54 protein-coding genes, 1 tRNA gene, 1 pseudogene and 1 other annotated feature are annotated in these 48,912 nt (G+C 53.6%); of the genes and pseudogenes, 15 read left to right on the top strand and 41 right to left on the bottom strand.

Annotation, left to right across the window (positions count from 1 at the left end; translation table 11 throughout):
• Positions 1–193, top strand: a pseudogene (locus ACML7B_RS07445) (hypothetical protein); the annotation flags it as partial.
• On the opposite strand, the gene ACML7B_RS07440 reads toward ACML7B_RS07445, so the two are convergent.
• From ACML7B_RS07440 to malQ, 3 genes are read right to left on the bottom strand one after another with little or no spacing between them, the layout of a single operon-like run.
• On the bottom strand, positions 190–1,827 hold the full coding sequence (locus ACML7B_RS07440) for a glycoside hydrolase family 13 protein (protein WP_418540305.1): 1,638 nt from the start codon (positions 1,825–1,827) through the stop codon (positions 190–192). The pseudogene ACML7B_RS07445 and the gene ACML7B_RS07440 sit on opposite strands and share 4 nt — an antisense overlap.
• Positions 1,828–1,846: 19 nt before the next feature.
• A complete protein-coding gene (locus tag ACML7B_RS07435; protein WP_418540312.1) occupies positions 1,847–2,170 on the bottom strand; it encodes a 4-alpha-glucanotransferase in 324 nt (107 codons plus the stop codon).
• 53 nt (positions 2,171–2,223) lie between these two features.
• On the bottom strand, positions 2,224–3,297 hold the full coding sequence (malQ, locus tag ACML7B_RS07430; protein WP_418540302.1) for a 4-alpha-glucanotransferase: 1,074 nt from the start codon (positions 3,295–3,297) through the stop codon (positions 2,224–2,226).
• Between the two features lie 161 nt (positions 3,298–3,458).
• Between malQ and ACML7B_RS07425 the strand changes: the two genes are divergently transcribed.
• The gene (locus ACML7B_RS07425) at positions 3,459–3,722 is read left to right on the top strand and encodes a hypothetical protein (protein ID WP_418540299.1); all 264 of its coding nucleotides are present in this window, start codon (positions 3,459–3,461) and stop codon (positions 3,720–3,722) included.
• A 30-nt stretch (positions 3,723–3,752) separates the two neighbouring features.
• Complete coding sequence (locus ACML7B_RS07420; protein ID WP_418540296.1) at positions 3,753–4,043, top strand: hypothetical protein; 291 nt, start codon at positions 3,753–3,755, stop codon at positions 4,041–4,043.
• 44 nt (positions 4,044–4,087) lie between these two features.
• Here the strand turns inward: ACML7B_RS07420 and spoVAE are convergent, their stop codons facing one another.
• The 15 genes from spoVAE to ACML7B_RS07345 all read right to left on the bottom strand — a co-directional run bounded on the left by spoVAE (position 4,088) and on the right by ACML7B_RS07345 (position 17,343).
• On the bottom strand, positions 4,088–4,444 hold the full coding sequence (gene spoVAE, locus ACML7B_RS07415; RefSeq protein WP_106789705.1) for a stage V sporulation protein AE: 357 nt from the start codon (positions 4,442–4,444) through the stop codon (positions 4,088–4,090).
• 85 nt (positions 4,445–4,529) lie between these two features.
• The gene (locus ACML7B_RS07410; RefSeq protein ID WP_418540294.1) at positions 4,530–5,534 is read right to left on the bottom strand and encodes a stage V sporulation protein AD; all 1,005 of its coding nucleotides are present in this window, start codon (positions 5,532–5,534) and stop codon (positions 4,530–4,532) included.
• Between the two features lie 29 nt (positions 5,535–5,563).
• Positions 5,564–6,034, bottom strand: a complete 471-nt coding sequence (locus tag ACML7B_RS07405; protein ID WP_346707168.1) for a SpoVA/SpoVAEb family sporulation membrane protein — start codon at positions 6,032–6,034, stop codon at positions 5,564–5,566.
• Between the two features lie 79 nt (positions 6,035–6,113).
• A complete protein-coding gene (locus ACML7B_RS07400) occupies positions 6,114–6,536 on the bottom strand; it encodes a stage V sporulation protein AB (RefSeq protein WP_418540292.1) in 423 nt (140 codons plus the stop codon).
• Positions 6,490–7,170, bottom strand: coding sequence for a stage V sporulation protein AA (locus ACML7B_RS07395; protein WP_418540289.1), 681 nt, complete (start codon positions 7,168–7,170; stop codon positions 6,490–6,492). Before ACML7B_RS07395 ends, ACML7B_RS07400 begins: the two co-directional genes overlap by 47 nt.
• Positions 7,167–7,325 (bottom strand): hypothetical protein, encoded by a 159-nt coding sequence (locus tag ACML7B_RS07390; protein ID WP_418540287.1) that lies wholly within the window; start codon positions 7,323–7,325, stop codon positions 7,167–7,169. Before ACML7B_RS07390 ends, ACML7B_RS07395 begins: the two co-directional genes overlap by 4 nt.
• Before the next feature lie 68 nt (positions 7,326–7,393).
• Positions 7,394–8,107 (bottom strand): SigF/SigG family RNA polymerase sporulation sigma factor, encoded by a 714-nt coding sequence (locus ACML7B_RS07385; RefSeq protein WP_418540284.1) that lies wholly within the window; start codon positions 8,105–8,107, stop codon positions 7,394–7,396.
• Positions 8,086–8,541 carry an anti-sigma F factor gene (gene spoIIAB, locus ACML7B_RS07380; protein WP_106789700.1) on the bottom strand — a complete coding sequence of 152 codons (456 nt, stop codon included), beginning with the start codon at positions 8,539–8,541 and terminating at the stop codon, positions 8,086–8,088. Before spoIIAB ends, ACML7B_RS07385 begins: the two co-directional genes overlap by 22 nt.
• Position 8,542: 1 nt before the next feature.
• Positions 8,543–8,854, bottom strand: coding sequence for an anti-sigma factor antagonist (locus ACML7B_RS07375; RefSeq protein WP_346707173.1), 312 nt, complete (start codon positions 8,852–8,854; stop codon positions 8,543–8,545).
• 113 nt (positions 8,855–8,967) lie between these two features.
• Positions 8,968–10,362: a tetratricopeptide repeat protein gene (locus ACML7B_RS07370; RefSeq protein WP_418540282.1), complete on the bottom strand. Its 1,395-nt coding sequence runs from the start codon at positions 10,360–10,362 to the stop codon at positions 8,968–8,970.
• Positions 10,363–10,379: 17 nt separating this feature from the next.
• Entirely contained in the window at positions 10,380–10,514 is a 135-nt protein-coding gene (locus ACML7B_RS07365) for a hypothetical protein (protein WP_278309158.1), read from the bottom strand.
• A complete protein-coding gene (locus tag ACML7B_RS07360; RefSeq protein ID WP_418540279.1) occupies positions 10,507–11,832 on the bottom strand; it encodes a bifunctional folylpolyglutamate synthase/dihydrofolate synthase in 1,326 nt (441 codons plus the stop codon). Before ACML7B_RS07360 ends, ACML7B_RS07365 begins: the two co-directional genes overlap by 8 nt.
• Positions 11,832–14,036: an LTA synthase family protein gene (locus ACML7B_RS07355; protein ID WP_418540276.1), complete on the bottom strand. Its 2,205-nt coding sequence runs from the start codon at positions 14,034–14,036 to the stop codon at positions 11,832–11,834. The genes ACML7B_RS07360 and ACML7B_RS07355 overlap by 1 nt, the downstream gene beginning before the upstream one ends.
• Positions 14,037–14,062: 26 nt before the next feature.
• Complete coding sequence (locus ACML7B_RS07350; protein ID WP_418540275.1) at positions 14,063–16,720, bottom strand: valine--tRNA ligase; 2,658 nt, start codon at positions 16,718–16,720, stop codon at positions 14,063–14,065.
• A gap of 69 nt (positions 16,721–16,789) precedes the next feature.
• Positions 16,790–17,034: a binding site (T-box leader), on the bottom strand.
• 225 nt (positions 17,035–17,259) lie between these two features.
• Positions 17,260–17,343 carry a putative holin-like toxin gene (locus tag ACML7B_RS07345; protein ID WP_418540309.1) on the bottom strand — a complete coding sequence of 28 codons (84 nt, stop codon included), beginning with the start codon at positions 17,341–17,343 and terminating at the stop codon, positions 17,260–17,262.
• Positions 17,344–17,766: 423 nt separating this feature from the next.
• On the opposite strand from ACML7B_RS07345, the gene ACML7B_RS07340 reads away from it, so the two are divergent.
• On the top strand, positions 17,767–18,240 hold the full coding sequence (locus ACML7B_RS07340; RefSeq protein WP_418540273.1) for a MazG family protein: 474 nt from the start codon (positions 17,767–17,769) through the stop codon (positions 18,238–18,240).
• A 38-nt stretch (positions 18,241–18,278) separates the two neighbouring features.
• Here the strand turns inward: ACML7B_RS07340 and ACML7B_RS07335 are convergent, their stop codons facing one another.
• A complete protein-coding gene (locus ACML7B_RS07335; protein WP_418540270.1) occupies positions 18,279–19,100 on the bottom strand; it encodes a protein-ADP-ribose hydrolase in 822 nt (273 codons plus the stop codon).
• Between the two features lie 139 nt (positions 19,101–19,239).
• Between ACML7B_RS07335 and ACML7B_RS07330 the strand changes: the two genes are divergently transcribed.
• From ACML7B_RS07330 to ACML7B_RS07320, 3 genes are read left to right on the top strand one after another with little or no spacing between them, the layout of a single operon-like run.
• Positions 19,240–21,036, top strand: a complete 1,797-nt coding sequence (locus tag ACML7B_RS07330) for an aminopeptidase P family protein (protein ID WP_418540268.1) — start codon at positions 19,240–19,242, stop codon at positions 21,034–21,036.
• A 20-nt stretch (positions 21,037–21,056) separates the two neighbouring features.
• Positions 21,057–21,437 (top strand): BlaI/MecI/CopY family transcriptional regulator, encoded by a 381-nt coding sequence (locus tag ACML7B_RS07325; RefSeq protein ID WP_346707183.1) that lies wholly within the window; start codon positions 21,057–21,059, stop codon positions 21,435–21,437.
• Positions 21,430–22,557 carry a M56 family metallopeptidase gene (locus tag ACML7B_RS07320; RefSeq protein ID WP_418540265.1) on the top strand — a complete coding sequence of 376 codons (1,128 nt, stop codon included), beginning with the start codon at positions 21,430–21,432 and terminating at the stop codon, positions 22,555–22,557. Before ACML7B_RS07325 ends, ACML7B_RS07320 begins: the two co-directional genes overlap by 8 nt.
• Before the next feature lie 7 nt (positions 22,558–22,564).
• Here the strand turns inward: ACML7B_RS07320 and ACML7B_RS07315 are convergent, their stop codons facing one another.
• From ACML7B_RS07315 to ACML7B_RS07300, 4 genes are all read right to left on the bottom strand, one after another.
• Positions 22,565–23,224: an ABC transporter ATP-binding protein gene (locus ACML7B_RS07315; RefSeq protein ID WP_106789117.1), complete on the bottom strand. Its 660-nt coding sequence runs from the start codon at positions 23,222–23,224 to the stop codon at positions 22,565–22,567.
• A 13-nt stretch (positions 23,225–23,237) separates the two neighbouring features.
• On the bottom strand, positions 23,238–24,236 hold the full coding sequence (locus ACML7B_RS07310; protein WP_418540263.1) for an ABC transporter permease: 999 nt from the start codon (positions 24,234–24,236) through the stop codon (positions 23,238–23,240).
• A gap of 131 nt (positions 24,237–24,367) precedes the next feature.
• Positions 24,368–25,246, bottom strand: a complete 879-nt coding sequence (locus ACML7B_RS07305) for an ABC transporter permease (RefSeq protein ID WP_418540261.1) — start codon at positions 25,244–25,246, stop codon at positions 24,368–24,370.
• Positions 25,247–25,415: 169 nt separating this feature from the next.
• The gene (locus ACML7B_RS07300; protein WP_106789120.1) at positions 25,416–26,453 is read right to left on the bottom strand and encodes a 6-bladed beta-propeller; all 1,038 of its coding nucleotides are present in this window, start codon (positions 26,451–26,453) and stop codon (positions 25,416–25,418) included.
• 374 nt (positions 26,454–26,827) lie between these two features.
• Here ACML7B_RS07300 and hydE point away from each other — a divergent pair, with 374 nt between their 5' ends.
• The 4 genes from hydE to ACML7B_RS07280 all read left to right on the top strand — a co-directional run bounded on the left by hydE (position 26,828) and on the right by ACML7B_RS07280 (position 31,536).
• Positions 26,828–27,883, top strand: coding sequence for a [FeFe] hydrogenase H-cluster radical SAM maturase HydE (gene hydE, locus ACML7B_RS07295; protein ID WP_418540258.1), 1,056 nt, complete (start codon positions 26,828–26,830; stop codon positions 27,881–27,883).
• Between the two features lie 79 nt (positions 27,884–27,962).
• Positions 27,963–29,384 carry a [FeFe] hydrogenase H-cluster radical SAM maturase HydG gene (gene hydG, locus ACML7B_RS07290; RefSeq protein ID WP_346707189.1) on the top strand — a complete coding sequence of 474 codons (1,422 nt, stop codon included), beginning with the start codon at positions 27,963–27,965 and terminating at the stop codon, positions 29,382–29,384.
• A gap of 135 nt (positions 29,385–29,519) precedes the next feature.
• A complete protein-coding gene (gene hydF, locus ACML7B_RS07285; protein ID WP_418540254.1) occupies positions 29,520–30,734 on the top strand; it encodes a [FeFe] hydrogenase H-cluster maturation GTPase HydF in 1,215 nt (404 codons plus the stop codon).
• Between the two features lie 202 nt (positions 30,735–30,936).
• The gene (locus ACML7B_RS07280) at positions 30,937–31,536 is read left to right on the top strand and encodes a putative ABC transporter permease (RefSeq protein ID WP_346707191.1); all 600 of its coding nucleotides are present in this window, start codon (positions 30,937–30,939) and stop codon (positions 31,534–31,536) included.
• Between the two features lie 71 nt (positions 31,537–31,607).
• Here the strand turns inward: ACML7B_RS07280 and ACML7B_RS07275 are convergent, their stop codons facing one another.
• The 15 genes from ACML7B_RS07275 to sdaAB form a co-directional block, all read right to left on the bottom strand.
• Positions 31,608–32,333 carry an NAD-dependent protein deacylase gene (locus ACML7B_RS07275; protein ID WP_106789125.1) on the bottom strand — a complete coding sequence of 242 codons (726 nt, stop codon included), beginning with the start codon at positions 32,331–32,333 and terminating at the stop codon, positions 31,608–31,610.
• Positions 32,334–32,386: 53 nt separating this feature from the next.
• Complete coding sequence (locus ACML7B_RS07270) at positions 32,387–32,854, bottom strand: MarR family winged helix-turn-helix transcriptional regulator (RefSeq protein WP_418540250.1); 468 nt, start codon at positions 32,852–32,854, stop codon at positions 32,387–32,389.
• A 43-nt stretch (positions 32,855–32,897) separates the two neighbouring features.
• On the bottom strand, positions 32,898–34,001 hold the full coding sequence (locus ACML7B_RS07265) for an NAD(P)H-dependent flavin oxidoreductase (RefSeq protein ID WP_418540248.1): 1,104 nt from the start codon (positions 33,999–34,001) through the stop codon (positions 32,898–32,900).
• Between the two features lie 11 nt (positions 34,002–34,012).
• Positions 34,013–35,749 (bottom strand): acetyl-CoA carboxylase carboxyltransferase subunit alpha, encoded by a 1,737-nt coding sequence (locus ACML7B_RS07260; RefSeq protein ID WP_418540246.1) that lies wholly within the window; start codon positions 35,747–35,749, stop codon positions 34,013–34,015.
• Between the two features lie 7 nt (positions 35,750–35,756).
• Entirely contained in the window at positions 35,757–37,097 is a 1,341-nt protein-coding gene (locus tag ACML7B_RS07255; protein ID WP_418540244.1) for an acetyl-CoA carboxylase biotin carboxylase subunit, read from the bottom strand.
• A gap of 9 nt (positions 37,098–37,106) precedes the next feature.
• Complete coding sequence (gene fabZ / locus ACML7B_RS07250; RefSeq protein ID WP_418540242.1) at positions 37,107–37,535, bottom strand: 3-hydroxyacyl-ACP dehydratase FabZ; 429 nt, start codon at positions 37,533–37,535, stop codon at positions 37,107–37,109.
• 13 nt (positions 37,536–37,548) lie between these two features.
• A complete protein-coding gene (gene accB / locus ACML7B_RS07245) occupies positions 37,549–38,022 on the bottom strand; it encodes an acetyl-CoA carboxylase biotin carboxyl carrier protein (protein WP_418540239.1) in 474 nt (157 codons plus the stop codon).
• 9 nt (positions 38,023–38,031) lie between these two features.
• Positions 38,032–39,270 (bottom strand): beta-ketoacyl-ACP synthase II, encoded by a 1,239-nt coding sequence (fabF, locus tag ACML7B_RS07240; RefSeq protein WP_106789132.1) that lies wholly within the window; start codon positions 39,268–39,270, stop codon positions 38,032–38,034.
• Positions 39,271–39,301: 31 nt separating this feature from the next.
• Positions 39,302–40,042, bottom strand: a complete 741-nt coding sequence (fabG, locus tag ACML7B_RS07235) for a 3-oxoacyl-[acyl-carrier-protein] reductase (protein WP_418540237.1) — start codon at positions 40,040–40,042, stop codon at positions 39,302–39,304.
• The gene (gene fabD / locus ACML7B_RS07230; protein WP_418540235.1) at positions 40,036–40,956 is read right to left on the bottom strand and encodes an ACP S-malonyltransferase; all 921 of its coding nucleotides are present in this window, start codon (positions 40,954–40,956) and stop codon (positions 40,036–40,038) included. Before fabD ends, fabG begins: the two co-directional genes overlap by 7 nt.
• Complete coding sequence (gene fabK / locus ACML7B_RS07225) at positions 40,949–41,887, bottom strand: enoyl-[acyl-carrier-protein] reductase FabK (RefSeq protein WP_418540233.1); 939 nt, start codon at positions 41,885–41,887, stop codon at positions 40,949–40,951. Before fabK ends, fabD begins: the two co-directional genes overlap by 8 nt.
• A 25-nt stretch (positions 41,888–41,912) precedes the next feature.
• Positions 41,913–42,137: an acyl carrier protein gene (gene acpP, locus ACML7B_RS07220; RefSeq protein WP_106789136.1), complete on the bottom strand. Its 225-nt coding sequence runs from the start codon at positions 42,135–42,137 to the stop codon at positions 41,913–41,915.
• Between the two features lie 71 nt (positions 42,138–42,208).
• Entirely contained in the window at positions 42,209–43,195 is a 987-nt protein-coding gene (locus ACML7B_RS07215; RefSeq protein ID WP_418540231.1) for a beta-ketoacyl-ACP synthase III, read from the bottom strand.
• Positions 43,196–43,356: 161 nt separating this feature from the next.
• Positions 43,357–44,226 (bottom strand): L-serine ammonia-lyase, iron-sulfur-dependent, subunit alpha, encoded by an 870-nt coding sequence (gene sdaAA, locus ACML7B_RS07210; RefSeq protein ID WP_418540228.1) that lies wholly within the window; start codon positions 44,224–44,226, stop codon positions 43,357–43,359.
• Positions 44,227–44,254: 28 nt separating this feature from the next.
• A complete protein-coding gene (gene sdaAB, locus ACML7B_RS07205; protein WP_346707202.1) occupies positions 44,255–44,920 on the bottom strand; it encodes an L-serine ammonia-lyase, iron-sulfur-dependent subunit beta in 666 nt (221 codons plus the stop codon).
• Positions 44,921–45,094: 174 nt separating this feature from the next.
• Here sdaAB and ACML7B_RS07200 point away from each other — a divergent pair, with 174 nt between their 5' ends.
• On the top strand, positions 45,095–46,216 hold the full coding sequence (locus ACML7B_RS07200) for a DUF4317 domain-containing protein (protein WP_418540225.1): 1,122 nt from the start codon (positions 45,095–45,097) through the stop codon (positions 46,214–46,216).
• 90 nt (positions 46,217–46,306) lie between these two features.
• Positions 46,307–46,389, top strand: a tRNA-Leu gene (locus ACML7B_RS07195).
• Between the two features lie 59 nt (positions 46,390–46,448).
• Here ACML7B_RS07195 and ACML7B_RS07190 read toward each other — a convergent pair.
• Positions 46,449–46,859 carry a hypothetical protein gene (locus ACML7B_RS07190; RefSeq protein ID WP_418540223.1) on the bottom strand — a complete coding sequence of 137 codons (411 nt, stop codon included), beginning with the start codon at positions 46,857–46,859 and terminating at the stop codon, positions 46,449–46,451.
• Positions 46,860–46,997: 138 nt separating this feature from the next.
• Between ACML7B_RS07190 and ACML7B_RS07185 the strand changes: the two genes are divergently transcribed.
• Positions 46,998–47,159 (top strand): type II toxin-antitoxin system HicA family toxin, encoded by a 162-nt coding sequence (locus tag ACML7B_RS07185; protein ID WP_418540307.1) that lies wholly within the window; start codon positions 46,998–47,000, stop codon positions 47,157–47,159.
• 26 nt (positions 47,160–47,185) lie between these two features.
• Positions 47,186–47,620, top strand: a complete 435-nt coding sequence (locus ACML7B_RS07180; protein ID WP_418540221.1) for a type II toxin-antitoxin system HicB family antitoxin — start codon at positions 47,186–47,188, stop codon at positions 47,618–47,620.
• Between the two features lie 210 nt (positions 47,621–47,830).
• Here the strand turns inward: ACML7B_RS07180 and ACML7B_RS07175 are convergent, their stop codons facing one another.
• The gene (locus tag ACML7B_RS07175) at positions 47,831–48,121 is read right to left on the bottom strand and encodes a nucleotidyltransferase domain-containing protein (protein ID WP_418540220.1); all 291 of its coding nucleotides are present in this window, start codon (positions 48,119–48,121) and stop codon (positions 47,831–47,833) included.
• A gap of 30 nt (positions 48,122–48,151) precedes the next feature.
• The coding region (locus tag ACML7B_RS07170) for an ATP-binding protein (RefSeq protein ID WP_418540217.1) at positions 48,152–48,912 on the bottom strand (761 nt) is incomplete at its 5' end.

The raw sequence follows: 48,912 nt of genomic DNA, 5'->3' as shown, positions 1-48,912 counted from the left end.
CCTTTTAATCCAGGCTTACAACGAACACACTGTCGGCGGGGAACTGTGGAAGCTTTCCAGCCTGGCCCAGGCCAAAGGCCCCGAGGCCTGCCTGCAGTGCGGCGCCTGCGCGAAACGCTGTCCCCAGCGGATCCCTATTCCTCAGGTAATGAAAGATTATGCCAGGATCCGGCTGGAGGAAACCTCGTCTTAGGCCGTATAAACCATCACTGCCTCGTAGGGCCGCAGGCAGCCGTCTTTGGGCAGCGATTTGTAATTGTGAATAAGAACTTCCTCTTCCCTGCAGTCAGTAAGAAGGCTGCAGGGAACTGTTTTATCCGTAAAGTTGGCGATCACCCGAAGCTTCTCTCCCGCCGCCTGCCGCTCATAGGCGAAGATATCCGGATCTTCTTCCAGCAGAAGGCGGAAATCCCCGTCCACGAAGATCTTAAGGTCTTTGCGCAGCCGGATCAGCTTCTGGTAATAATGGTAAATAGAATCTCCCTCTTCCATCTCCGCCCGGGCATTGATCTCCGGATAGTTGGGATTCACTTCGATCCAGGGCGTTCCTTCCGTGAATCCTGCGTTCGTCCCGTCGTCCCACTGCATGGGGGTACGGGCGTTATCCCGGCTCTTGGCGTAGAGGGAGGCCATGATCTCTGCCTCCGGATATCCTGCCGCCTTCCGCTCCCGGTACATGTTCAGGGTCTCGATATCCCGGTAATGGCTGATGTCCGGGAAGCGCACATTGGTCATCCCCAGCTCTTCCCCCTGGTAGATGTAGGGCGTCCCCTTCATCCCGTGGAGCACAGTAGCCAGCATTTTCGCGGATTCCACCCGGTATTTCCCGTCATTTCCCCACCGGGACACGATCCGGGGAAGGTCGTGGTTGTCCCAGAACAGGCTGTTCCAGCCGCAGTCCATAAGCTCCCTCTGCCATTTGGTCAGGTTTTCCTTCAGCTTAACAAGAGACAGGGGCGCCAGGTCCCATTTCTCCTTCCCTTCCTGCTGATCCAGGCAAATGTGCTCAAACTGGAACACCATGGAGAATTCGCTTCCGTCGGGATTGCTGTAGAGTTTGGCCCGCTCCGGATCCGCGCCCCAGGCCTCTCCCACGGTGATCAGGTCCCCCTTCTGGAAGGTCTCCCGGCTCAGTTCCCGGATGAATTCATGAAGCCGGGGGCCGTTGTTGGTGATCCCAAGATCCGGCTCTTTGGCGATCTGGTCGATCACGTCCAGCCGGAAGCCGCCCACGCCTTTGTCCATCCACCACAGGATCATATCGTAGATTTCCCGGCGGACCTTCTCATTTTCCCAGTTAAGGTCCGGCTGCTTCACCGAGAACTGGTGGAAATAGTACTGCCCCACCTCCGGCACCCACTCCCAGGCCGGGCCGCCGAAGACGGATTTCATCTCGTTGGGCAGGACTCCTTCCTTCCCGTCCCGCCAGACATAATAGTCGTGATAGGGGTTGTCTTTACTTTTCTTCGCTTCCTGAAACCAGCGGTGCTCGTCGGAGGAATGGTTCAGCACCAGGTCCATGACGATCCGGATGTTGCGCTTCTTCGCCTCCCGGATCAACTCTTCCATATCTTCCAGGGTCCCGAACATAGGGTCAATGTCCTGATAATCGGAGATATCGTACCCGTTGTCGTCCTGGGGCGACCGGTAGACCGGGGAAAGCCACACGGCGTCGATCCCCAGATCCGCCAGGTAATCCAGCCTCCGGATGATTCCCGGGATGTCGCCGATCCCGTCCCCGTTACTGTCCTGGAAGCTTCGTGGGTAGATCTGATAAACCACCGCGTTCTGCCACCATTTTCTCTGTGTTCCTGTTTTATTTTCCATGATAAAGTCCTCTCCTTTGCTACCGATTGCTCATTTTCCCTCTGTATCTGGCAAGGCCGGCGGCGATCCCATCCATATCCGGCATGCGCCACTCCCAGTTGGGAGATCCCACCGTGCCGGGGGTGTTGATGTGCCCCTCCCGGCCCAGGCCCAGGATATCCGCCATGGGCACGATGGCATACTCTGCCCGGCTCTTCCAGGTGTAGGCAAGAAGCCGGTCCTTTACGCTTCCCTGACCGCAGCCCTGCCGCTTCAGGAAACGGCGCAGCTTGCGGCGGGCGGGAATGGTCAGCTTCTCATACCACTCCATCAGGGTGTCGTTGTCATGGGTTCCGGTGTAAATGATCAGATTTTCCCTGTCATGAAATTCATCATAAGCGTATTTCCCATCTGTTTTCAGGGAGAGATCAGAATCTTCATGCCTTTCAGATGGTAGTGCTCCTTCAGGGTCAGCACCTCCGGGCGCAGGTCGCCCAGGTCTTCCGCCACCAGGTTTACCCCCGGCAGGCGCTCAAGAAGGGTGTCCAGCACTTCGTACCCCGGCGCCTCGATCCATTTTCCCTCTATAGCTGTAGGACAGGAGGCCGGGATCTTCCAGTAGGTGTCAAAGGCCCGGAAGTGGTCGATCCGGATCATGTCAAACAACTTCTGGTCATAGCCGATGCGGTCTACCCAGAACCGGTAGCCCGTCTCCTTCAGGTAATCCCAGTCGTAGATGGGGTTGCCCCAGCGCTGGCCGGTGGCGCTGAAATAATCCGGCGGCACTCCCGCGATGAAGGTGGCCCGTCCGTCCCGGTCCAGAAGGAAGTTTTTCTTCCCCGCCCACACGTCCACGGAATCGATCCCCACGTAGAAGGGAACGTCCCCCATAATGCGGATCCTATTTTCACGGGCCTTCTCCCGCACCTTCATCCACTGGCGGTAAAACAGGTACTGAAGGAACATCTGATAGGCCGCCTCTGCCTCCACGTCTGCGGGAAGGGGGCTTCGCTCCTCCGGCCAGGCTTTGTCCGCCTCCTTCCACTCATTCCAGCAGACGCCGCCGTTGGCCCGTTTCAGGGCCCGGAAGACGCCGTATTCTTCCACCCAGGACTGGGCGATAAATTCCCGGTAGTCGTCTGTGGGCTGGAACCTGGCGAAGGCTTCCCGCAGGAAGGGGTCCTTGAAGGCCCGGACCTGATCGTAGCGCACCCGGGTCTCCCCTTCCAGAAATGGCTCCGGCAGCTTTTCCAGAAGCCCCTCCTCCTGTAAAGACTCCAGACTTATATAGATCTCGTCCCCCGCGCAGGAGGAATAGGGCTGGTAGGGGGAGTTGCCGTAGCCAACCGGGTTCAGCGGCAGGATCTGCCAGATCTTCACCCCGTTCCTGCTAAGGAGTTCTATGAATTGGTGTGCCTGTCGGCCCAGCTCTCCCACGCCGGTGGGGGAGGGAAGGGCGGAGACGGGCATAAGGACGCCTGATTCTCTCATGGTGGTCCTCCTTTCGGTGTCGCTTGTATATGGTCTTATTTTATCCGATTGCACCAGGTTTTTCAATTTACGTTTGTGACCTTCGGCTATACTAAATTGACATTTACATTTTCCGGAAAAAGATTTATATTGGTACTATCTGATGACAGGAGGTGACTGCCATGTTCCGTTTATGGGGAAAAGAATGGAAAGACAACCGTCTGGTGCGGGACACCGTGATCTGCGACGACACAGAAGACACCCGGACCCACAAGATCTTCCACGCCCTGGATGAGATCTGTTACCAGTTCGATTTGAGCAAGCCCATCTGGCTGGACTCTACCATCGAGGAATTCAAGCGCCACGACAAGGCCCGGTTTTATCAGGATAATTTCGTAGATTCCATTGATTTCGATTATCTGGAGATCGAGATCATTGAAGAATAAAACAGGCACCGTGCCGGGAAGGAGACTTTTATGATCCAAACCGCAGGTCTTTCCGTCAAATATCTGAAAAAGCAGCCCTACAGCGGGTCCCACCAGGGCATGCGCTTCCGCCTGCACGCCCCCAAGGACAGCGATACCGTAAGCGTCTGGATCTATCCGGAGCCCTGGTGCTTTGAGGCCGCGCCGGAGGAAGACAAGACTTTGCGGGAGTTCCCGTTTACCCCGGAAGGGCTGGAGGAAGCTATCCGGTGGCTGAACACTTCTTACGAAGAAAAGCAGGAATACTGGAAAGAATGTGAAAAAAATAAGATGCGTTTCTGAAGGTTTTCAGCGCATCTTATTTTTTATGCTTTTATGCTGCCCTTCTATTTCTTCATCTTAGGCTCAAAGACCAGAGAGGCAAGGTAGCCGAAGACCAGGGCGGCAGAGATCCCGGCGGCGCTGGCTTTGAACCCGCCAAGGAAGATCCCCAGGAACCCCTCCTGATCCACAGCCTCCCTTACCCCGTTCCACAGAAGATTGCCAAACCCGATCAGCGGCACGCTGGCCCCCGCCCCGGCGAACTCCTGGAAGGGAGGATAAAGGCCCAGGGCCCCCAGGACCGCGCCGCTGCACACCAACAGCACCATGATCCGCCCCGGCATAAGTTTGGTCCGGTCCAGCAGGATCTGCGCCAGGGCGCAGATCAGGCCGCCGATAAGAAACGCCTTAAAATAGTCCATTTTTACACCTCTTTTTTAATTGGGGACGTGGTATTTTCGAAAATACCACGTCCCAGATTGAAAATACCCTGTCCCTTTTTGATCTCTAACAGTGCTCAAGTACGATTCCGTGGGCGATTCCGGGCACGCTGGCCCCTTCGTTGAAGCTGACGGTGGACATCAGCGCCCCCGTGGGTACAAACAGTACCCGCTCCCACTCTCCTTTTTCTACTTTGGGCAGGATATAGGAGGCAAGGGTGACTGCGGCGCAGCCGCAGCCGCTGCCGCCGGCATGGGTATCCTGGGTCTGCTGGTCGAAGATCAGGATCCCGCAGTCCATATGTTTGGCCCGGATATCCAGCCCTTTTTCGTCCATCAGATCCAGAAGGATGCTCTGGCCCACATATCCCAGATCCCCGGTGATGATCCGACTGTAATCCTCGGGGTCCCGCTCAAAATCTTCCAGATTCCGGGCGATGGTGTCGCAGGCCGCGGGCGCCATGCAGGCACCCATATTCTGGGAATCCTTCAGCCCGTAATCCACAATCTTCCCCACGGTGATCCCGGTGATCTTCACATGGGCCGGCTCTTTTCCCACAAGGAAGGCTCCGGCGCCGGTGACAGTCCACTGGGCGGACAACGGCCTTTGGCTGGCATAATTCAGCGGGAACCGGAACTCTTTCTCCGCGCTGGCGAAATGGCTGGAGGTGACGGCCAGCACATTTTCCCCATACCCCGCCGCAACGCTCATCGCCGCCAGGGCCAGGGCTTCCCCGGAGGTGGAACAGGCCCCGTAGAGACCAAACAGCGGGATCTGGAAATTCTCCACTCCAAGGGACGTGGCCGTGCCCTGCCGCAGGAGATCGCCGCCGAACAGGAACCGCACCTCCTCCGGTTTCCTGTGAGTCTTCCCCAGAGCCAGCACGCAGGCCTGGCGCTGCAGGGCGCTTTCCGCCGCCTCCCAGGTATCTTCGCCAAAAAGCGGCTCCTCGCACACTGCGTCAAAATATTTTCCCAGCGGGCCTTCTCCTTCTTTCTTTCCCGCCACAGATCCACTTCCCAGCACATAGGGCGCATGGGGAAATGCGATACTCTGTTTTCCCGTCATCATTGTTCCCATCTCCTTTAGCCGCAGCCGTTCTATAGAATACCAAGACATTTGAAACTCCAATACCCCAGCCCCAGAAGCCAGCTGGTAAAGATTCCGTATAAGATCACCGGTCCGGCGATGGTAAAGATCTTGCAGCCGATCCCCAGCACCTGGCCTTCCTTCTGGTACTCGATGGCCGGGGCCGCCACAGAGTTGGCGAATCCCGTGATCGGAACCAGCGCCCCGGCGCCGCCCCATTTGGCCAGCCTGGGATACAGACCAAATCCTGTCAGCACCACACTCAAAAGAATCAGAAGGAGCGACGCCCAGCTGCCGCTGCTGTCCTTATCCATCCCCAGGCGGGCGCAGTAATTCAAGATCCCCTGGCCGATAACGCAGATCACGCCGCCGGTCACAAACGCCCGGGCCATATTCACCGGCAGGCTGTGCATCGGCGTCTTTTGCTTCACATAATTTTTATACGCATCCTGTTTTTGCTGCTTGTCCACGATAACCTCCATTTTTCAAGGGTTTTTTCAAAAAGGGACAGGGTATTTTCAATCTGGGACGTGGTATTTTCGAAAATACCACGTCCCCACCTTACCACCGCTGCCAGAAGAACACCAGCGCCCCCAGGCCTTTCCCCAGCGCGATCCCCAGGATCACCCAGGCGATACCCCGGGTCAGTCTTGCCCGGCGGGCGAAGATGGGGAAGACATTCAGGATCTCGGCCAGGGCCATGGCCCAGCAGCCGGTGAAGATCCCGGCGGCCAGCCCGAAGACCGGCAGAAGCCACCCGCCGCCGGGGATGGCCACCTGATATACCAGGAACACGTTGCCCAGGATCCCACCCAGCGCCACGCTGGTCTCATAGAGCAGTACGTGCTCCCCGGTGTGGGTCCGGTCCGCAAAATCAGACACTACCCCCAGGCCGATGATGAAGGAAAAGAGTCCTGCCGCCGCCGCGAACCCGGCGCTAAGACCCAGAAGAACCAGAAGGACCTGGCGGAATATCTCCCACATCCAGCTCACTCCCCTTTCTGGAACTGTTATCGATCAGCGTGGTCTGGATATCCTTCTCGTAAAGGCGCATCTCCACCTCCAGCGGCGTGGGCTCGGCGGAGAACCGCTTCTTTCCGAAATGGTCGAAGAATACCAGGATCCCGATGACCATCCCGATACAATAAGTCAGTTCCAGAATGGTGAACCCGTCGCTTCTCGCCCCGGTCACCAGCTGATAGATCTGCCCGAACAACTTCGTCACGTCCACGTCGTTATTGAAGGCCATCACGGAAAATGCAGCCCCTGTGAAACTGCAGAGGGCCACTACCGCCACTTTCAGCCCGTGGAAGAAGCCGCCGGTATCCTTCCCGGGCTCATAGGTCACGATAAAATCCGGCTCCCCCAGGTTCTGGATCTCCGCCTGGGGATACAAATCCCGGATACACTCCACCACCCGGAGGACGGATACCACTACCCGGTCCTGCCTCCTCTTCCCCGGCGTAAACTTAAGGAGCGGGATCTGCCGGATCCGTCCCGCCATCCCCGGGTCGCCGCAGAGGATCTGAACTACGTCCCCCAGGGTTACTTCCGGTCCATGCACCTCCACGTTCCGCTCCGCCTTAAGATAGACAGTCTCCTGCCGGCTTTTCGTCATGACCTTCTCTCTGCCTTCTCCGTCTGCACCAGCGTCCCGTCGCTGACCGCCGTCTCGCTCCCCACATCCATCAGGCAGTAGACAAGTCCCAGGATCACAGCCGCAGCCACTACGCAGATCAGGCACACCCGCAGCTTCTTTCTCGCTTCATCCATACCATCACACCCCTTTTCTTTTCCCTTAGTATGACCCTGTTCGCGAAAAATATACGCAGGCGCGCCTGTCAGATCTTCTCTCTCATCTGTCTCAGGATCTTCTTCTCCAGCCTGGACACCTGCACCTGGGAGATCCCCAGCTCCTCCCCCACCTGGGACTGGGTCTGCTCCGCGAAATACCGCAGGTAGATAAGCCGTCTCTCCTGGCTTCCAAGCTCCGACAGAAGCTGGTCCAAAAGCATGTGGTCCAGCATTTTCTCCTCCCCGCTTTCCTCTTGGGGAAGCTTGTCCATGAGGCGGATCTCCTGCCCGTCCTTCTGGAAAATGGGTTTTTGCAGGGATTCCACCTCTCCCCCGGCCTCCAGGGCCATGGCAAGCTCTTCCTGCTCCACCCCCAGTTCCCCGGCGATCTCCGTCACGGTAGGCTCCCGCCCCAGACGCTCCCGAAGCTCCTCCCGGCAGGCTCCGGCCCGCCCGGCAAGCTCCTTTAGGGAGCGGCTCACCTTCAGAAGACCGTCGTCCCGGAGGAACCGTTTGATCTCCCCGGAGATCATGGGCACCGCGTAGGTGGAGAATTTCACCCCAAATGTCAGGTCAAACTTGTCAATGGCCTTCAGAAGGCCGATATTGCCGATCTGGAACAGATCCTCCGCCTCTGCTCCCCGGTTCTTAAACCGCTTTACCACACACCAGACCAATCCTTCATTTTCCCGGACCAGCTGTGCCCTTGCCCCTTCGTCCCCCTGATGGGATCTGCTGATCAAAGCGACTGTGTGGTCCATAGTTTCCGTCCTTTTCCGATGACCTTCTTCATTTTCACACAGGTTCCTTTCCCCGGCGCGGAGATCACCTCCAGATCGTCCATGAAAGCCTCCATGAAGGAAAATCCCATCCCCGACCGGTCCAGTTCCGGCTTGGTGGTAAACAAAGGCTCCATGGCCTGCTCCACATCTTCGATCCCCCTTCCCTGGTCCTCCACCTCCAGATACAGAGTCTTCTCCTGGGTGCGGCAGCGGATGGTGATGTTATGTACCTCATTCTCATACCCGTGGATGATGGCGTTGGTCACCGCCTCGGAGACGGCGGTCTTCACATCGGACACCTCCTCCACCGTGGGATTCAGAGATGTCATAAATGCCGCCACCGTCACCCGGGCGAAGGATTCGTTGGACGAGCGGCTGTCAAAGATCAGTTCCATTTCATTGGTATTTTCCATTTTATCTGTCCTCCTCATAGATCTGCATGATTTTCGTTATTCCCGACATGGTCAATATCTTCCTCATCCTTTCGTTTGTGTGCACAGCGCACACCTCCCCTCCCAGCATATAGATCCTTTTATACCTCCCCATGATCACCCCGATCCCGGAACTGTCCATGAAATTCGTCCGGGCGAAATCAAAGATCACATACCGGATATGGTTCCGGTCGATCAGGTGATCCGATTCTTTCCGGATAGTTTCCGCATTGTGGTGGTCCAGCTCATGCGGAAGAAAGATGGTCAGGCAGTTTTCCTGCACCTGGTACTCCATAGTTTCTCCCCTTTCTCCTGTTTTTATGCCTCCTGGGCAGCATTTTACAGCAAAAGAAAAAGGACACGTGGTCTTTTCCACGTATCCTTCTCTTTTGTATCTTATTTTGATCCTTATTCCTGAGTTTCTCCCTGGGAACCGTCTTCTGTGTCCTGCTCATCCTCTCCGTCAGCCTTCTTGGTCTTCTGGGCGTCCAGCGCCTCCTGGGCATCTTTCGCCGCCTCGGTGTCCTTATGATCCTCCAGGATCTGCTGGTACCGGAGATTGGCTTTGTCCTGATCCCCGTTCTTTTCATAGGACTGGGCCAGAAGCAGCATGGCCTGGCCGTCCTGATAGCCTTCATCCATCTCCATCACCTGCTCCAGGTTGGAGATGGCGCTCTTATAATTGGCCACCTGAAAATTTTGCTGGGATGTGTTGTATAATTTCTCACACATCCTGGGATACAGAGAATCCCGGATCTCCTCATACCGGTCCCGCCCCTGGGTGCCCAGAGAATCCGGATTGATCTTGAGCATCTCCTCCAGCATGGCGTTATCGCTCATATCATGGGCGTTAAAATGCTGGTAAACGCTGATCACCGCCTCGTAGCTCTCCTGGGTGGATTCCGCAGTGGCCTTGGCATTCTCGCTCTCCTTGCTGGTAGAGCGGTATTCCTCCAGTTCTTTTTGCAGGGCGCTGATCTGGGCGTCCTGCTCCGCGATCTGGTCGCTGAACTGAGCGGTCTGCTGGTTGGTCTCCTTCTGCCGGGATGTAGTCACAGCGGGCATGACCAGGAACCACATAAATGCAATTCCCACCGCCAGCCCGATGGCGATATTCACAAGAGTGTGCAGGCCGGAATTCTCCTTCAGGCCTGTGGGCACCGGCTGGATGATGGTCTCGTTTCCGATACTGTAGGTCACCGTCTGCTGCTCCTGCTTGCCGGTGTCCCGCTCCTTGATGTTCAACGTCCGGGACTTGCGGATCTGGTTGAGTTCGTGCATATACCGCAGGGTGATCTCATCCGTCTTATCCAGCGCGTGGGCCGTCCGCAGCATGGTGCGGGCGCTGCCGTACTGCTCCGTATGGATATAGAGGAGGGCCAAAAGCTGATAGGCCTTCACATAGGTGGGGTGCGCCGCCACCACCTTCTTCAGTTGTATGATGGCCAGGTCCTCCCCGTTCTGCCGGGCGTAATCCAGGCTCTGGTTAAACCGCTTCACTGCCTGGTTGATGGTCTCCAGCTCTCCGGGAACTTCCTGTACTTTGCTGATATAATAGTTGGCGATATTGTCGTGGGACTGGATGTTCTTGCTCAAGATCCACTCCACCAGCGCCTCGATCACATCCCCCCGGCCGTAATACACAAGCCCCAGAAGGTTCCTGGCCGCGATGTTGGCCTGGTTGTACTGGAGGCTTTTACGGAGAGATTTGACCGCGCCGGACAGATCCCGGATCTTTGCCTTCTGCAGTCCGTCGTTATACCAGTAGTTGGACTGGTACACCAGTTTCGTTGTATACTCCATAAATGACTGATCCTTCTTTACTTTGTCTGCTCGATCATTTCCCGCAGAATGTCTGTCATGTCTGTCAGATCCTCCTGATAGACCGCGTTCTCGATATCTTCCACTTCCAGGCTGGGCTGGAACTTCTTCAGTTCTTCTTCAAAATCAAGCATGCTGATCGCCTCCTGCCAATAATCTCTTCACTTCCCCCACCAGATACAGGGAGCCCACACAGTAGACTTCTCCTTCCTCCCGCAGGGAAAATGCCGCTTCCAGCGCTTCCGCCGGCGTTCTCTTAACGAGAACCTTCTCTCTGGTATAAGTTTCAAAAAGCCGCCCCAGCTCCTCTGCCGGGACTGCTCTTCTGTCGTCAAACTCTGTAGCGATATAGGCTTTTGCCTTCAGTTTTTCACAAAGAAAGCGCGCCATCTCCTCATACTTCTTGTCTGAAGCCGCCGCGAATACCACCACCGGCTGACGGGGCCGGGGCTGCTCTCCTTCCAGCAGCTCCACATTCCGGATAAATGCCTCCACGGCTCCCGGATTGTGGGCGCCGTCCACAATGAGATGGGGCGCCGCCTGTTCCATGCGGCCTTCCCACTTTACGGCGGCCAGGGCGCCCGGCCACCGCTTGCGGTGGATCTTCTCGTCCTTTAACAGCTCCTCCGCCGCCTCCAGGGCGATCTCTGTGTTCATCACCTGGTAGGCCCCGCACAGAGGCACGTGCCAGATAACATCTCTATCATACGCATTCCGTCTGGAAAATGCAATATCGTTTCTGTGAACTTCCAGGATTTCGAACGCATTTTTCGAGATTTCTCTACAGGGCGCTCCCACCCTGGCGGCGGTCTTTCGGATCACTGCTGCCGCCCTTGTACTGCTCCCGTCAAAAAGCACCGGAACCCCTGGTTTGATGATCCCCGCCTTCTCCGCGGCGATCTCTTCAATGGTATTTCCCAGGATATCGGTGTGGTCCAGACTGATGGAGGTAATGATGGCAAGGGCCGGGTGTTCCGGCGCATTGGTGGCGTCCAGCCTCCCTCCCAGACCAGTCTCCAGGATCACATACTCCACGTCCGTCCGGGCAAATGCCGCCATTCCCATCCCAAACAGGAATTCAAAATAGGAAGGATGGCCCATCCCTGCTTCTTCCATGTCCCGAGCCGCCTCCCACGCCTGGCAGAACACCTGGTAAAACACCGGGTCTTCCACCGGCTTACGGCCGATCTGGATCCGCTCATTGATGGTCACCAGATGAGGGGAGGTGAAAAATCCACACCGCTTCCCCTCCGCCTGGAGGATGGCCTGCAGACAGGCGCACACCGAACCCTTCCCGTTGGTCCCCGCCACATGGATGATCCTGCGGTCCAGGCCCGGATCTCCCAGGAGACGAAGGAATTCTCTGGTATGGTCCAGAGAATGCTTCTTCGTGAACCTGGGAAGCTCCTCAATATATTCCACTGCTTTTTGGTAATCCCCGGGGCACTTCATTATTCTTCCTCGCCGGTCTGCTCTACCCAGGACCGGGTCTTGTCCGTTCCTGTGTCTTTTACTTCCGTTAGCTTCCCATCCTGGTAAATATAGTCATCGGCTTTGCGGAACAGGGTGTCGCTGGATCCATACTGGCAGGTGTAGATCACATCCCCTTCCTTCAGTTCTGTCGAAGGCAGGTCGATCCTGGTATTGTTCAGGAATTTCTTCTCCTGCTCCTCCCCGTTGACATAGACCCTGGTATAGGCTGTAAAATTCTCTCCGTACAGGCTGTAGCCCCCGTCCAGATGGGGTACGATGTCCGTCAGCGATACATCCCGGACTCCCATCACCATATGGCCTTCCGTGATCGGCGGGTTGCCGCCATACACATACTGGTCGCCGTAGAGGATGTCATACTGCAGCAGCTCCAGGTCCGCCAGGTAATTCTTGGTCTGCCGCCGCTCCTGATGATAGTTGAACACCGTCCCGGAATGGATGCCAAGCCGGTCAAATACATCTGCCATGATCTGGTAGGAAGGAATGTTCCGGTCCTCCTTCTCAAGGCCGATGTTGTCCCAGATCACATAGTTGGTATTGTAGAGATAGCGGCCCTTTAAGTCCTCCGCCTTCAGTCCCATGGTGGGCAGATGGTCTCCGTAGAAGACCACCACTGTAGGCTCGCCCCGCTTCTCTACCGCGTCCACCAGGTCCCCCGCGAATTTGTCCATCTCGTAGACCTGGTTCACATAGTATTCCCATTTATTCTTAAGGGCCTCATCCTCAATGCCTTCCACCGTGATCTCCGGATTCTCGATCACTTTCTCCTCCGGGTAATCCCCGTGTCCCTGCACGCTGATGGTGAAGACAAAATCCTGCTGCCTGGTGGAATCCAGAGCGTCCACGATGTGGTCGATCAGGATATCGTCCTTGGACCAGCCATTCTCCGTCAGCTGAAGGATGTTCATAAACTCCTTGCTGGTAAAGCTGTCAAATCCCATGTTGTTGAACACCCGCGCCCGGCTGTAGAAGTTTCCGCCGTTGTTGTGAAGGGCGTGGGTTCCGTAACCAAGCGCCTCCAGGGCCGTAGCCGCGCTCTCACAGGGCGTTTCCTTCAGGATCGTTTTATAGGGATATTCCCCAGGGCCGAAGTACCGCAGGTTCATCCCGGTAAGCACCTCGAACTCTGTATTGGCTGTTCCGGCTCCTACGGAAGGAACCTTGAAATAACCGGAGGAATATTTATCGTACATTTCGTGAAGATTGGGGCAGGCGTCTTTGGAAGTGGTGAAGAATTCCGCTTCCTCCACGTCGAAATAAGACTCCAGCTGCACAAACAGGATGTTGGGCAGATCCTCTTCCGGCTCGTCGGACTCATTTCTGGTAATCTCCCCGTCTTTGCTGATCCTGGCAATGGTCTCTTCACTGTAGTCGTTGGGCTCGTTGATCCCCGTGTTAAAAAGACTGGCCATAAAACAGTATGGCAGGCCGTAATCCTCGTAGGCAAAGGCGATATTTCCGAAATAGGTGGACACCACCCGGTTCTCCACCGCCGCGTTGGCCACAAAGCTGTATACCGCCCCCCAGACGCAGATGGCCACAAGCGCCAGGAACCGGTGCATTTTCCCGGTATACTGGCCGCCCCGCCTCCACATGGAGACCACCCAGATCACCACGGCCACGGCGCCCACGATCAGCACGATCAGCTCAAATCCGTTGAAATAATTGTTGATCAGGCTCAGGCCTTCCGTTGCCGCCTTCAGGTCCTGGGCGTTGAAAGGCGTCACCCGCTTCAGCAGCATATAGCCGTTGGCCACGCCAAGGATCAGCCAGAGCACGCTGACGATGATCCTGGCAAACACTCTGCGGCGGAACAGATAAACCACCGAGAAGGTGACAAAGATCATAAATGCATTGTAAAGGAACACCACCGGCGTCTCCGTCATATAACCCCAGGCTTCAAAAACCGAATGCCGGGAAATGGCCTCGATGGCGAAATTGATCACGCAGGCCAAAAGAGCATGGAATAAGAGGGACAGGCGGTTCATCCACTTCCACACCGGCTGCATCTTTTTGGCAAATGCGCTGTTACGGCGCTCCTCCAGGATCCGGGCCCGCCGCTCCTTTCTTTCCTTCCAGTAGGCTTTTACATCTTCTTTCTTCAGATTTTTCAAACGCTGGATCTTTCCTTTGATATCCGGCTTCTTCAAATGGATCTTCTTCATCGGTCAACAAACCCCTTATGAATCACTTAGGAGCGTTTTGCCTTCAAACTCTCCAGTCTTTCCTGTACCTGCTCCATCATCTGTCTGTAAGTCTCCAGTTTCTCCCGCTCTTCCTGCACCTTGGCTTCCGGCGCCTTGCTGACGAATTTCTCATTGCTCAGCATACCTTCCGCCCGGGCGATCTCTTTGGAGAGACGGGCTTCTTCTTTGGTCAGACGCTCCAGCTCCTGGTCAAAATCGATCAACTCTTCCAATGGTAAATATACTGTAGCATCCGGCACCACGATGGATACCGCATCCTCCGGTATTCCAACCGTATCGTGCTGGATGATCAGATCATTAACTGCCGCCATATTCCGGGCTGCCTGCCGAAGCATCTCCAGACCGGTACACAACTGAGCGTCTTCACATACCACATAGGCCGTAGCCTTGCGGTTCTTTGGAACATTCATCTCAGCCCGCACGTTGCGGATGCCGCGGATGATTTCTTTATAATGTTCTGCAATATTTTCCGCGATCGGATAATTCCAGGACTCATCATACTGCGGCCAGTCAGACATCATCAGAGATTCTTCTTCCGGCACCAGTTTGCTGTAGATCTCCTCAGAGACGAACGGCATATACGGATGCAGCAGCTTCAGTCCCTTCTTCAGTACCTCCCGCAGAGTCCACAGGGCGTCGTTGGCGCTTTCCGGATCCTCATCTGCGTGATAAATACGGTACTTGGCGATCTCAATGTACCAGTCGCAGAATTCATCCCAGATGAAATCATAGATCTTGGACAGAGCAATACCAAGCTCGAATTTATCCATATTCTCGGTCACATCTTTGACCAGGTTGTTGCATTTGGACATGATCCAGCGGTCTGCTGGACGCACTTTAAAGTCTGCCGGCTGAGTCAGTTTTTTATCTTCCAGGTTCATCATAATGAAACGGGACGCATTCCATACTTTGTTGGCAAAGTTCCGGCTGGCTTCCACACGTTCGTTGTAGAAACGCATATCATTTCCCGGCGCATTTCCGGTTACCAGGGTCATACGCAGGGCGTCTGCCCCGTACTGGTCAATGATCTCCAGGGGATCAATTCCATTCCCCAAAGACTTGCTCATCTTGCGGCCTAAGGAATCCCGCACCAGGCCGTGGATGAACACGGTGTGGAAGGGCGATTTTCCGGTATGTTCATATCCGGAGAATACCATCCGGATCACCCAGAAGAAAATGATGTCGTATCCGGTCACCAGCACGTCTGTTGGGTAGAAGTAGTCCAGGTCCTCCGTCTTGTCCGGCCATCCCAGCGTGGAGAAGGGCCACAGGGCGGAACTGAACCAGGTGTCCAGGGTGTCTTCATCCTGAGTGAAATGGGTGCACCCGCATTTGGGGCATTTCTCCGGCATTCCCCGGGAGACCACGATCTCGCCGCACTCATCGCAGTAGTAGGCAGGGATCCGGTGTCCCCACCAGATCTGCCGGGAGATACACCAGTCGCGGATATTTTCCAGCCAGTGCAGGTAGATCTTGTCAAACCGCTCCGGCACAAACTTCAGGTCGCCGTTTTTCACAGCCTGGATAGCCGGCTTGGCCAGCTCTTCCATCTTCACGAACCACTGCTGTTTTACCAGCGGTTCCACGGTGGTGTGGCAGCGGTCGTGAGTTCCAACGTTATGGGAGTGGGGAACTACCTTCACCAGATAGCCCTGCTCCTCCAGATCCTTCACCATCACCTTCCGTGCCTCATAGCGGTCCAGTCCGGCGTACTTGCCGCCGTTCTCATTGATGGTGGCGTCGTCGTTCATGATGTTGATCTCCGGCAGGTTGTGACGCTTGCCCACCTCGAAGTCGTTGGGGTCGTGAGCCGGCGTGATCTTTACCGCGCCGGTCCCGAACTCTTTATCTACATAAGAATCCGCCACAATGGGGATCTCTCTTCCCACCAGCGGCAGGATCGCCGTCTTGCCTACGATATCTTTGTACCGCTCATCATCCGGATGTACCGCGATGGCCGTATCGCCCAGCATGGTCTCCGGACGGGTGGTGGCGATCTCCAGATAATCATCGGTCCCCACGATGGGGTATTTAATATGCCAGAAATGGCCTTCCTGCTCTTCGTGCTCTACTTCCGCGTCGGAAAGAGAGGTCTTGCACACCGGACACCAGTTGATGATCCGGGACCCCCGGTAAATGTAGCCCTTCTCATAGAGCTCGATAAACACCTCTTCCACCGCCTTGGAACAGCCCTCGTCCATGGTGAAGCGCTCCCGCTCCCAGTCGCAGGACACGCCCAGCTTCTTTAACTGTCCCTCAATAGTTCCCGCGTATTCTTCCTTCCACTGCCAGGTACGCTCCAGGAATTTCTCCCGGCCCAGCTCTTTTTTGTCAATGCCTTCTTCTTTCAGCTGGTTGGTCACCTTTACTTCCGTGGAAATGGCGGCATGGTCCGTTCCCGGAACCCACAGCGTATTGTAGCCCTGCATTCTTTTGTAACGGATGATGATATCCTGCAGGGTATTGTCAAGGGCGTGGCCCATGTGCAGCTTTCCGGTAATATTCGGAGGCGGCATCACCGTAGTAAACGGTTTTCTGCTGCGGTCCACCTCCGCATGGAAATATTCCTTCTCACACCATTTCTCATACAGCTTTGGCTCAATCTCTTTGGGATTGTAGGTCTTTTCCAGGTTCTGGCTCATAGTATCCTCCTCATTCTCGCTTTTCACACAATTTTCACATTTGTAAAAGAAAAAACCCTTTACACATCTGTAAAGGGCGATTGTTCTCGCGGTACCACCTTCATTATATAGAAGAGATTCCTCCATATATCTCATCTTATTCTTTAACGGGAACGACTCCGGGACCGCTTACTTGTCCGCCTCTGCGGCGGGTTCAGCGATCCGGCTCTAAAGCTACCTTCCGCGCCTCATCTCTTCTGGGGCCCCTCTCAGCCTGCGGGCGGCCTTCTCTGTCAGCATGAGGTTCGCGTACTCCTCTTCTTCATCGCCTTTTGCACATAAACTATTGAATATGATAGCCAGCGCAGGGGATTTTGTCAAGGATATTAATAGAATTTTAAGAAGCCTCTGGGCAGGATCCTTCGTTGACTTTTCAGAGTCGTCTGCTATAATATATTTAACAAGACAGCCAACGGGTGGGGCGAGCTACCCGATCTGGCGACTTAATTTAATAAGCTATCTGAAATAGCCGTTCAATCTTTTACCAGAGACGAGGACGGCTATTTCCCATTTTTCAAATTCAGAATTGCAATGATCAAAAGACCGATCGTCAGTAAGACCATGAATTCTTCATATGTACTCATAGGCATTTCCCCTTTCTGCAAGACTCAGATCGGGAATCAGCGCGCCCCTCGGCTGCCTGGGTAAATATACTATCCTTCGTTGACTTTTCAAGTCTCTCTGCTATAATATATTTAACAAGACAGCCGGAAGATAGAGCAAACCTATCCGCCCGGCAAAATAACCAGCTAAGCAAGCCGCCTATCTTTTCCAGGGACAGGGCGGCTTACTTACTTTTCAGATTCAGGATTGCTGTAATCAAGACTCAGGCGGATGATATGCGCGCCCTCCCGGCTGCCTGGGTAAATATACTATTTCCAATGGGATCTCAAAGAAATTTGTTAAATGATAAGAATGGATAGAAATCTATTGGATCTGTTTGAGAATAAAAAAAGTATAGCATGACCGCAGATCCTTTACAAGGAAAAAAGGAAGGAGTTACAAACATGACAAAATTCGAAGAATTTGAAGCCATCATCGCCAGCCTGCGCGCCCCCGACGGGTGCCCATGGGACCGGGAACAGACCCACGCCAGCCTGAAGAAAGGCTGCATCGAAGAGGCCGCCGAGGTGATCTGCGGGATCAACATCCTGGATCAGACCGGAGACCCGGAGAATCTCAAAGAAGAACTGGGCGATCTTCTGCTGCAGATTGTTATGCACGCCCAGATCGCCAAAGAAGAAGGGCTCTTCACCATGGACGATGTGATCCAGACCGTCATAGACAAAATGATCCGCCGTCACCCCCATGTGTTCGGCACGGTGGAAGTCGCCGATTCCGAAGAAGTCCTGACCAACTGGGCCGAGATCAAAAAGCAGGAAAAAGCCGGGAAAGAATGGGCAGAATCCTATCTCCCGGCCGCCTTCGACGAGGCGGAAGAACTGATCGACACCGCAAGGAAACGGAAAGGATTTGCATAGTTGGGGACGTGGTATTTTTAAAAATACCACGTCCCAGATTAAAAATACCCTGTCCCTTTTTGGATCAGTTTCTGATAGATGTGCAGATCTTCGTCCTTGAATACATTGATGATCACCTTGGACAATCTCATCCGGCTCAAGCACCGGTCGATGGTGTCCAGGGCGATCTGAGCCGCCAGTTTGTTGGGGAAATGGAATTCTCCGGTGGAGATACAGCAAAAGGCGATGGTGGAAAGTCCTTCCTGATCTCCCAGCTTAAGGCAGCTCTGGTAGCAGCTTCGTAATTCTTCTTTCTGCCGGTCTGTCACCTGCTGCCCCACCACAGGCCCCACGGTATGGATCACATGCCGGGCGGGCAGGTTATAGCCTGCTGTGATCCTGGCCTGTCCGGTTTTCTCTTCCCGCCCCTCCGCTTCCATGATCCGGGCGCATTCGTTGCGGAGCTGGATCCCGGCCGCGGAATGGATGGCATTGTCGATACAGCCGTGGCAGGGAACAAAACACCCCAGCAGCTGGCTGTTGGCCGCATTGACAATGGCGTCCGCCGCAAGCCGGGTGATGTCTCCCTGCCAGAGAGCAATCCGGTCCCCGTTCCGAAGTTCTGCCTCTGGAAATGTCTCCCAGACTGCCGGGATCTCTTCCGGCTGTACGATCCCTTTCTCTCTCGCCTCTTCCTGCAGCAGATTATCCTGAAGCTGCAGATACTCTTCGCTCGCCTCTCCCGGCCAGCGCACGTTCATCAGGCTGCGGAGAAAACGGCGTCTCTCCTCTGGCCCGTCCGGGATCTCTATCACGGCGTACCCTGGATTCTCTTCCTTCAGAAGCTGGATCAGCCGGGTCACTTTCTCATCTCTGGTCACGGTTTTCTTCCCTCCGTTCTCTCTCTTTCCCGCTTATTCTACCACGTTGCCGCAAAAGAGAAAAGAGCCCCTACTCTCTTCCTGTCCTCCGTGATATAATAACCCATATAGTTTCCATGCAACCCAGGAGGTTTGGCACATGAACACACGGATCAAAGAACGGCTTGCCGCCCTTCGCGCCGCCATGGCAAAAGAAGGCCTTGCCGCATGCTATATCCCAACGGCAGATTATCATCTGTCAGAATATGTAGGCGAACATTTCAAATTCCGGGCCTGGCTGTCCGGCTTCACCGGTTCCGCCGGCACACTGGTGGTGCTGCCGGACCAGGCCGGGCTCTGGACTGACGGCCGGTACTTCCTCCAGGCAGAAGCGCAGCTTGCGGGAACCGGTATTGACCTCTATAAAATGCAGATCCCAGGGGTTCCCACCATCGAAGAATTTCTCACCGCGCATCTTGAGCCAGGGGACCGGGTCGGCGCAGACGGCAGGACCATCTCCGCCTCAGCCGGGAAAGCTCTTGCAAATGCGCTGGAGGAGAAGGGTATTTCCCTGGATCCTTCCACAGACCCGGCGGCAGAAATCTGGACGGACCGCCCTGCCCTTGCAGGGGAGAAGATCTGGCTCTATGACGAATCCTTCGCCGGCCGCTCCACAAAAGACAAGCTTGCGGACGTCCGGGCGAACATGGCCCAGGCGGGAGCGGACATCCATGTGATCTGCGCTCTGGACGAGATCGCCTGGCTCTTCAACCTGCGGGGAAGCGATGTGGCCTACAACCCGGTCTTCCTCTCCTACGCAGTGATCGGCCGGGACTTTGTCCGCCTGTATCTGGATGAAACAAAACTGACGGCTGAAGCACAGGGCCATCTTGCGTCCCTTGGCATATCAGTCTGCCCCTATGAAGAAGTTTATGAGACGGCAAAAACCTGGGGCGGGCAGAAAATCCTGTTCTCAGAAGCCCAGTCCAATTACCGCCTTTTTCAAATCCTCTCCGAGAACGGCGCGCAGATCCTTAATGCCCCGGACCCGGTTCTGGAACTGAAGGCAGTAAAAAATGAAGTGGAGATCTCCCAGACCCGGACCGCTCATATCCGCGACGGAATCATCATGGTCCGCTTTATGAAATGGCTGAAAGAAACCGTGAAGGAAGGCGCCCTCACAGAGGCCTCCGCCATGGAACATCTGGATTCCATGCGCCGGGAAGCAATCCACAGCCTTGGCCTGAGTTTCAACACCATCGCAGGCTACGGCCCCCACGGCGCCATCGTCCACTACGCGGTCACCCCGGAAAGCGACATCCCCCTAGAACCCCGGGGACTGTTCCTGGTGGATTCCGGCGGCCAGTACCTGGAAGGGACCACCGACATTACCCGCACCTTTGCCCTGGGGCCGCTGACTTCCGAAGAAAAAGCCCATTTCGCCCTGGTGCTGCGGTGTATGCTGAACCTGATGTACGCCCGCTTTCCGGAAGGCGCAGATGGCCATCACCTGGACGTCCTGGCCCGCCAGCCCCTCTGGGAGCAGGGACTGGACTTCCTCCACGGAACCGGACACGGCGTGGGCCATCTCCTGAACGTCCATGAGGGACCCAACCGCTTCAGCTGGAAAACGAGAAAATCCGATCCGCCTGTGCCCCTTGTCCCCGGCATGGTCACCACCGACGAACCCGGCCTCTACATCACCGGGAAGCACGGCATCCGGCTGGAAAATGAATTGCTCTGCCGTGAGGGACAGGAGACAGACTATGGGAGATTCCTGTGCTTTGAATCTCTTACCCTGGTCCCCATCGACCTGGACGCGGTAGACCCCGCCCTTCTTAACGAAACGGACCGGCAGCGGCTCAACGCCTATCACCGGCGGGTGTACGAGACGCTTGCGCCGGAACTTTCCAAAGAAGAGCAGGAATGGCTTGAATCCTGCACCCGGGAAATCTGAAAATGTGAAGGAGTAACGCAATGAGAAAGTTAACCCAAAAACAGTTAGAAGTTATGAAGGTATTATGGGATCACAACAAACCCATGATCTCTTCTGAAATCGAAAAAAGCAATCCTTCTTTTAATACCAACACAGTTCAGACCTGCCTGCGCGAATTATTAAAAAAAGACTATATTCAGGTGGCAGATATCGTTTACAGCGGCACTGTCCTGACCAGAAGCTACCTGCCCACCTTCACGAAAACAGAATATTTGAAGGAGGCATGTAACGATATTATGGGCAACGGTCACGATTCCTTTTCCCTATGCGCCTCCTTGATCAAAGAACAGACAAATATGGATGATCTGGCAGAATTGGAAAAAATGATCGAGAAGAGAAAGTTAGAGTTAAAGCATGATTAAAGCGCTGATATTATCACCCGGACCTGTTTTGACTTGTCTTATTGCAATTTCTTTGCTGCTGGTTTTTTTCTTACTGTCGATCAAATGCGGATTTTTGTATGACAAGGCAAACACAAGAATTTTTTTCGCCATCATTTCTGTTATATGCTTAAGAATGACGTTGCCGGTCAATTTCCCATTTACATATTCTATTTACATCAAGGATTTTGTCCGCCCGGTTATGGATGTTCTTTCCGCCAGCATAGCAGATACGTCGCTTATGGTATTTGACTGTTTATACGGTATCTGGGCGATCGGCGCTGTCATTCAATTGTGCCGGTTCCTGAAAGCAAAAAAAGTTTATACAGATCGTATCAGAGAATTCATAATAACCAAAGAATCTTCCTGTGGTTACTTGTATGATCTTGCGCAAAATTACTCTGCAAAGCCGGTTAAAATAGCGGTTGTGCCCTTCCCCGTATCCCCCGGCATTACAGGAATATACAACCCTGTTTTGATTTTACCTGAAGTGGATGATCTTTCCCAGCAAGAACTGACCTATATATTTGATCATGAATTATATCATTACAAAAAACATGATCTTATCTTATTACTTTTAATCGATATCGTCTGCTGTATACATTGGTGGAATCCACTGGTCTATGTTCTGAAGAAATGGTTTTGCCTGGCAATGGAGATCACAAACGACCAGGCGATCATGCAGGGCAGAGACAGCGCAGACAGGCTGGATTATGCCTCCCTGATCATCAAAATCTCAAAAAAACTTCAGAACGCCCAAAATACACCTGTTTATAATTTAGACTTTGTTGGTTCCAGGCATTCACAGTTAGGGCTGCGTATCAAATATCTGTATAAAGATTTTTCAGAGAAGAAATATCTGTCTGTAATAAAAAGCCTGAAATTACTATTTTTAGTGATCCTTCTGATTTTCAGTTTATTTTTCGTTATTGAATCAGAAGCTACTGTTACACCGGCTGACACGGAAGACTCTGTAGTTATCACAGAAGAGAACAGTTATTTTATAAAGTCTGAAAATGGATATGACCTTTACGTGGAGGGAAAATATTTTACGTCATTTATTGAAATACCGGAAGAATTTAAAAATTTAAAAATAAAATAAAACGGAATCATACCAATACCCCGTCTGCCATTCTGATTTTTCTGGTAGCATACCTGTCCATTTCCGGATCATGTGTGACCATTACGATTGTTTTCCCCTGCAGATGCTGCTTTTTCAAAAGTGTCATGATTTTCCCGCTGTTGCCGGAATCCAGGTTCCCAGTGGGTTCATCTGCAAGGATGATATCCGGGTCATTCATAAGCGCTCTGGCTATGGCCACCCTTTGCTTCTCTCCTCCTGACAGTTGAGAAGGCCGGAATTTCTTCTTGTCTGCCAGTCCTACTTCCTGCAGCAGAATGCCTGCACGGCGCACCATTTCTTTCTTTTTCTTTCCCGCATAGCCGGCCGGAAGGCATACATTTTCCGTCACATTCAGTTCCGGGATCAGATAGAAAGACTGAAACACATAGCCGAAAGTCTGATTTCGCAGTCTTGCCTGCTCATCCCCGGCAAGGTTTGTTATATTTTCCCCATTAAGAAGGATCTCTCCAGATGTGCAGGGATCCAGCAGTCCTATCATATTCAGCAGGGTCGTTTTCCCGGAGCCGGATTCTCCGTACAGCATAACAAACTCTCCCTTTTCAATCTTAAAATCAATGTGGCGCAGGACTTTGTTTTCAATCCCCTGTCCATAGTAGCTTTTGCAGATATCCTTTAATTCGATCATCTTACCCTCTCTTTTATTTACCCGTTTCTCTCAGCGCCGCATAGATACCGTCCTTTTTCAGCGACAAGAGGACCAGGCCGCTTTGCAGGAAAGTCATCGCCAACGCCAGCACCAGCGCGATCAGATAGGACCGGATATCCGGACGGACCGGAAGTCCTAATTCTACCGTTTCCGTAAGGATCGTTCCAGCCCCCATTCCGATCACACATCCACCAAGGCAGATCGCCCCAATTTCCAGGATCACCTCTTTAACCAAACTCTTGTAGGAAGCGCCGCAGGCAGAACATATGGCCAGTTCGCTCATCCGTTTTAGAAAGAACAGCTTCAGAATCCCCGCATATCCAACAGCCATGATAAAAATGAGAATCACAGCGACTTTTCCAAGATATCCTGGTATCAGCGAAAGATATTCTACCAGGTATTCTTTTTCATACTGCTGATTTGAGAAATAAAAGCTGTATTCCTCTCCATATTTTTCATTGAGATATTGTAACAGTTTTTCCGCAACGGAACCGTTTTCTTTCTGATTGCCAATGGTCATGACACATTGCACGTTTGCTTCTTCACCGATGACCGGCAGCTCCTCCGCAGAAAGAATAATGCTGTTCTCCGTCTCAAGTGGTTGGTCGAAGCAGTCCAGGGGAAGCACATGATCCGAAAATACCTTCTCCAGTTGAAACCACGTTCCCCTGATACAGATCTTTCCTTCCGCCTCCTCTACATCCGGGATCTTTTCTTCCCGGATCCACTGCCGTGCCCGGCTGCCCACGTATGCGCTGCCGCTGCTTTTCTGATCGGATAATATATATGCATATTCCAGCGCATCTTCCCCGGAAAAGGTCACAAGAAAAGCGGCGGTCGTGCAGTTTATCTTTCCACCGGACATCTGGCGGATCCGGCTTATATCTTCCGAATCCGGCCTGAAGGAAGGCCCCTGCATATCTGTCTGCGTGATCTGTAAGACCAGTTCTTTATTCTTGAAAGCTGTCGCCGTTTTTTCTGATTCTTCCATTCCGTAAAAATAATATTGAAAAGCAAAAACAATACACGCGACCGCCACTGTAATTTCAAGAAGCAGCAGACTGTATATTTTTCTGTGATACACAAGCTTTCTTTTCACTTTAAACAGGATATACGACACGGCTATCCCCTCTCTTTTTGAAGCAGTTCATAGATGGAACTTCTCATAAAGTGGTTCACCAGCAGGGCGCTCAGGCACAGGCAGAACAGGAACGCGATCCCGGTTACTCCCAGGAGCACAGACAGGTCGAATATTACTTCCTGATCCAATGCAAATATCCGTACAATGGCCTGGAAGGACACAAGAAACAGCAGGATGGCCAGACTCATAGCGGATATGGTCTCTTTTAAAAATTCCTTCAAAAGATCCGATTTTTTGGCTCCCACTGCCCGCTTGACTGCATACTCTTCTTTTCTTTGCTCCATCATACCCAGTAAAATTACAAAGATATTTAATAACGAAAAAGCGGATACAGCCATCCCCACTCCGGCACGGGATAAGATCATATTTTTTAAAAATACTTTTCCTTCCCTCCCGCTTTCTTCCAGACTTTGCAGAAAGATCTGGCTGCCGTCTGTCCCAGGCGACGCCAGCTGTTCTCTCACCAGACCAAGATCACTGTCCTTTTCCGCCATCACAGACTGCTGCATGCTGTGATGGCCGTAAATATCGGCGAAACAGTTATAAGGGACCACCACTTTGTTTTTCCCGTACCCATGCATGATCCCGATGATCTCAAACTCCTCTCGATGGATCCTGATCCTGTCGCGGATCTGCAGGTCTGCCATGACGGCAAGCTTGTCTGAAACGACACATTTCTTCTCATCGCCTGCGAATTCCCGTCCGTTCAGAAACCGGCCTGATACCATGCTGTTCCCTGCAAAAGTCTGCATTCTGCCGCCATAGCCCAGCACAGCGACATCTTCTTCCATGGAAACTTCCGGGAGGATTTCCCCTGTCCGGAACTGGTAAGCAATGTCCCCTTCACATACCTGTTCCATCTGCTTTTGTTCCTTTTTACCAAGAGCCTCTCCCTGGAAACCAAGTTCCCCACCCTCATAAATGGTATCCGGATAGGTATTCTGTAGCTGCAGGTAAAAACATTTTGCATTGGAAAGGCAGTACCCCGGAAGAAGCAAGGACAAATAAAAGGCAAAAATAATCATTTTTTTATTCATCTGTATGACACCTGATACGAAAAACTTCACCTGTCTGAGGGTTTGTCAGAAAGATCTGCTGAGGATCAGCGGCTGAAATATAATTCCTAAGATCGATCTTTTCATTCAGATCTTTAAATACAGCCAGGGTTTTCTCCCATTCGCCGTCTGTATGAAATTCATACAGTTTAGCCAGGCTGCTTGCAAAGCAGATCACTTGATCATCAAAGCAGGTAAACGCATTCACTGACAGACCGTCCGGCAATCTGCCTGACACGGTCAGTTTGTCATTTTCAATCTGAAAGAGGTAATTATCTCCGGATACAACCGTCATGGCGATCTCTTCTGTATCCACGCAGATATTTCCCCGGTTCACTGCATAGATCCTGCCCTCATCGCCATAGATGGATCCGTAAAAGTTTTCTCCGATCTCGGTCGTTTCCCCGTCTTTCCATTTGGTAATGTGCCGGTCCAGCAGGGAATCGCCGCAAAGATAAATCGTATGTTCGGATTCTACAGCAATGTTTTCATAAACCGTCGGCGCGTCACTGTTATCTGCCAAGGAAAGTTCCTCTTCAAACTGAAGGTCTTTCGTCAGAACCTGAACTCTGTTGTTACCCGAATCAATTACATAAATCTTGTCCTTAAAAGAGGCGATCCCGGTAGGACTGACAAATTCCAGCGGACCATTTCCCGTACCTCCCACACTTTGGATGAAATTCCCTTCATAGTCTGCCCGGATCAGACAATCCTTTCCCCGGTCTACTAAAATAATATCCTTCTCCCGGCACAAAATTCCTGCAGGCGTATCGATCTGTCCGCCACTTATTGTCCATAGTTCCTTTGAATACGCACCTGTGTCATCCGAGAGAAGCTCTGGATCATACTCTTTTTTACGTTCCCCGTTTTCCATATCCAATACGGGAAGAAGGTCATCCTTTGTCTCTTCTATTAACGCTTCGTATTCTTTTTTCAGTTTCTGCTCTGAACTGCAGCCCCCTGATAGCATAATCAATACCGCAAACAAAAGTATGTATAATCCTTTTTTCATACATTACCTGCTTTCTCTTTATCATCCGACAGTTCTTTTATATTATAAAAATAATATATCATTGTTTTAATAATATAGCAATATGTTAATGTAACGTGTGTCTGAAATCCTGGCAGATTCGATGATTTTTTAACTATGGTTGTGAACAGCCGTCATTCATGGTATAATTTCCTCAAATATGACTGCGGTATTCTGACACAGAGCAGCAGTCTGCGACGTACTGACCACAAAGGGCAGCACCTGCGTGAGAAGGCGGCCGGCTTCAGAAAGATCCAGACAAAAAGGTGACCTCCTTTTTGTTTTTGCGGACCTGGCGCTTTTTCTGCGCCAGGTCCTTTTCTTATTCCAGACAAGACAAAGATCGCGAGGCGCCCATGGAAGATTTAAGATCCCTGCTCTACCGGCTGAAAGAGCAGCACACTCTGACAAAAGAAGAATGGACTGCCCTCATTGCCGGGCGCACGCCCAAGCTTGCCCGGGAGCTTTTCTCCCTGGCCAGGCAGGAGCAGCAGCGCTGGTACAGCCATGACATTTATATCCGGGGGCTTATTGAATTTACCAACTACTGCCGGAACGACTGCCTCTACTGCGGCATCCGCAGAAGCAACAAAAACGCGGCGCGCTACCGGCTCTCCCAGGAAGAGATCCTCTCCTGCTGCCGCGCCGGATACGATCTTGGCTTTCGCACCTTCGTCCTGCAGGGCGGGGAGGACAGCTATTTCACCGATGAGCGGATGATAGACCTGATCCAGGCCATCAAATCCCGATATCCCGACTGCGCAGTTACCCTTTCCATCGGGGAACGGTCCCGGGAATCCTACCAGGCCTTTTTTGACGCCGGGGCGGATCGGTACCTTCTGCGCCACGAGACATTTAACGGGGAACATTACTCCAGGCTCCATCCCCCTTCCCTGTCCGCCGCCCGCCGGCAGCAATGCCTCTGGGATTTAAAGGACATCGGCTACCAGGTGGGGACCGGATTCATGGTAGGCTCCCCCTTCCAGACGCCGGAGCACCTGGCGGAGGATCTGCTCTTTATCGAGAAGCTGCAGCCCCATATGGTGGGCATCGGGCCATTCATCCCCCACCACGACACTCCTTTTGCGACAGAACCTGCGGGGACGCTGGAGCTTACCTTGTTCATGCTGGGACTGCTGCGACTACTGCTTCCCAAGGTGCTGCTGCCGGCAACTACCGCTCTTGGCACCATTTCCCCGGATGGGCGGGAACAGGGCGTGCTGGCCGGAGCCAACGTGGTCATGCCCAACCTGTCTCCCACATCGGTGCGGGCCAAGTACCTGCTCTACGACAACAAGATCGCCGTGGACGCGGAAGCCGCGGAAGGGCGGGAGCTTCTGGAACGGCAGATGACCGCCATCGGTTACCGCGTGGTAACAGCCCGGGGCGATTCCCGGATGACAGATATTTAGGGACGCATGTTCAGAAAAACCGGTTTTCTCTCTGGAAAGCCTAGTAATAGATCAAGAAATTTTTAAGGAGGAACCACCTATGTATGATGTAAATTCCAAACACGCCGATGATTTTATCAACCACCAGGAGATCCTGGAGACTCTGGCCTATGCGGACGCCAACAAGAACAACCGGGAACTGATCGAAGCGCTGATCGACAAAGCGGCTCTTCGCAAGGGCCTGTCCCACCGGGAAGCCTCCGTACTCCTGGTCTGTGAGGAGGAGGATTTAAACCAGAAGATCTATAAGCTGGCGGAGCAGATCAAAAAAGATTTCTACGGAAACCGGATCGTGCTGTTCGCGCCGCTGTACCTTTCCAACTACTGCATCAACGGCTGCACCTACTGTCCCTACCATATGAAAAATAAGCACATCGCCCGCAAGAAGCTGACCCAGGAGGAGATCCGCCAGGAAGTGATCGCCCTCCAGGATATGGGGCACAAGCGGCTGGCGCTGGAGGCCGGCGAGGATCCGGTGCACAACACCATGGAGTACTACCTGGATTCCATCAACACCATTTACAGTATCAAGCATAAAAACGGCGCCATCCGCCGGGTAAATATCAACATCGCCGCCACCACCGTGGACAACTACCGGCTGCTCAAGGAGGCGGGGATCGGAACCTACATCCTGTTCCAGGAGACCTACCACAAGGAAAGCTATCTGGAGCTTCATCCCACCGGGCCAAAGCACGACTATGACTACCACACCGAAGCCATGGACCGGGCCATGGAGGGCGGCATCGACGACGTAGGCATCGGCGTTCTTTTTGGCCTGGACAAATACCGCTATGAATTCGCCGGGCTTCTCATGCACGCCGAGCACCTGGAGGCCGCATTTGGCGTAGGCCCCCACACCATCAGCGTGCCGCGGCTCCGCAATGCCGACGACATCGACGCCAGCACCTTCACCAACGGCATCGACGACGATACCTTTGCCAAGCTGGTGGCCTGCATCCGTATTGCCGTGCCTTACACCGGCATGATCATTTCCACCAGAGAGAGCAAGACCGTCCGCGAGCGCGTCCTTCATCTTGGCATCTCCCAGATCAGCGGCGGCTCCCGCACCAGCGTAGGCGGTTACGTAGATCCTGAGCCGGAGGAAGAGAACTCCGCCCAGTTTGACGTCATCGATAACCGGACCCTGGACGAAGTGGTGCGCTGGCTCATGGAGATGGATTATATCCCCAGCTTCTGTACCGCCTGCTACCGGGCCGGACGGACCGGCGACCGGTTCATGTCCCTGTGCAAGAGCGGCCAGATCCAGAACTGCTGCCATCCCAACGCACTGATGACCCTGGAAGAATACCTGATGGATTACGCCTCCCCGGCCACCAAGGCCATCGGCGATAAACTGATCGATAAGGAAGTACTGAACGTGCCCAATGAGAAAGTGCGGGCGACCGTGCTGGAAAACCTGAAGCTGATCCGGGAAGATAACCGGCGGGATTTCCGGTTTTAATTAATTAATTGAGGACGTAGCAAAGTTTAATTTTGCTACGTCCTCAATTGACAACTGCCCTGTACCTTTTTGCGCGATGCCCTGTACCCAAATGAAAAATACCCCGTACCTTTTTGCACAGTGAAAGGAGTTTTTATGAGTCTCAATACCACACCTTCCGCAGAACGCACTCATATCGGTATCTTCGGCCGCCGAAATGCCGGGAAATCCAGCCTTATCAATGCTTTGACCGGGCAGAGTCTGGCGATTGTCTCGGATGTGAAAGGCACCACTACCGACCCGGTCTTAAAAGCAATGGAGCTGCTTCCCCTGGGTCCGGTGGTGATGATCGACACCCCAGGTATCGACGATGAAGGCAATCTGGGTTCTATGCGGGTTCAAAAAGCTTTTCAGATTTTAAACAAAACAGATCTCGCCCTCCTGGTGATCGATTCCCTGTCCGGCCCTTCGCATGAAGATGCCGTCACCCTCGCCCACATTCAGAAAAAAGAGATCCCTTTTCTTGTTGTATTAAATAAGTCTGATCAGATCAAAGATTTGGATCATGCCGTCCAAAAGGCCGCTGATTTCCTGCAGATTTCCAAAGAAAAGCTGATGACAGCCAGCGCTTCCAGCGGATATCATATCCAGGAATTAAAAGAGGCCATCGCCCTCCTGGCTCCAAAAGAAGACGATAGCCGCCACATCGTGGCGGATCTGGTAGAACCGCTTCAATTCGTCATCCTTGTGGTCCCTATCGATAAAGCAGCTCCCAAAGGCCGGCTGATCCTTCCTCAGCAACAGACTATCCGGGATCTCCTGGAAGCCGGCGCCGTTCCTATTGTAGTGCGGGAAAGTGAACTTGCGGAAACCCTGCCACGCCTGAATCAAAAACCAGCCCTTGTTATCACGGACAGCCAGGTTTTTGCAGAAGTAGCAGCCATCGTTCCCCGGGAGATCCCTCTGACCTCCTTCTCCATTCTGTTTGCAAGATATAAAGGCAGTCTGGACCTGCTGGCCGCCGGCGCCAAAGCCATCGATTCCCTGGAAGACAATGACACCGTTCTCATTGCCGAGGGCTGCACCCACCATCGCCAGTGCGAAGATATCGGCACCGTCAAACTGCCTCGTTGGCTCAGTGCCCACACTGGGAAAAATCTGAACTTCGAATTTACCAGCGGAACCGAATTTCCGCTTGAATTAGACAAATACAAACTGATCATCCACTGCGGCGGCTGTATGCTGAACGAACGGGAAATGAAATATCGCCTGAAATGCGCGGAAGATGCCCAGATTCCAATGACAAACTACGGTACCGCCATCGCTTATATGAAAGGAATCCTCCCACGAAGCCTGGAGATTTTCACTTAAATATTCAAAAAGGTACAGGGCATTTGTCATTTGGGTACAGGGCATCGTGCAAAAAGGTACAGGGTAGTTGTCATTTGAGGACGTAGTATTTTTAAAAAAGGTTACGTCCTAAATTAAATAAATCTTCAGAATTACTAAAGGGCTTTTTCAAATTTCCCCCTTATAATCGAATCATCAAATGATTTGAGAAGGGGGATTTTTTATGAAACAGTACATGAAGGAAAAAAGCAGCGCGGTCCTTGCAATCTACCCGTTTTCCGAGATTGGCTACGACCGCGCCTACAGTATTTCTTCCCTGACATTCTTATTTTTCTCCTTCTCCACAGCCGGATGGCTCTGGGAGGTGTTCCTCCATATCATCATCGACGGCAGGTTCATCAACCGGGGCGTCCTCTTTGGCCCCTGGCTCCCCATCTACGGCTGCGGCAGCCTTCTGATCCTTCTTGCGTTGAAACGCTGGCGGGATCAGCCGTTTTCCACCCTGGGGCTGACCATCCTGCTGTGCGGATGTCTGGAGTATTTTTCCGGCCTGTTCCTGGAAACCTTCTTCCACGCCAGATGGTGGGATTATTCGGACATGCTCCTTAACATCCAGGGCCGGGTGTGCCTGGAAGGGCTGGTCATCTTTGGCCTTGGCGGACTGTTCCTCATCTATCTTGCCGCCCCCAGGCTGGACGATCTCTTTCAGACCATTCCCATAAGGGTACGAAAAATCTGCTGCTGCATTCTGATTTTTTTCTTCCTGCTGGATCTGGCGCGCTCCCTCATCGCCCCAAATATGGGCTTTGGGATCACTTCGTAAAAAGTTGGGGACGTGGTATTTTCAAAAATACCACGTCCCAGATTGAAAAAACCCTGTCCCTTTTTGATTTTCTACACCCGGATCTGCCCCATCACTTCTCCGATGGGCGCCGCGATGGTCAGCTCCGCGCCCACTTCTCTTGCTGTGGCGCTCTTATTGATCACCACCAGATGTTTCCCCCGGAAATAATCGATAAACCCGGCTGCCGGGTACACCACCAGGGAGGTGCCGCCGATGATCAGGGTATCTGCCTGGCTGATGGCCTCAATGCTCTTGCGGATCAGCCCGGAGTCCAGGCTTTCTTCATACAGCACCACATCCGGCTTGATCACGCCGCCGCATTCGCACCGGGGAACTCCGGGAGCGTTCTTTACATAAGCCGCGTCGTAAAATTTCCCGCAGCGCTGGCAGTAATTGCGCAGGATACTGCCGTGGATCTCGTAGACTTCCTTACTGCCCGCCGCCTGATGAAGCCCGTCGATATTCTGAGTGATCACCGCCAGAAGCTTCCCGGCCTTCTCAAGCTGGGCCAGCTTCTCATGAGCCGCATTGGGCTTCGCGTCCAGGAACATCATCTTACTTTTATAGAATTCGTAGAAAGCCTCGGTATCCCGCACAAAGAAGCTGTGGCTTACGATCTCTTCCGGCGAGTACCGGTACTTCTGGTGATAGATCCCGTCCGCGCTCCGGAAATCCGGGATCCCGCTCTCCGTAGACACTCCCGCCCCGCCAAAGAACACGATCCTCTCGCTGTCGTCGATGATCTTCTGCAGTTTCGCCGCTTCTTCCTCATACATAAGGCATTCCTCCCATCACACACCCGGTCCGCCAAACAGACACGCCGCCTTCTCTAAGAGGCGCTTTTGCCCGTGTCTTTCTGGCTGTAGCCGGTGAAAAACTCTGTCAGCGCATCCAACGTCTTGACCAAAACGGGAAGTTCTTCCGCCTCCAGCTTCTCCAGGATGGCCCGGGTCATCTGCCGGTGGTAATCCTCGTGGTGGCGGTAGGCCCGCTCCCCTTTCTCCGTCAGGCTGACGAAGACTACCCGGCGGTCTTCCTCGCTTCTGCGGCGCACCGCATATTTCTTGTTCACCAGGCTGTTCACCGCCGTAGTCAGCGTTCCCACGGTGATATTCAGTTTTTTCGCGATGGAGGACATGTTCCTGCCCTCCCCCAGGCCGATGGCCTCGATGACATGCATGTCATTGTTGGTCAGGTCCTTGAATTCTTCCGTGATGATCGCCTTCTCTTCCAGTTCCCAGATCTCATTGATCAGATTGACCAGAACATCGTTGATCGCCTTGTACGCCTCATCCATAATCTGCCGTCCTTTTTATCTCCCGTTTGATCTTACAGTCTTATTATACGCTTTCCGGCAGGAGAGAATCAATCACTTCTTTCACCGTCTCCAGCCGCTCCGCCTTCCAGGCGTCCGCCCCGCAGAAGAGAAGGGCGTTCTCCACATCCCCCTTTGCCGCGCTGATCAGAGCGTCTGTGATACAGTAGGGAATGTTGGCCGGATCACATTTGTGCAGACATCCGTGGCAGGGAGTGTGGGGGATCCGCTCTCCTCTCATCACCCGTTCCATAAATGGATTCCGGATGGCTCTCCCCGGCATGCCCACCGGGCTTTTCACCAGGATCACATCCTCTTTGCCCGCCTTCAGATAGGCCTCCTTGTAGCGAAGATCCGCGTCGCACTCATAAGTGGTGACAAACCGGCTGGCCACCTGGATGGCGTCCGCCCCCAGGGCAAATGCACGGGCCGCCTCTTCCCTTCCGGAAATGCCGCCTGCAAGGGCCACCGGGATCTTTCTGCCGCCCTCGGTCTCATACTCCCGGACCGCAGCCAGGATCCGCGTCACCTCATCTGCGTATCCGCCCTCACAACCAGCCCCGCAGCCATCCCCGGCTTCCCCGTATCCATAAGCCGCAAGCTGGTCTCTGGTAAATCCCAGATGTCCCCCTGCCCGGGGCCCTTCGATCACCAGAAGGTCCGGGAGCCGGTCATATTTGCGCTTCCAGTACTTTAAGATGAGCCGCGCCGACTTCTCCGTGGAGACAATGGGGGCAAGCTTCACCTGCCGGTCTCCCACCATCCTGGGAAGATCTGTGGGCACCCCGGCGCCGGAGATGATAAGATCCGCCCCGGCGTCCGCAACCGCCTGCACATACTCCTCGTAATGGCGCATGGCCACCATGATATTGAACCCGATCACCCCGTCGGGGGCAATGCTCCGGGCCTTCTCATATTCCTTCCGGATAGCCCTTAAATTGGCCTCCTTTGGATTCCGGTCAAAATCCGGCTCCCGGTAACCAATCTGGGCGGCAGAGATGATCCCTATGCCGCCCTCCTTCGCAACCGCCCCGGCCAGACCGCCAAGGCTGATCCCGACGCCCATCCCTCCCTGGATGAGCGGGATCCTTGCCTCTGTCTCTCCCATTTTCAGTGGTTTGATCTCCATCCTTTTCTCTCCTACATGTTCCGGAACCGGTCATACCGCCGCGCCGCCAGTTCCTCTCCGGTAAAATGCGCCGACTCTTCCAGGAATCTCTCGATCTCCTGTTCCATGGGGCCGGTCACTTCCTTCAGGTTCTGAACGGTGTAGTGGGCCGGCTCGGGAAATACTTTCTCCACCATCCCCATCTCATACAGATCCTGGGCCGTAAGCCGCATCACTTCCGCAGCCTCCTTCGCCCTGGAACTGTCCTTCCAGAGAATGCTGGCAAACCCTTCCGGAGACAGGATAGAATAAATGGAATTCTCCAGCATCCACACCTGGTCCGCCGTAGCCATGGCAAGAGCGCCGCCGCTGCCTCCCTCTCCGATGATAATAGAGAGCACTGGAACGGTAAGGCCGGACATCTCGTAAATGTTCCTTGCGATGGCCTCTCCCTGCCCGCGCTCCTCTGCCTCCAGCCCGCAGAACGCCCCCGGCGTATCTACGAAACAGATCACCGGCCGGCCAAACTTCTCCGCCTGTTTCATCAGCCGCAGAGCCTTGCGGTAGCCGTCCGGGGAAGGCATTCCGAAGTTGCGCTCGATATTTTCCCTGGTGTTGGTCCCCTTGGCCTGGACGATCACCGTCACCGGCTTCCCGTGGAACCGGGCGATCCCTCCGATAATGGCCTTGTCATCAGCAAAGTACCGGTCGCCGTGAAATTCTGTGAAATCTGTAAAAAGCGCGCCAATGTAGTCGCTTCCCACCGGCCGGTCCTTCATCCGGGAGATCTCCACCCGGTCCCAGGCTCTGGCCACCTGGTTGTGGACCTGAACGCCCTCGCCGGAAAATGTACTGCTCTCAGAAGAAGTCTCGTTTCCAGAAGGTTCTGCCCCTCTCGTTTCCTGTCCTTCCTTCTCATGGAGCTTCAGGATCCGGGACAGGGTCTCCTTCAACTGAGGACGCTCCACAATGGCGTCGATAAAACCGTGCTCCAGCAGGAATTCTGACCGCTGGAAGCCCTTGGGCAGCTTCTGGCCGATGGTCTGCTCGATAACCCTTGGCCCGGCAAACCCGATCAGCGCCTTTGGCTCTGCCAGGATCACATCCCCCAGCATGGCGAAGCTCGCCGTCACTCCGCCGGTGGTGGGATCGGTGAGCACGCTGATATAGAGAAGCCCGGCGTCACTGTGGCGCTTCAGCGCCGCGGAAGTCTTGGCCATCTGCATAAGAGAGACGATCCCCTCCTGCATCCGGGCCCCGCCGGAGCAGGCAAACAGGATCAGCGGCAGACCTTCTTCTGTGGCCCGCTCGGCCGCTCTTGCCACCTTCTCGCCTACCACCTGACCCATGCTGGCCATCAGGAAACGTCCGTCGCAGACGCCGATGGCAACTTCCGTCCCGTCGATCCGGGCTTTGCCGGTGATCACCGCCTCGTCCAGGCCGTACTTCTTCTGAAGCCCTTCCAGCTTCTCCTCATACCCTTTGTAATGAAGGGGATTCCTGGTGGTCAGGCCTTTGTCCCACTCTTCGAAGGTGCCCTCGTCGGTCACCATCTCGATCCGGCGGTATGCGTGGACCCGGAAATATCCGCCGCACTTGGGACAGATATAATACCCCTTCTTCACATCCTCGGCGATGATGGCGCCGCCGCATTTATTACATTTTCGCAGAAGTCCTTCCGGCACTTCCGGCCTGGTCCCTCCCAGGGAGATATACGCCTTCCTTGCGGAAGAAAGCCTGGTTTTTTTAAACACATTATCTAACTTCATCTATGCGTCACCCTTGCATTTTCTCAATAAACTCAATATCAATGTCCCCGGAGATAAAATCCGGATGGTTTACAATCTCATACTGATAATCCACGTTGGTGTCGATGCCCTCGATGATCACCTCGCCCAGGGCGCTCTGCATCTTGCGGATCGCCTCCTTGCGGTTCCTGGCCCACACGATCAGTTTGGCCACCATGGAGTCATAGTAGGGCGGGATGGTATAACCGCTGTAAATAGCGGAATCGATCCGGATCCCCTTTCCGCCCGGCAGGTACATATCCTGAATGGTCCCCGGGGAAGGCCGGAAGCCCTTGGCCGGGTTCTCCGCGTTGATCCGGCACTCGATAGCGTGGCCGCTGAGATGTACCTGGTCCTGGGTATAGGAAAGCTTCTTGCCGGAAGCGATACGGATCTGTTCCTTCACCAGGTCAATGCCGGTCACCCACTCGGTGACCGGGTGCTCCACCTGAATCCGGGTATTCATTTCCATAAAATAGAAGTTCCCGTTCTTCTCCAGCAGGAACTCAATGGTCCCGGCGTTCTCGTATCCGGCTGCCCTGGCCGCCCGGACCGCCGCCTCTCCCATCCGCTGGCGCAGCTCATCGCTCAGGGCGATGGAGGGGGCCTCCTCGATCATCTTCTGGTGGTTCCTCTGGATGGAGCAGTCCCGCTCTCCCAGATGGATCACATTTCCATAAGAATCCGCCAGGATCTGGAACTCGATGTGCCTCGGGTGCTGGACAAAATGCTCGATATACATGGTATTGTCCCCGAAAGCCATCTGAGATTCCTTCTGGGCCGTCTGAAAACTGGCCTCGAATTCCTCCGGCGTCTGAGCCACCCGCATTCCCTTGCCGCCGCCGCCAAGGGCCGCCTTGATGATCACCGGATAGCCGATCTTCTCCGCGATCTTCGCTCCCGTTTCCACATCATAGATGGCCTCTTTGCTGCCCGGGATCACCGGGACGCCCGCCGCCATCATGGTATTTCTCGCCTCCTGCTTGTTTCCAAGCCGGGCGATCACCTGGGATTTGGGCCCGATAAAGGTAATGTTGCACTGCTCGCACAGCTCCGCAAATTTACTGTTCTCCGAGAGAAATCCAAATCCCGGATGGATGGCGTCCGCGCCGGTGATGATGGTGGCGCTGATGATCCGGTCCATGCTCAGATAACTCTCACTGGAGGGCGCCGGCCCGATACAGACCGCCTCGTCCGCCAGCTTGGTGTGAAGCGCCTCCCGGTCCGCCTCCGAGTAGACGGCCACCGTCTCGATGCCCATCTCCCGGCAGGCTCTTATGATCCGCACCGCGATCTCGCCCCGGTTGGCAATTAAAACTTTCTTGATCATATCTGTCACCTATCCCACCATAAAGGTCAGTTCCGCGCTGACCACGGTCTTGCCGTCCACGCTGGCGATTGCCTCGCCAACGCCAACCGGCCCTTTCTGCTTGATGATCCTGGTCTCCAGGCGCACCTTGTCGCCCGGCACGATCTTGCCTTTGAACTTACATTTATTGATCCCGCCAAAATAGGCGATCTTGCCCTTGTTTTCCTCTACGCTTAAGATGGCCACCGCGCCCACCTGGGCCAGCGCCTCCACCGTCAGCACGCCCGGCATTACCGGCTCCTGCGGGAAATGTCCTGCAAAGAATTCTTCCCGGTAGCTGACGCATTTGTATCCCACCGCGAACTGTCCCGGCTCGTAATCCTCGATGTAATCGATCAGCAGGAAGGGATGTCTGTGGGGAATGATCTCTTTGATCTGATTGATGTCTAAATGGTTCATCACACTACCTCCTCTAACAAATCCGGAAAAGGGGCTGGCCGTACTCTACCGGCTGGCCGTTTTCCACCAGGATCTCCGCGACGGTGCCGTCGTAGTCGCTCTCGATCTCGTTCATCAGCTTCATGGCTTCCACAATGGCCAGGGTCTGCCCTTTCTTCACGGCGCTCCCTACGGTTACAAAGGGCTCTGCGTCTTCTGCGGGAGCCGCGTAGAAGGTTCCCACCAGGGGAGATTCCACTACCTTGCCCGGCTTTGCGGCCTCTTCTGTCTCCTCTTTAAAAGGCGCAGGCGCTTCCGCCGCGGGCGCAGGCGCAGGTCCCGCCGGAAGAGGCGCTGCCGGCAGCGGCGCAGCAGGTGCGGCTACCACCTTTACTTCCCCGTCTCCCTTGCTCATCTGAAGCTTCAGCCCTTTTTCCTCATATTTGAATCCGGTCAGCTCTGAGGCGGACACGGTGTCGATCAGTTTTATCAGATTTTCAAATTCCATATCCTCTTCCTACCCTTCATATTTCTTCAAAAGCAGTGTAGCGTTGTGTCCGCCGAATCCCAGGGAATTGGTCAGCGCGCAGCGGACTTCCTTCTCCACCGGGGCGCCGATGGCGTAATTAAGATCGCACTCTTCGTCCGCCTCTTTAGTCCCCATGGTCTGATGGATGAACCCGTCCTGGATGGTCTTCACACAGGTGATAAACTCCACGCCGCCGGCCGCTCCCAGAAGATGGCCGATCATGGACTTGGTTGAGTTGATGACCACGTCCCCGGCTGCTTCGCCAAAAGCCGCCTTGATGGCCCGGGTCTCGAAAAGGTCGTTGTGATGGGTGCTGGTCCCGTGGGCGTTGATGTAATCCACTTCCGCCGGGGTGACTCCTCCTTCTTCCATTGCCAGAGTCATGGCCTTGGCCGCCCCGCTTCCGTCTTCCGCCGGAGAAGTGATGTGATAAGCGTCCCCGGTGGCTCCGTATCCGCACAGCTCCGCGTAGATCTTCGCTCCCCGGTTCTTCGCGTGTTCCAGCTCCTCCAGGATGACCACGCCGGCCCCCTCGCCCAGGACGAAGCCGTTCCGGTCCTTGTCAAATGGAATGGAAGCCCGCATGGGATCGGTACTGGTGGACAGCGCCGTCAGGCTGGTGAATCCCGCCACTCCGGTCGGGCAGATACAGCTCTCGGTCCCGCCTGCCAGCATAATGTCCGCGTCCCCGTACTGGATGGCCCGCAGGGCGTCTCCGATACAGTTGGTGCCGGTGGCGCAGGCTGTCACCACGCTGGTACATTTTCCCTTGAATCCCAGCTGGATGGAGATATTTCCCGCCGCCATGTTGGAGATCATCAGCGGCACCATCAGAGGATTGACTCTGGAAGGTCCTCTGGACAGGATCTTCTCGTACTCCCGCTCCACTTCCTGCAGGCTTCCGATGCCGGAACCGACGATCACGCCTGCACGGAAGGGATCTTCCTTGCTGATATCCAGCCCAGAATCCTCATAAGCCTCCAGCGCCGCGGCTACCGCGTACTGGGAAAATGGCTCCATCCGGCGGGCTGCCTTGAAGTCCATCCGCTCTTTTGCCACGAAATCTTTGACTTCCGCCGCAACCTTGACCTTGTAATCGGTGGTGTCAAATCTGGTGATCTCCCCGATCCCCACTTTTCCTGCCCGGATACCGGCCCAGAACTCTTCTACTGTATTTCCGATGGGCGTCACCGCCCCCAGTCCTGTCACTACGACCCTTCTTTTCATATCCTCGTCTCCTTCTTGTCCTACCCTAGATTTACATTACCATTCCGCCGTCTACATGAAGTACCTGGCCAGTGATATATCCTGCTTCGTCAGAGGCAAGAAATGCCGCTGCCGCCGCCACGTCCTCCGGCTTTCCAAAGGCTCCCAGCGGGATCCCCGCCGCCGCGCCTTCCTTCACCTTCTCAGACAGCACGCTGGTCATATCCGTCTCGATAAATCCGGGGGCAATGGCATTCACAGTGATCCCCCGGGAGGCCAGCTCTCTGGCCGCGGATTTAGTCAGTCCGATGACTCCTGCCTTGGAGGCCGCATAATTGGCCTGGCCTGCATTTCCTGTCACCCCTACAACAGAGGACAGATTGATGATCCTGCCGCTTTTCTGCCGCAGCATCTGACGGGAGGCAAACCGGATGGTGTGGAAGGCTCCCTTCAGATTGGTCTCGATCACCTGATCGAAATCTTCCTCCGACATCTTCATCAGAAGACCGTCCCGGGTGATCCCTGCGTTGTTCACCAGGATGTCGATCCGCCCAAACTCATCGATCACCTTCTGGATGAATGCCTGGCACTGGTCGAAATCCGCCACGTTGCACTGGCACACCGCCGCTTTCCCGCCGGCTCCTTCGATCTCCTGCTTTACTTCCTCTGCCTTTTCCTTTGAACCATTGTAATTGATAACTACCGTCGCTCCTTCTCCTGCCAGACGGATGGCGATGGCTCTGCCGATCCCTCTGGAGGCTCCGGTTACGACTGCGATCTTTCCTTCTAACATAATGCTCCTTTCACCTTCTCCACGTCTTCCCAGGTTCCTACATTATAGACGGTCACGTCCCGGCTGATCTTCTTTAAGAAGCCGGCCAGGGTTTTCCCGGGCCCGATCTCCACGAAGGTATCCACCCCGTCGGCGATCATGGCCTCCATGCTCTGCATCCAGCGCACCGGAGAGCTGACCTGCTCTGCCAGAAGTTCCCGGGTCTTCCCAATATCCTCCACCGTTCCGGCTGTCACGTTGGTGACATAGGGAACCGCAAGGGGATGAAGGGTTACTTTCTCCAGTTCTTCTGCCAGTTCCTCCCCGGCCGCCTTAAGCAAAGGAGAGTGGAATGGGCCGCTCACATTCAGCATGATGGTCCGCTTCGCCCCGGCTTCCCGGAGTTTTTCCGCCGCTTCCTCTACATTTTCTGTCCTGCCTGTGATCACGATCTGCCCCGGACAGTTGTAGTTGGCGATGGTCACATCCTCCATTCCCTCCAGGACCTCTTCGATCCTGGCCGCGTCAAGGGCCATCACCGCGCACATGGCTCCCACTCCTGCTGGAACCGTGTTCTGCATCAGGATCCCTCTTTTCCGCACCAGACGGATGGCGTCCATGGGATCCATCCCCCCGGCCGCCGCGATGGCAGCGTATTCTCCCAGGCTTAAGCCTGCGGTAATGTCCGGCGTGATCCCCTGCTCTTTTAAAACTGCCGTCATGGCAAGGCAGGTGGTGACCAGCGCCGCCTGTGTATATTCAGTAAGGTCAAGCTTCTCATTTTCCTCAAAGCACAGCGCCTTCATATCCAGCCCCAGCGCCTGGGAGGCCTGGTCATAGAGTTTTGCCGCCAGCGGGCTGTTCTCGTAGAAGTCCCTGCCCATTCCGGCTTTCTGCGCCCCCTGTCCCGGGTAGATAAAAGCAATCTTACTCATAGAATCCTTTTCCTCCTATCAGCTCATCGGTCTCCCGGACCAGCTTCCCGATCAGATCCTTGCAGGACATTCTCTCTTTGACCATGCCTGCGATCTGTCCCGCCATAACGCTTCCGTTCTTCACGTCTCCGTCTACCACGGCTCTTCTTAAGCCTCCCAGCGTCAGCTGCTCCAGTTCTTCAAAGCTTGCACCCTGATTTTCCAATTCCAGATATTTCCTGGTCATCTCATTGCGAAGGGCCCGCACCGGATGGCCGGTGGTCCTTCCCGTTACCCGGGAGTCAATATCCTTCGCCTTGATGATCCTGTCTTTGTAATTCTCATGTACCTGTGACTCATCCGTCACTACGAAATGGGTTCCCATCTGAACCCCGCTGGCGCCCAGCATGAACGCCGCCGCGATCCCTCTGCCGTCCGCAATGCCTCCGGCAGCGATCACCGGGATATTCACTGCGTCCACGATCTGGGGAACCAGTACCATGGTGGTATTCTCACCAATATGGCCTCCGGCCTCGCAGCCTTCCGCCACAACCGCGTCCGCGCCGCAGCGCTCCATCCTTCTTGCAAGGGCTACAGAAGCGACCACCGGGATCACCTTCACGCCGGCTGCCTTCCACATTTCCATATATTTCTCCGGATTCCCGGCTCCTGTGGTCACAACCTTCACGCCTTCCTCGGCCACTACCTTCGCCACCTGGTCCGCGTAAGGACTCATCAGCATGATGTTGACGCCAAAGGGCATATCCGTCAGCTTCCGGGCTTCCCGGATCTGCTCTCTCACCCACTCTGCCGGCGCGCTGGCCGCTCCGATAAGGCCCAGGCCGCCTGCGTTGGAAACGCCTGCCGCCAGGTGATACTCCGCCACCCAGGCCATTCCGCCCTGGATGATGGGATATTGGATTCCTAATAATCTGGTCACTTCTGTCTGCATATCTATAACCCCGCTTCTTCTTTTCTTATTTGTGCTCGTTGATATAGTTGATCACATCGCCTACTGTGGTGATCTGCTCCAGATCATCGGTAGGGATCTCGATGCCAAATTCGTCTTCCAGTCCCATCACCAGTTCGAAAAGGTCCAGGGAATCTGCTCCCAGGTCTTCCTTGAAGCTGGTCTTTTCTGTGATCGCCTCTGCGTCTGCCCCCAGTTTGTCTGCTACCAGTTCTTTGATCTGCTCTAACATTTCTTTCTCTCCTTTTGATCTTACTTCTTTTTTGATTATATATAAACCGGAAACCTTTTGGCTTCTCTGGTTTATCTCCAGTCAATGATGTTGGCGCCCCAGGTAAGCCCTGCGCCAAATCCCGCCAGCACCAGTCGCTGACCGCTTTTTAATGTCCCGGCCCGGTTCAGCTCATCCAGAAGGATGGGAATGCTGGCCGAGGAAGTGTTGCCGTATTCCTGCAGGTTCATGGGGAATTTCTCCACCGGCTCTCCCAGCCGCTTTGCCACGGATTCAATGATCCGCTTGTTGGCCTGATGGACAATGTAGTAATCAATATCCTTAGCCTCCAGATGATTGCGCTCCAGCACCTCCCGGATCACTTCCGGCACCCGCTTGACCGCGAACTTGAACACCGCCTGGCCATCCATCTGCATGAAATGGGCTTCATCCACCATGGCCTCCGGGTCCATCTCCCTGGTCAGGCCATTGGCCTCGCAGCGGCTCTGGCAGGTAAGGGCCTCTCCCCCGGCTCCGTCCGTGTGGGCCGCAGGCAGGTAGATCTTTCTCTCATCCCTTCGCACTACGGCGGCTCCCGCCCCGTCGCCAAAGAGGATACAGGTCCCCCGGTCCTTCCAGTTTGTAATGCAGGAAAGGCTTTCGCTTCCGATCACCAGGGCCGTCCGGTATATCCCGCTCTCCAGATAGGCCTCCGCCGTATTGTAGGCCAGCACGAATCCGGTGCAGGCAGCCCCTCCGATGTCAAAGCATATCGCGTTCACCGCTCCCAGCTCCTTCTGGACCAGACAGGCCGTCCCCGGCAGGACCACGTTGGAAGAAATGGTGGCCACCAGGATAAGATCAACCTCCTCCGGCGACACGCCCCCGTTCTCAAGGGCTCTCCGTCCGGCTTCACTCGCCATGGATACGGTAGTCTCATCCCGGATGATGTGGCGCTTCACCACGCCTGTGCGCTCCCGGATCCACTCGTCGCTGGTCTCCACCAGCCTGGCGATATCATTGTTGTCCATTGTATATTCCGGTATGTAAGACCCGGTTCCGCATATGATTCCAGCCATCTTGCCTCTCCTGACTTTTCTGCATATATTTTGGTCGTCAATTATTTTGACTCTCAAAGTATATATCGGATACCAGCCGCTGTCAAGAGATATTTTTGCCGAAAAATTTCCAAAAAGAAAAGAACGCCGAAGCGTTCTCTTCCTTCTTACTATGTAAAGCGTTACATATCCAGCCGCTCCAGAACCTTGAGGGCTTCCTCGGTGGCAGCCACGCCGCCCTTGCCGGTCTCCTTCAGGGTGAGATCCATCTTGTCTCCCACTTCCTTCATGGCGTCGATCACCTGGTCCACCGGGATCTTGCTGGTGATCCCGGCAAGAGCCATATCCGCCGCCGCCAGCGCGTTCACGGCGCCGCCTACATTTCTCTTCACACAGGGCACCTCCACCAGGCCGCCCACCGGATCACAGACCAGTCCCATCAGGTTCTTAAGCGCCATGGCGCAGGCATGGCCGATCTGCTGAGGGGTTCCCCCTCTCACATAGCAGATGGCTCCCGCAGCCATCCCGGAACCGGAGCCGATCTCCGCCTGGCAGCCGCCGGACGCTCCCGCCAGATACGCCCGGTTGGCGATGATCTGTCCGATCCCCGCCGCCACGTACATGGCCTCGATCATCGTTTCCTCCGGAACCTGATATTCTTTATAATAGGTAACCAATACCGCCGGAAGCACACCGCAGGCTCCCGCTGTGGGCGCTGCCACGATCCGCTTCATACAGGCATTGTTGCAGCCCATCTTCAGGGCGTTGGTCATCACCTTGGCCATAAAATCTCCGCACAGGGTATCGCCGGCCTTCTGATACTCCTCCATCAGGCCGCCCTCTTTTCCTACCAGGCCGCTTCTGGACACCAGATCAGGGTCATAATTATCCAGTCCGTCCAGCATAGCCTGCCACATTCCCTTCATTTCCTTCCAGGAATCTTCCAAAGCCACGTCTCTTTCCTCGGCGTCCTCCAGCTGTACGGCCTTCCAGAACGGGATCCCGTCCCGCTCACATCTGGCATACGCCTCTTCCATTGATTGATATGACATACGACTCTATATCCTCCACTTCTCTCGATTATCCGTTTACATTCAGGAAGGTCACCTTCAGGATCCCGTCCTTGCTCTCCAGCTCCTTGATCACAGCCTCCGATACCGGCTGGTCGATCTCCAGCACCATCACTGCCATGCCGCCCCGCTTGTCCCGGAACACCTGCATGGTGGCGATATTGATATTTTCCTTGCTAAGCGCCGTGGAAACCTCCGTGATCCGCCCCGGCTTGTCCTCATTGCGCACGATCAGCGTATTGCTCTCGCCGCTGAAATTCACGTCGATATCGTCCATCTTGCTGACCCGGATCCGGCCGCCGCCGATGGAAAACGCCTGGATCTTCATGGGCTTTACGCCTTCCTTCTCCATGATGATCTGCGCAGTATTGGGGTGGGCGTCCCGCATGTCTTTCGGCGAAATGGTGAATTCCATGCCCTCTTCCTTCGCGATCTGAAAGCTGTCCGGGATCCGCAGATCATCCGGCTTCATCCCCAGAAGCCCGGCGATCAGCGCTTTGTCAGTTCCATGTCCCTTCCCCGTATCCGCGAAAGAACCGTGCAGATAGACGGTCGCCTTGTCCGGTCTCCTGCCAAAAAGCTGTCTGGCGATCAGTCCGATGCGCACGGCCCCTGCCGTGTGGGAACTGGACGGGCCTACCATTACCGGCCCCAGAATGTCAAATATGTTTCCCATGTTTTTTTCCTCTCTTTTCTTATTTTTGACAGGTATCTAAACCCATTATAGCTGGATTTGACACACTTTACAACGAAAAGCGGAACAATTTAACGTCTTCTTGAGATGTTGTGTCTTTATTCCATTTTTGTTATACTGAATCTTACCCTGAAAATGCAACAGAAAGGATACCCTATGAATAAGAAAGAAGTATTAGAGATCCGCCGGCAGTTCTCCCCGGACAACTGCGCCATCACCCGCATCTGCGGCTGTTACGTGGATCATGAAAAAGAAAAGAAAATGGAGTTCAAGAAGGCCTTCCTGTCCCTTCCGGAAGAGGAAGCCTTCAAGTATTTCGACATTTTTCGACACACCCTGTCCGGAACCCTGGGCAAAAATCTGATCAATATGGAATTCCCCCTGGAGCAGGAAGTACCGGGCGGCACCCAGGAATTCCTCTTGAAGCTGCGGGACAGCCGGCTGGAAGACGATCTTCTGACCGAGGAATTCTATGATAAAGTAATTGAGAACTACGACTACGCCGAGAACTATTTCATCATCCTGATCCACGCCGTGTACGATGTGCCCGGCAAGGCTTCCGACGGCCTGGAGATGTTCGACGCCTCTGATACCGTCTACGAGCACATCCTGTGCAGCATCTGCCCGGTCAACTTAAGCAAGGCCGGCTTAAGCTACAACGCCCAGACCAACAGTATTGAAGACCGGATCCGGGACTGGCTGGTGGACGATCCCGTCAAGGGATTCCTCTTCCCCGCCTTCCAGGACCGCGCCTCCAACATCCATCAGGTGCTGTATTATTCCAAGAAACCGGAAGAGCTGCAGCCAGGCTTTATCACCAACGTGCTGGGAAGCGCCGTCCCCCTGACCGCCAAAGACCAGAAGACCACCTTCCAGTCTGTGATCAGCGAAACCCTGGGGGAGGACTGCGACTATGAAGTAGTCCGCAATATCCACGAGAACCTTAACGAAATGCTGGAGGAAGCCAAGGAAACCCCGGAACCTCTGGAATTATCCCGCCCGGATGTCCGGCGGCTTCTGGAGCGAAGCGGCGCGCCGGAAGAGAAGCTTCTCTCCTTCGACCGGGAATTTGAAGAGACCGTGGGGGAGAAGAATACCCTTCTGGCCTCCAACATCGCCAGCGTGCACAGCTTCCAGGTGGAGACCCCGGACGTGATCGTGAAAGTCAACCCGGAGCGCTCCGACCTGGTGGAGATCCGTGAGATCGACGGCCGCCGCTGCCTGGTGATCGCCGTGGACGACCATCTGGAAGTCAACGGTATTGAAGTACGAAAATAAAAGGTCTGAAAAAAATTGGAAAAAAATTTGCAAAAACCTGAAAAAAGTATTTGCCAAACGCCTTCTTTTGTGATAATATATTCCTTGCGAGCGGAGATGGCGGAATGGCAGACGCGCTAGATTCAGGTTCTAGTGGGAGCAATCCTGTGAGGGTTCAAGTCCCTTTCTCCGCATGACTAGTAAAGACCGGGAACCTTGATTTTCAAGGCTTCCGGTCTTTTTGTTGCGGATCCTATAATAAACTTATCCAATTTATCTTCAACTCTTCACCGTCAATAGCAGCCCAAATACTACTCTCTTCACCTTCTGACCATGAATACGAATTTCTCTCTTGATCAAATGCAGATTCTTCTACATATCGTTCTCTTAACTCTTCTAATACATTATTTATGGAAGTTTCATCTACTTCCTTTGTCGTCCAAAGAAGTGAGTTGACTATTCCATTAGATGTAAAATAGAAAATCTCGCCTTTAACATCTCCTATTGTCATCTCATCTTGATAATATCCCAGCGTTGCTAAAGAATCATCTACAGTATCTGGTAATTTATCTGGCATTTGATCCAAATAAATCTCAACCGATATTCCATCTGTTACCAAATCCCCATTGCTATCATATATTGGCACAGTACTTTTAGCCGGCATCACCGCTCCCGATGTAGTATATGCATTAAGAAACACCCCCATGAGCATTTTACGCAGAGATGAAGTCTATGCCTTAAAATCTTAATACTTTTTTGCCCCTTCTTATTATACGTATTGTCATAATACGTATAATAAGCTATAATAATATTCGATGATGGATGGGTCTTCAAAACACAAACGGGTTCTCACCGGCATTACATACACCCCTCCAAACCCGGAAAGGTCACGATTCCTTTTCATTCAAAAGACCTTCCAAAAGGTACTGAAAATTCCATTCTAAAACAGGCGGGGCTTAAATAGCTCCACCAACAATAGGAGGTAATTATATGTTGTCTGTATATCCTGCGTGTTTTTTCAAAGAAAGCAACGGCTACTCTGTGATCTTCCCGGATCTCAATTATTTATCGACCTGCGGAGATACCTTGGATGAAGCGTTGAAAATGGCTGTCGACTGCCTTGCCGGTTATCTTTATACCTGCAAGCGCGAAGGTGAAGAAGTTCCGGCTCCATCTCCTGTATCTGCAGTAGACGCCGGAGAAGTTGCAAAAGAACTTGAATTTTCACCTGGCGAAAATCCAGATGATTCCTTTGTGAATATGATCACTGTTGATGTAGATGAATATGCGAAAAATCATTTTGAGAAATCTGTGAAAAAGACCCTCTCTATTCCTTCATGGCTGAACGATATTGCTCTGAAAAACGGAGTGAATTTTTCGCAGATTCTTCAAGAAGCGCTTATGGCAAAATTAAACCTCAAATAGCAAAATACAAACCGCTCTGGTACGCTAGCGCCAGAGCGGTCATGATATTAAGTTCATTATTCTCCTGGGTTATTCTTTTTATGTTAGTTTTTCAAAACAGCCCCTCCTGTATGATCAACTGCTCCTTGTCCGACATCTGTCATTAACAGACACCGTCTGGCATTTGTTAGCTCCTTCGCCAACTCCCGGATTCCCTGGATCAAAGGATTATTAAGTCGCCATAAAATCCCTGTTGCCTGTCATCCATTCAACACAATTCCCTCCTTCTTTACATATAAAATATTCCATCTGAAAATCAAATGCCAGATCATAAATTCGATTCTCTACCTGTTCAATCTGCTGATCCGTAAGGCGTGTCAGGATCATAATATCTATATCTGAATTTTCCCGATAATTACCACGGGCATACGAACCATATAAAATCACCTGTACCAGATTTTCTCCAAGAATCTCCTTTACCTGTCGCGCAAATTCCTTGATATTCTCAATCGTGTTCTTCATGGTAACACCCCTTAGTCATTCTTCATTCAATCAGTCCTTCAGGCAGCCAATCGGAACTACATAGACTCCATCCTGCCTCCTGTATGCGTAGTCTCCAACCCCAATTAGAACCATTAAAAACGAGGGGGCTTTCATTTTAGATATGTCAATTTTGTCCTTTAAGGTCTTAAGATTGTCTGCCCCTTCCTCTATCAGCTTATCTCCGCCAAGCTTCACTTCAATTAATCCATAAGATCCGTTTCTCAAATGAATCACCGCATCACATTCCAGTCCCGTTTTATCCCGAAAGTGATATACTTTCCCATTCAGTGCATCCGCAAATACCCTTAAATCTCGAATACACATTGTTTCAAAGAACAAGCCAAATGTATTCAGATCCCCGATCAGATCCTGGGGACCTAATCCCAGAGCGGCAACTGCAATGGAAGGATCCACAAAATATCGGGTGTTCGAAGTCCGTATTGCTGTTTTAGATCGAAGATTTGGATTCCATGCCTCCATTTCCTCAATTACAAATATTTTTTGCAATGCGTTGATATAGGAATATACCGTGTCTGTGTCAAGAGATTCCGCATCATTTGCCATAATATCGTCCTTAAGTAAAATATTTGTCGCCTGTGAGCCCTGGTTTCTGGCATAAGAACGCATGAGGCGCTTTACCCGCTCCGGATTTCTTGTTATTCCATCAGCTCTGGAGATATCAGATTTTACAACCGCATCATAATATTCAAAGGCCTGCTCAAGAGCAACCTCTCCTTTAAGGTCGGTTGCTCTGGGCCAGCCACCGCGGC

The organism is Massilistercora timonensis, assembly GCF_048354975.1.
GTDB classification, from domain to species: domain Bacteria; phylum Bacillota; class Clostridia; order Lachnospirales; family Lachnospiraceae; genus Massilistercora; species Massilistercora timonensis.
The sequence above is the reverse complement of the archived record's forward strand: the minus strand, read 5'-3'. Positions and strand labels throughout refer to the sequence as shown.

Bases quoted from the DNA above. Each gene is read 5' to 3' on its own strand.
- ACML7B_RS07440 (WP_418540305.1), bottom strand. From the start codon at position 1,827: ATGGAAAATAAAACAGGAACACAGAGAAAATGGTGGCAGAACGCGGTG.
- malQ (WP_418540302.1), bottom strand. From the start codon at position 3,297: ATGAGAGAATCAGGCGTCCTTATGCCCGTCTCCGCCCTTCCCTCCCCC.
- ACML7B_RS07425 (WP_418540299.1), top strand. From the start codon at position 3,459: ATGTTCCGTTTATGGGGAAAAGAATGGAAAGACAACCGTCTGGTGCGG.
- ACML7B_RS07420 (WP_418540296.1), top strand. From the start codon at position 3,753: ATGATCCAAACCGCAGGTCTTTCCGTCAAATATCTGAAAAAGCAGCCC.
- spoVAE (WP_106789705.1), bottom strand. From the start codon at position 4,444: ATGGACTATTTTAAGGCGTTTCTTATCGGCGGCCTGATCTGCGCCCTG.
- ACML7B_RS07410 (WP_418540294.1), bottom strand. From the start codon at position 5,534: ATGATGACGGGAAAACAGAGTATCGCATTTCCCCATGCGCCCTATGTG.
- ACML7B_RS07405 (WP_346707168.1), bottom strand. From the start codon at position 6,034: ATGGAGGTTATCGTGGACAAGCAGCAAAAACAGGATGCGTATAAAAAT.
- ACML7B_RS07400 (WP_418540292.1), bottom strand. From the start codon at position 6,536: ATGTGGGAGATATTCCGCCAGGTCCTTCTGGTTCTTCTGGGTCTTAGC.
- ACML7B_RS07395 (WP_418540289.1), bottom strand. From the start codon at position 7,170: ATGACGAAAAGCCGGCAGGAGACTGTCTATCTTAAGGCGGAGCGGAAC.
- ACML7B_RS07390 (WP_418540287.1), bottom strand. From the start codon at position 7,325: ATGGATGAAGCGAGAAAGAAGCTGCGGGTGTGCCTGATCTGCGTAGTG.
- ACML7B_RS07385 (WP_418540284.1), bottom strand. From the start codon at position 8,107: ATGGACCACACAGTCGCTTTGATCAGCAGATCCCATCAGGGGGACGAA.
- spoIIAB (WP_106789700.1), bottom strand. From the start codon at position 8,541: ATGGAAAATACCAATGAAATGGAACTGATCTTTGACAGCCGCTCGTCC.
- ACML7B_RS07375 (WP_346707173.1), bottom strand. From the start codon at position 8,854: ATGGAGTACCAGGTGCAGGAAAACTGCCTGACCATCTTTCTTCCGCAT.
- ACML7B_RS07370 (WP_418540282.1), bottom strand. From the start codon at position 10,362: ATGGAGTATACAACGAAACTGGTGTACCAGTCCAACTACTGGTATAAC.
- ACML7B_RS07365 (WP_278309158.1), bottom strand. From the start codon at position 10,514: ATGCTTGATTTTGAAGAAGAACTGAAGAAGTTCCAGCCCAGCCTGGAA.
- ACML7B_RS07360 (WP_418540279.1), bottom strand. From the start codon at position 11,832: ATGAAGTGCCCCGGGGATTACCAAAAAGCAGTGGAATATATTGAGGAG.
- ACML7B_RS07355 (WP_418540276.1), bottom strand. From the start codon at position 14,036: ATGAAGAAGATCCATTTGAAGAAGCCGGATATCAAAGGAAAGATCCAG.
- ACML7B_RS07350 (WP_418540275.1), bottom strand. From the start codon at position 16,720: ATGAGCCAGAACCTGGAAAAGACCTACAATCCCAAAGAGATTGAGCCA.
- ACML7B_RS07345 (WP_418540309.1), bottom strand. From the start codon at position 17,343: ATGAGTACATATGAAGAATTCATGGTCTTACTGACGATCGGTCTTTTG.
- ACML7B_RS07340 (WP_418540273.1), top strand. From the start codon at position 17,767: ATGACAAAATTCGAAGAATTTGAAGCCATCATCGCCAGCCTGCGCGCC.
- ACML7B_RS07330 (WP_418540268.1), top strand. From the start codon at position 19,240: ATGAACACACGGATCAAAGAACGGCTTGCCGCCCTTCGCGCCGCCATG.
- ACML7B_RS07325 (WP_346707183.1), top strand. From the start codon at position 21,057: ATGAGAAAGTTAACCCAAAAACAGTTAGAAGTTATGAAGGTATTATGG.
- ACML7B_RS07320 (WP_418540265.1), top strand. From the start codon at position 21,430: ATGATTAAAGCGCTGATATTATCACCCGGACCTGTTTTGACTTGTCTT.
- ACML7B_RS07315 (WP_106789117.1), bottom strand. From the start codon at position 23,224: ATGATCGAATTAAAGGATATCTGCAAAAGCTACTATGGACAGGGGATT.
- ACML7B_RS07310 (WP_418540263.1), bottom strand. From the start codon at position 24,236: ATGGAAGAATCAGAAAAAACGGCGACAGCTTTCAAGAATAAAGAACTG.
- ACML7B_RS07305 (WP_418540261.1), bottom strand. From the start codon at position 25,246: ATGGAACAGGTATGTGAAGGGGACATTGCTTACCAGTTCCGGACAGGG.
- ACML7B_RS07300 (WP_106789120.1), bottom strand. From the start codon at position 26,453: ATGAAAAAAGGATTATACATACTTTTGTTTGCGGTATTGATTATGCTA.
- hydE (WP_418540258.1), top strand. From the start codon at position 26,828: ATGGAAGATTTAAGATCCCTGCTCTACCGGCTGAAAGAGCAGCACACT.
- hydG (WP_346707189.1), top strand. From the start codon at position 27,963: ATGTATGATGTAAATTCCAAACACGCCGATGATTTTATCAACCACCAG.
- hydF (WP_418540254.1), top strand. From the start codon at position 29,520: ATGAGTCTCAATACCACACCTTCCGCAGAACGCACTCATATCGGTATC.
- ACML7B_RS07280 (WP_346707191.1), top strand. From the start codon at position 30,937: ATGAAACAGTACATGAAGGAAAAAAGCAGCGCGGTCCTTGCAATCTAC.
- ACML7B_RS07275 (WP_106789125.1), bottom strand. From the start codon at position 32,333: ATGTATGAGGAAGAAGCGGCGAAACTGCAGAAGATCATCGACGACAGC.
- ACML7B_RS07270 (WP_418540250.1), bottom strand. From the start codon at position 32,854: ATGGATGAGGCGTACAAGGCGATCAACGATGTTCTGGTCAATCTGATC.
- ACML7B_RS07265 (WP_418540248.1), bottom strand. From the start codon at position 34,001: ATGGAGATCAAACCACTGAAAATGGGAGAGACAGAGGCAAGGATCCCG.
- ACML7B_RS07260 (WP_418540246.1), bottom strand. From the start codon at position 35,749: ATGAAGTTAGATAATGTGTTTAAAAAAACCAGGCTTTCTTCCGCAAGG.
- ACML7B_RS07255 (WP_418540244.1), bottom strand. From the start codon at position 37,097: ATGATCAAGAAAGTTTTAATTGCCAACCGGGGCGAGATCGCGGTGCGG.
- fabZ (WP_418540242.1), bottom strand. From the start codon at position 37,535: ATGAACCATTTAGACATCAATCAGATCAAAGAGATCATTCCCCACAGA.
- accB (WP_418540239.1), bottom strand. From the start codon at position 38,022: ATGGAATTTGAAAATCTGATAAAACTGATCGACACCGTGTCCGCCTCA.
- fabF (WP_106789132.1), bottom strand. From the start codon at position 39,270: ATGAAAAGAAGGGTCGTAGTGACAGGACTGGGGGCGGTGACGCCCATC.
- fabG (WP_418540237.1), bottom strand. From the start codon at position 40,042: ATGTTAGAAGGAAAGATCGCAGTCGTAACCGGAGCCTCCAGAGGGATC.
- fabD (WP_418540235.1), bottom strand. From the start codon at position 40,956: ATGAGTAAGATTGCTTTTATCTACCCGGGACAGGGGGCGCAGAAAGCC.
- fabK (WP_418540233.1), bottom strand. From the start codon at position 41,887: ATGCAGACAGAAGTGACCAGATTATTAGGAATCCAATATCCCATCATC.
- acpP (WP_106789136.1), bottom strand. From the start codon at position 42,137: ATGTTAGAGCAGATCAAAGAACTGGTAGCAGACAAACTGGGGGCAGAC.
- ACML7B_RS07215 (WP_418540231.1), bottom strand. From the start codon at position 43,195: ATGGCTGGAATCATATGCGGAACCGGGTCTTACATACCGGAATATACA.
- sdaAA (WP_418540228.1), bottom strand. From the start codon at position 44,226: ATGTCATATCAATCAATGGAAGAGGCGTATGCCAGATGTGAGCGGGAC.
- sdaAB (WP_346707202.1), bottom strand. From the start codon at position 44,920: ATGGGAAACATATTTGACATTCTGGGGCCGGTAATGGTAGGCCCGTCC.
- ACML7B_RS07200 (WP_418540225.1), top strand. From the start codon at position 45,095: ATGAATAAGAAAGAAGTATTAGAGATCCGCCGGCAGTTCTCCCCGGAC.
- ACML7B_RS07190 (WP_418540223.1), bottom strand. From the start codon at position 46,859: ATGCCGGCTAAAAGTACTGTGCCAATATATGATAGCAATGGGGATTTG.
- ACML7B_RS07180 (WP_418540221.1), top strand. From the start codon at position 47,186: ATGTTGTCTGTATATCCTGCGTGTTTTTTCAAAGAAAGCAACGGCTAC.
- ACML7B_RS07175 (WP_418540220.1), bottom strand. From the start codon at position 48,121: ATGAAGAACACGATTGAGAATATCAAGGAATTTGCGCGACAGGTAAAG.